The sequence below is a fragment of the Burkholderia sp. 9777_1386 genome (assembly GCF_015712265.1).
In the GTDB taxonomy this organism is placed as follows: domain Bacteria; phylum Pseudomonadota; class Gammaproteobacteria; order Burkholderiales; family Burkholderiaceae; genus Burkholderia; species Burkholderia cenocepacia.
In genome coordinates, this window is the sequence record NZ_JACCQB010000021.1 from 1 (window position 1) to 56,188 (window position 56,188).

Here is a 56,188-nt window from a genome sequence, read left to right on the forward strand (position 1 = left end):
GTGCCGGCCGCCTGCGCCAGCTCGACATTCGGCACCACGCCGATGCCGACCACGACGACGTCGGCCGGCACGTCGCCCTGATCGGTCTCGACGACCGCGCCGCCGCCCGGCGCGCGCGATCCGGAACAGCACGCCGCGCGCATCGTGCAATTGCCGCGCATATGCGCCGACGACTTCCGGCAGCGCGCGCTGCAGCAACCGCGGCGCCGGATCGATCAACGTCACGTCGCCGCCGAGCTGGCGCGCCATGATGTACGACGCCGACGAGGTCGGCAGCGCCTGGAACAGCAGCGCGACGGTCAGCGCCGCATCGCCGAGCCCGAACAGCCGGCCGGCCGCGAACGTGATGAGCGGCATCGCCACGAACTTGAACGCCGATGCGACCCACACCGGCTGCCACCATGCGCGGGCCGCATCGAATGTCAGCGCGGCGCCCACGCACAGCAGGCCGAGCGGCATCGACGCGGCGCCGAGCGCCCGCACGGCCGGCCCGACGGCGGCCGGAAACGCCACGCCGCCGGCCTGCATTGCCATCCCGAGCGCGCAGGCGACGACGAGCGGATTCGACAGGATCTGACGCACGAGCGCGGCCGCGCCGAGCCGCGTGTCGCCGTAGCGCGCGAAGACCAGCACGCACATCAGGTTGACGGTCGGCACGATCGCCGCGACGCAGACGGCCGCGAGTGCAATGCCCTTCGCACCGAACAGCCCGGCGGCGAGCGCGGTACCGACATAGTTGTTGAAACGCACGGCGCCCTGGAACACCGACGTGAAGCCGGCGCCGTCGACCCGCACGAACCGGCGGACCAGCAGAAGAAGCGCCGCGGCGAATGCGGTCGAACCGACCAGCGCCGCCGCGAGCGGTAAAACGGGCAACGATTGCAGCCGCGCATTCGCGAGGCCGTCCGCGAACAGCGCGGGCAGCAGCACGTAGTAGCAGAGCCGCTCGGCGTGCGGCCAGAACGCTGCGGCGATGAAGCCAGTGCGCCGCAGGCCATGACCGAACGCGACCAGCAGCGCGACCGGCGCGAGCGCGAGCAGGATCGGACCGATCATCGGCGCGCCTTCATGCGGGTCGTTCCGGAGCGCCGGCGCGGCCGGCAGGCAACGCAGCGGAACGACGCGGGAATCCATCCGGCGGACGACATGGCGACATGCAATCGAAAGAGTGACGATGCCGCCAAGTTAACACGTGCAAGCAACAGGAATAATGGTGAATTATCGGGTGTTCAATGAGAAATTCTCATCGATGACGCGGTCACTTCGGCGGCCAGCGCGCGGGCGAAACGTTCGGCCGGACGCGACTGGTGTTCGAGCAGCACGACCGCGCGGCCCATCTGCGGCCGGCCGAACGGCAAGCGCGTGACCGGCGGCAGGCGCGCAAGCGTTGCGTCGGGGAGCGCGACGATCGCCGCACCGAGCCCTCGCGCCACCATGCGCGCGATCGTTTCCGCGCTGTCCAGCACCATCTCCTCGCGCACCCGCACGCCGATGCGGCGCAGCTCGGCGGCGATCATCCGGCCGGCCCACGCCTGCGCGTCGAAGCGAATGAACGGCAGCGCATCGAGCAGCGCGCCCGCGTCGCGTTCCGCATGACCGGGCGGTGCGAGCAGCCAGAAGCGATCCTCGTACAGCGTGGTCCACGTCAGTTCCGCCGGATGCGGGCGCACCGGGCGCGTCGTGATCGCCGCGTCGAGCTCGCCGGCTGCGACGCGGTTCGCGAGTTCCACCGACATGCCGGCCGACACGTGCACGCGCAACGACGGATGCGCGGCACGCAGCGCGAGCAGCGCGTCGGGCAGCGGGCCGGACAACGCGGTCTGGATCGCGCCGATCCGCAGCCGGCCGACCAGCTTCTTCTCGTCGCTGAGCGCATCGGGAATCCGGTCGACCATCGCGAGCACCTGCTCGGCCTGCGCGAGCAGGATGTTGCCGGCTTCGGTGAGCACCGGCTGCCGGCGCGAACGGTCGAACAACTGCACGTTGTATTCGCTTTCGAGCGTCTTGATCTGCAGGCTCACCGCCGATTGGGTGAGGCCGATGGCTTCGCCGGCGCGCGCGAAGGTCCGGTAGCGGGCGATGGCGACGAGCGTTCTGAAGGCGCGGAGTGACATGGGCTCGGTGAGATGGACGAACGGGGCCGGCACGCGGATTGCTCGACGATGCCGGGTAGCGCAGTGGCGGCATGCCGGTCGGTATCGACGGCCGCCGAAGCGGACGGCTGGCGCCGGCACGCTGGCGGACATCATGCCCGTGCGTGCCGAAACGGGCAACCGACGCGCACCCCGGCCTGCGCCGAAAGGCGCGGTGCGGGACCGGCGGATCGGCCGGTGCGTGCTTTCTCATGCATGCCGTCGTGCCGGACATGCACGCCGGTCCGCGCACGCGCGAGCGGCCGTGGCCGTGGCCGTGCGTGCCGCCCGTGTCCGTTTCATCGATGCGCCGGGGCGACGCGAGCCGTTGCGGTCACCCCGACCCTTCGCGGAGGTAACGACGATGCCAGACGATCCCGGTGAAGTCGCGCGTGCGAGCTATCGCGCGTATGTCGACAAGAACCGCGACGCGATCGAAGCGCTGATCGCGCCGGACTTCCATTTCACGAGCCCGCTCGACAACCGGCTCGACCGCGACGCGTATCTGGCGCGCTGCTGGCTGAACAGCGCGATGCTCGCAGGCTTCGAGTTCGTCGACGTGGCGGTGCATGGCGAATACGTGTTCGTCGTGTACGAAGCCGTCACGACCGCCGGACGGCGGTTTCGCAACGCCGAGCGATTGCGCGTACGCGACGGCCGGATCGTCGAGGCCGAGGTGTATTTCGGCTGGTACGTGCCGCACCAGGCGCCCGATGGCGGGTTCATCGAGGCGGGCGGGTGAAGGCAGTCGCGTGCATCGGCGCACTCATCCCGCCGCGTCCTCACCCAGCGCCTGGATGAACCGTGAAAACAGTTCCGGTTGCGACGAAATTCCGAGCTTTGCATACACATGCCGTCGATGCACCTTCACCGTTTCCGGTGAAATCGCGAGCCGCTCGGCGATCGCCTTCGACGAATTGCCGCGCAGCACCATGCGTGCGATCGACATCTCGCGGTCGGTCAGCACGCCCGCGCCGAAGCGCGCGAGTGCCTGCTCGACACGTGCGCCGAGATCGGCGTCGGGCATCACGCGCGCGGCGTCGCCCACCAGCCGCCAGTGCTGCCGGATCGCCGCGAGCACCCACGGCATCGCGGCCGTCAGCTTGCCGAGCGGCTCGACGTCGAAGCGCGTCGACGCACCGAGCGACAGCGACAGCAGCGTGTCGGCATTCGGCCGCACGAGAATCTGGATCTCGTCGTCGCCGACCGCGTCGCGGAAATAGCTGAGGAAATACTCGCTCTGCCGGAACAGGTCGGGCGCGACTTCCTCGAGCCGGTAGCAACCGTCGGCGAGCCCGTCGTGCGCGGCCTGCAGGAACGGATCGAGCAGATAGACGCCGTTCAGGTAGAGCGGCACGGGTGACGCGCTGTCGGTGCCGCCGGTGTCGTATTCGTCGAGCACGAGCGGCACGCCGTCGCTGCCGACCGCGGTCGCGAGCGCGTTGTCGAACGGCACCATTTCATTGAGCAGCAGCACCAGGAACCGCCAGAAGCGCGGCTGGCCGAGATGATCGATTGCGCGGCCAAGCGCCTGGTGCATTGCGATTTCCGAAAAGAGACGATCCATACCACCACCGGAAGGGCGTAACACGAAGGGGGAATAGCGGTCCTGAAATTGGCTTCCTAGACTGCCACGCAATCAATCGGGCCCGAGTATGGGTTGTCAAAAAAGAGCAGCATAGGCGCAGGAGAACGAAATGGCGATGATGTCGGAATCGACGGGCAGCGTGCAAGCGGCGCCCGCAATGGAAGACGCGCCGCGCGCGCTGTCGCAGACGCTCAGCGTACGCGACGCAGTGATGATCACCGTATCGGGCGTGACACCGGCCAGCTCGATCTTCGTGATCGCGCCGTTCGCGATCCAGCAGGCCGGCAGCGGCGCCGTGCTGTCGTTCGTGCTCGGCGGCGTGCTCGCGCTCGCGTTCGCGCTCTGCTATGCGGAACTCAGCGCCGCGCATCGCAGCGCGGGCGGCGAATACGTGATGGCCAAGCGCGTGTTCGGCACGCTGCCCGGCTACCTGACCTTCATTACGGTGCTGTCGGTCAGCGTGTTCATCCCCGCCGTGCTCGCGAGCGGCGCCGCGCCATACCTGAACAACGCGCTCGGCACGCACTTCAGCAACCAGTCGGTCGCGCTGACGATCGTGCTGCTCAGCTATCTGCTCGGCATGCTGAACATCAAGACGAACGCCTGGATCACCGGCGCGTTCCTGGTCGTCGAAATCGGCGTGCTGATGCTGATCGCGGGGCTCGGCTTCGGGTCGCCGCATCGCGGCGCCGAAGTGCTGATCGCACCGGTCGTCGCGAGCGGCAATGCGCTCGTGCCGGCGACGCTCGCGGCCATCGTGCCCGCGATCGGCACCGCGATCTTCTGCTACAACGGCTTCGGCTCGGCCGCGTATCTCGCGGAAGACCTGCGCGGCGGCAACCGCAACGTCGCGAAGGCGGTGATCTATTCGCTGCTCGTGATCCTCGTCGTCGAACTGGTTCCGCTCACCGCGATCGTGCTGGGTGCGCCGTCGCTGACGGAACTGACGAAGAGCGCCGATCCGATCGGCTATGTCGTGCGCTCGCTGAGCAATCCGGCCGTGTCGCGGGTGGTCAGCGGCGGGATCTTCCTGTCGGTGTTCAACGCGATCATCGCGATCGTGATCACGATGGGTCGCCTGCTGTACAGCAGCGGCCGGCATGCGCTCTGGTCGCGCACCTGCAACCGCGCGTTCTCGGCGATCCATCCGCGCCTCGAATCGCCGTGGCTGGCGACGATCGCGCTCGCGATACCGTCGGCCGGGCTCGTGTTCGTGTCGAGCCTCGACGAGCTCACCGCGTTCACGGTCGACCTGTTGCTGCTGATCTACCTCGTCGTCGGGCTGGCCGCGCTCGCGAGCCGGTTCGTGCGCCGCGACGTCGAACATCACTACCGGATGCCGCTGTGGCCCGTGACGCCGCTCGTCGCGGTGGCGGGCGCCGCGTATACGCTGGTCACGACGTTGGCCACCGCGACGAAGCCGACCGACCTGATCATCATCGCGGGGCTGCTGGTCGCGGCACTCGTGATGTACGTGGCCTGGGCGCGCCACAGCGAAGCGTTCCGCGCGCTCTGAGCACCGGATCGACACCTTGCAGCACCGATATACCGAACCATTGAAAGACGGGAGGAATTGCATCATGCGCACGAGGGATCTCGGCATCCGCATCGGACTCGGCACGCCGGGCCGCTTCAACGCGATCACGGACGTACCGGGCGTGCGGGTCGGACATTGCACGCTGAACGTCGAGAACGGCGACGCGTCGATCCGCACCGGCGTCACCGTGATCGAGCCGCGCGCGGGCGCCGTGCACGATTCGCCGTGCTTCGCGGGCGTGCACGTGCTGAACGGCAACGGCGACGCGACCGGGCTCGAATGGATCCGCGAAGCGGGCCTGCTGACGACGCCGATCGCCTATACGAACACGCACAGCGTCGGTGCGGTACGCGACGCGCTGGTCGCGAACGAACGCGAAGCGGCGGCCGGCCGCGTGTACTGGTGCATGCCGGTCGTGATGGAAACCTACGACGGACTGCTGAACGACATCTGGGGGCAGCACGTGAACGCCGCGCACGTGCAGCGCGCGCTGGCCGCCGCGCAATCGGGGCCGGTCGCCGAAGGCGGCGTGGGCGGCGGCACCGGCATGATCTGCCACGAGTTCAAGGGCGGCATCGGCACCGCATCGCGCGTGCTGGCGGACGAGGCGGGCGGCTGGACCGTCGGCGCGCTCGTGCAGGCGAACTACGGCGTACGCGAGATGCTGCGCGTGGCCGGCTACCCGGTCGGCGAAGTGCTGCGGCACGTGCATTCGCCGTTCCGCGACGCGGACGCGAAAGGCGAGGCCGGCATGGGCTCGATCGTCGTCACGATCGCGACCGACGCACCGTTGCTGCCGCATCAATGCACGCGTCTCGCGCAGCGCGCGAGCGTCGGGCTCGCCCGCGTCGGCGGCGGCACCGAGGATTCGAGCGGCGACATCTTCCTCGCGTTCGCCACCGGCAACGACGGCTTGCCGGCCGCGAACTACGGCAGCAAGGGTACGCCGACCACCGGCGTGCAAATGGTCAACAACGACCATATTTCGGCGTTGTTCGTCGCGGCGGCCGAAGCAGTGGAGGAGGCGATCGTGAATGCGCTGGTCGCGGGCGGCGACGTCGCGTCGCGCGGGGCGCGGGTCGAGGGGCTCGGGCCGGCGCGCTTGCTGGATGCGTTGCGCGAAGTGGGTTGGCGGCCGGGGCGCGGCGCCTGAAACGGCAAGCGCCGCTTCAATCGAAGCGGCGTGGGGCGGAACGGCGATGCGGCGATCGGCCGGACCGCCGTCCGCCCGCGCAGGTCATGCGCGCGGTGCGGGCGATACGGGCCTGGCCGTGACGACGCGGCGTCATGCTCAGCTGCCGAAATAGATGTTGCAGAAGCTGACGGGGCCGACGCAGGCATTCGGGTCTTCCTGCTTCGATTGCGCACGATCGACGCGGCCGGCGGCCTTGATCGCCTCGGCGCGGTTCGCCTGTTGCGGTGCGACGTCTGCCGGCGCCGGCTGTGCGTGGGCGACAGCAGCGGTGAGCGACAGGGCAACGAGGGCGAGGTGCAGCGGCTTCATTTGAGTTCTCCTGGGTGAGTGCCAGTCTCGCTGGCAGTGAGGAAACTATAGGCTCGCACTGCTTAAAGATTAATCACCGCGGCTGTAGAGCTTATTTCCATCCGGAACAACGATCCCGTTGCGCGCGCATCGGCCTTCAATGGCGGTGCCGGTTGAACGGCGCGTCCTTGTCGAGCAGCGCGCTGCGCATGAAGTGCAGGCAGCCGACGATCCGCTGCATGCTGCGACGCGCGTCGGGCACCGCGTACCACGCCTGCAGCGTGTGCTGCGCCGCGCGGATCGCGAGATTCACGGATTTCAGCGTGCGTGCATGGTGGCCGGGCGTCGGATCGTCGAAGAAGCGTGGCAGTTCGTTCAGCACCGCGTCGATCGAACCGGTCCAGCGCAGCGTCTGCGGCGGTTTCGACGCGCAGAACGCGTGCAGTTCGTCGCGCAGGTCGATCACCGCATGGCCGACCTCGAGCGTCGACAGCATCCAGCGCATCGCATCGCGATGCTGCCGCGTGCGGCGTACCAGCAGCGTCCGCAGTTGCGCCATCAGGTCGTGCGTGCTCGACTGGAAGCGCTGCGCGAGGCCGTCCGGCGCGCCTTCGCATGCGAGCGTCACCTGGCGGCGCAAGTCGTGCGCGATCCGGCCGGTGAGCCAGGGCATGTGGGTCGGGAACACGACGGCGAACACGAGCGAGCACGCGAGCATCGCGACGACGATCGCCAGCCCGTTGTTGATCAGCACTTCCGGCGTATACGCGATCGCGTTGTCGGGGCCCGCGAGCAGGCAGAAAAACACCGCGAAGCCGATCCCGTAGCCGGACAGGCCCGGCCGCATCGCGAGGAACGCGCCGAGGCCGAGCACCGGCGCGAGCGCCGCGCACAGCAGCGGAAAGCCGTCGATGTTCGGATAGACGTAGCACAGGAACAGGTAGCCGACCGCGGTCGCGAACGCCGCGCCGACGCTCATCTGCGCGACGAATTTCGGCGCGCGCGGCGAGGTCGAGCTGAGCGCGCATGCGATCGCGGTGGCGATCACCGCGAGCGAGCCGCTCGGCCATTCGGACGCGATCCAGAATGCGCTCATCGCACCGACGGCGACCACCGTGCGCAGGAAGGCGAAGCCGACGAAGAACGCATTGGTCTTCACCGCGTAATGCGTGACCGAGCGCTCGAATGCGTGGTCGTCCTGATCGAGCGACGCGTAGGTATCGACGTAGCCGAGATATTCGCCGATGAACCGGTACAGCAGCTCGATCGCGGTATCGAAGTCGAGCAGGCCGCCGGCCGCATGGTCCTCGATGGCCCGTCGCGACGCGCGCGCGGCCTTCGGCAACGCACCATGGAAGCGGCGCAGTTCGAGCAGCGCGCCGGTGGCCGGTGCGATGCCGTGCTGGCGTTCGTCGCGCAACGCGGCGAAGCGCTGTGCGAGCGCGTCGACGTGCGGCGCCAGCGCGTCGAGCACCGCGTCCGAATGATTCGCGCGCAGCCGTTTGACGAGCTGGTGCAGCGCATGCAGCCGCGTGCATGCGTTCATGAACTCGCTGTTCAGCCGCGCGAGCCGGCGGCTGCGCGCGCGAATGTGCGGGTCCTCGAACGACGCGAACGCGCGGTTGGCTTCGAAGCCGACGATGTCGTCGACGAAATCGGCGAAGCGCCGTTCGAAATCGCCGCGCGCGACGTCGCCCGCCAGCGCGCCGGCCGTGAACGCCGCGAACGTCGCGTGGCGCGCGCTCAACGAGCGCATCAGCGCCTTCGCGGAACTCAACGGCAGGATCAGCGCGCTGACCGCGCCCGAGCACGCGATGCCGAGTGCGACTTCCGCGGCGCGCGTGAGCGCGGACTGGAACAGCGTCTGCGGCGTCATCACGGCCGGCAGGCCGATCAGCGCGGCCGTGTAGCCGGCGAGCACGAAGCCGTACCAGCGGAAGTGGCGGTTGCGCACCGCGAGGGCGATGCAGCCGCCGATCCACAGCGTGATGCCGGCCATGTACAGCTCCGGCTGCTGCGCGAACAGCCCGCCGAGCGCGAGCGCACCGACGAGGCCGGCCGCCGTGCCGAGCACGCGATAGAAGCTCTTCGCGAACACCATGCCCGACAGCGGCTGCATCAGCACGAACACGGTCGTCATCGCGGTGCGCGGCTGCGACATCTCGAGACGCATCGCGATGCCCATCGCCAGCAGCGCCGCGAGCACCGTTTTCGCGAGATGCAGCCAGATCAGCCCGTCGGTCGCGGCCCAGTCGCGCGCCGCGTTGCCGAGCGGATCGAGCCATGGCCTCCATCGTGCCGGTTCGATGGAAGATCGCTCGATCGCAGGTTGTGGCTTCATGAAAAGAGGGGGCCGGCGCGGTGCCGCGGCGCGTCCGAACGGCCCGTTCGACTGGTGAGGCGCCGATTGTAGGAGCGCGGCGCCCGCGCATTAACGCAGTTGCGGGGAAACGATAGTTGCAGCCGAAGTAACAATCTGTCGCATCCAGTGGAGGAAAATGGCGGCTCCGCTACAGGTTGCTCACAGGAATGGATACCCTACAAAACATGCGGGTGTTTTCGCGCGTCGTCGAGACGGGCAGCTTCACCGCCGCCGCGCAATCGCTGAATTCGACGACCGGCGCGATGTCGCGCGCGGTGTCGGAGCTGGAGGCGCGCCTGCGCACCCGTCTGATGAATCGCTCGACCCGCCGTCTCGCGCTGACGTCGGCCGGCGAAAGCTATCTGCGGCGCTGCCGCCAGATCCTCGCCGACGTCGACCGCGCGGAAGAAGAAGCGAGCTGCGCGCACGAGCGCCCGGCCGGCGTGCTGCGCATGCACAGCTTCGCGAGCGTCGGTCACCACTACGTGATGCCCGCGCTGACGCGCTATCACACGCAGTACCCGGACGTGTCGATCGAGCTGTCGCTGTCGCAGCGCATGCCCGACCTGTTCGACGGCACGAGCGACATGGCCGTCGTCACCGCGTCGTCGCTGCCCGATTCGGAACTCGTGTCGCACCTGCTCGGGTCGACCTTCAGCATTCTGTGTGCGTCACCCGACTACGTGAAACGGCACGGCGTGCCGGCCCGCCCGCAGGATCTCGCCGCGCACGCGTGCCTGACGCTGTGCACGCCGGCGTTTCCGACGCACGAATGGGTGCTCGAAGGGCCCGAAGGCGTCGAGCAGATCCACGTCGCCGGGCCGGTGCAGACCAATACCGCCGAATCGCTCGCGCTCGCGATCCGCGACGGCATCGGGATCGGCATGCTGCCGCTGTATTCGGCGATCGACGCGCTGCGCGACGGCACGCTGGTCCGTGTGCTGCCCGCGCATATCCTGCAGAAGATGAACGTGTATGCGCTGTACCCGTCGCGCCGTTTCGTCGATGCGAAGGTGCGGACCTGGGTCGAGATGTTGCGTGCGCAAGTGCCGGGAATGATTGCGCGCGACGTCGAGATGCTGAACGCGATCGACCGCGAACCGCAGGCCGCCTGAGCGCAGGCCGCCTGAACCCCGCGCGCGCATCGGCGCGCGGCGGGTTGTTTCCTGCAAACATCCACTACGCGTCGCTCGCCATGCATGCTCGATGCGAGCGACGCACGTCATCACAGCGCGGGCTTGGCCGCCGCGCCCGATTCGGTTGCAGGCGCCCCGGCCGGGCCGTAGGCGGCCTGCGCCGCTTTTCGCTCGGCGAGACGCTTCGCCTGCAGTCGTTCCTGCGCCGCCAGGATGTCCTCCGGATAGTTGCCGACTTCACCGCGCGCCGGGTTGTAGCCGACCGACTCGAGATCGATCAGTTCCTGCAGCACCTGCGCGCGCGTGACGGGCGACTTCGCCTGCTGGGCGAACGACAGGGCCGGTGCGGCAAGCAGGATGGCAGCGGCGGCGGTAACGACGAGCGATTTCACGAGGTTCTCCTGAATACGGGGTGGGTGGCCGGATCGACGCGCGACGCGCGGCTCCGACCTTCGACGTCAGTCTACGCAGCGGGCCGATGCGCAAACACCCCGATTCCAGGAGGGCTGCGTTCCAGAAGCAACAACATTGGCGCTGTCGCCCGCCGCGGCCGGACCCGTGAGCAAACACGGGCGCCGTGCACACGGGCGCGGTGCACACGGGCTCGGTACAGGCGGGCGACGTTGCGCGCTGCCGGTCAGAAGCGCGTGCGCATGCCGATCGTGCCGACGACCTGGTTCGCCGTGCTCGATGCGCCGCCCGACGTGTTGATGAACGCCTGGTAGCCGCGGCCGGACGCATGCTGGAACATCGCTTCCGCGTACAGGTCGGTGCGGCGCGACAGCTTGTACACGGCCTGCAGGTCGACCTGATGCCACTTCGGATCGGTGCCGTGCTTGCTGTCGGGATTCGACACGCTGGCGTCCGTGTACACATAGGCGGCGCCGAGGCTGACGGCCGGCGTGACCGCATAGCGCACGTTCACGTCGTAGTTGTTGAACGCGATCTGGCCGCTGGAGCCGAACGAGCCGGTGTTGTCGTACTGCGAGCGCGTGTAGACGAAGCCGACGGTCGCCGGCCCGAATACGTAGCTGACGCCGCCGCCGTACGTGCGCATGCGGTCCGAGCCGATCGACCAGCCCCCCTGGTTCAGGCTCTTCGCCTCGGCCGAATCGGTCGCGCCGGGGCTCGCGCTCGTCGAGCCCCTCGTGCCGTTCATCTGCAGGTAGGCGCCGGCCAGCTTCAGCGGGCCGTTCGTGAAGCTCGCGGCCACGCTGTACGCGCGGTTGGCGCTGAAATTCGCCGAGTTGGAGAACGCGTACAGCGCGCTGACCTTGAAGCCCGCGATCGTGTCGCTCGTGTACTTGACCGCGTTGTTGATGCGCAGCGAGTGGTTCAGGTTGTCGTTGTCGAACGGATGCGCGAAGCCCGCATCGCCGAGATCGCCGGCCGTCGCGGACAGCGGCGCGACGAAGTCGACCATCGTGTCGTACTGGCGGCCGAGCGTCAGCGTGCCGTAGCCGGCGCGGCTCAGGCCGACATACGCGTGGCGGCCGAACAGCTTGCCGTCCTGGCCGAGCCCGCCGTTGTTCACGTTGAAGCCGTTTTCGAGCACGAACAGCGCTTTCAGGCCGCCGCCGAGATCCTCGGTGCCGCGCAGGCCGAAGCGGCTGCCGTTGATCGTGCCGGTCGCCATGCGCCACTGCGACGCGCCGTTCACGTTGTTGGTATAGGCGATGCCGGCGTCGATCAGGCCGTACAGCGTGACCGAGCTTTGCGCGTGGGCGAGCGGCGCGAACAGGGTGGCGGCGCACGCACCGGCGATCAGGGTTTTTTTCATCGGGAAGCTCCTGCGTGTGGGACTGGAAACCAAAGTTCGGCGCAAGTATAGGAATGCGCCGCACGCGCAAGGGCCTTGGGGCCGCGAGCGCACTGTTCCTGATCCGGCAAGAGTCCTTCACAAAACTGACACGCGGCGTCGCGCGCGCGTCGGGCCGGCCGTTCCTGCGTGACGGCCGGCATGCGGCTGCCGTCCCGCGCAGCCCGGTTGTCGTGTCGATGCAACATGCGCGGCAGGTGCGCGCGTCGCCGCTTTTCCTCCATACTGATTGCCCGGACCGCACGGTCGTCGACGCAGATCGCGCGGCCGTGTTCACGCATGCACGACAAGAGGCCTCCCCATGAACCTGTTCAACGTACGCCTGCGCGGCCGCGACGGCCTGTTCACGATCGGCATCGATGCCGGCAAGATCGCGCGCATCGACGCGCAAGCCGCGCCGATTGCGTCGACGAACCCGGACCATATCGACGGCGGCGGCCGTCTCGCGATTCCGCCGCTCGTCGAGCCGCATATCCACCTCGATGCCGTGCTGACGGCCGGCGAGCCCGCGTGGAACATGAGCGGCACGCTGTTCGAGGGCATCGAGCGCTGGGCCGAGCGCAAGGCGACAATCACGCACGAGGACACCAAAACGCGCGCGCATGCGGCGATCGGCATGCTGCGCGACCACGGGATCCAGCACGTACGCACGCACGTCGACGTGACCGATCCGACGCTCGCCGCGCTGAAGGCGATGCTGGAAGTGAAGGACGAGGCGCGCGGGCTGATCGATCTGCAGATCGTCGCGTTCCCGCAGGAGGGCATCGAATCGTTCGACGGCGGCCGCGCGCTGATGGAGCGGGCGATCGAACTCGGCGCGGACGTCGTCGGCGGGATTCCGCATTTCGAGAACACGCGGGAGCAGGGCGTCAGCTCGATCCGCTTCCTGATGGACCTCGCGGAGCGCACGGGCTGCCTCGTCGACGTGCACTGCGACGAGACCGACGATCCGCATTCGCGCTTTCTCGAAGTGCTTGCGGAAGAGGCACGCGTGCGCGGCATGGGGGCACGCGTGACCGCGAGCCATACGACCGCGATGGGCTCGTACGACAACGCGTACTGCTCGAAGCTGTTCCGGCTGCTGAAACGGGCAGGGCTGAACTTCATCTCGTGCCCGACCGAGAGCATCCATCTGCAGGGGCGCTTCGACACGTTTCCGAAGCGGCGCGGCGTCACGCGCGTCGCGGAACTCGACCGTGCCGGCCTCAACGTGTGCTTCGGGCAGGATTCGATCAAGGACCCGTGGTATCCGCTCGGCAACGGCAACATCCTGCGTGTGCTCGACGCGGGCCTCCATATCTGCCACATGATGGGCTACCAGGACCTGCAGCGCTGCCTCGACTTCGTGACCGACCACAGCGCGACGGCGCTACACCTCGGCGACGGGTACGGCATCGCGGTCGGACGTCCGGCGAATCTCGTCGTGCTGGATGCGGACAGCGACTACGAAGCCGTGCGCCGGCAGGCGAAGGCCACGCTGTCGATGCGCCACGGGCAGGTCATCATGCGGCGCGAACCGGAGCGGATCACGTATCCGGATTGACGAGGAGGCGGGCCATTACGGCCCGCCGGACGCCGTGCATTCATGAAATGCATGAGTCGATTCGAAAAATACGTTTGCCTCATAAGGGGTGCAGGCCTACGATGCGGTGCTGACGACGGCGTGCGGGTTGCATGCCGTTTTTTCGATTCCCCGTTCGCCGAACTTATGCGCCTCGATCTTCCGTCCCCTCCCGCGGCATCTTCGCCGACCGCCAGCCCGTTCGCACGCGTGGCGGTCGTCACGGTCCTGACCGGTATCGGCGCGGGGCTCGGCGGCATGCTGCTCGCGTTGCTGCTGCATGCGATCCAGCACGTCGCGTACGGCTACAGCGTCGCGCACGTGATCGGCGCCGAGAGCTTCCTCAGTGGCGTGACCGGCGCCGAGCCGCTGCGCCGGTTGGCGGTGCTGGTCGTCTGCGGGATCGTCGCGGGCGGCGGCTGGTGGGCGCTTTACCGGTATGGCCGGCCGCTCGTCAGCATCCGCCGCGCGGTGCGCGCGGCCGATCCGCGGATGCCGTTCGTCAGCACGACGGTTCACGCGCTGCTGCAGATCGTCACCGTCGCGCTCGGCTCGCCGCTCGGCCGCGAAGTCGCGCCGCGCGAGATCGGTTCGCTGCTCGCCGGGCGGCTTGCCCATGCGGCGGGACTCACGCCCGACGACTGCCGGCTGATGGTCGCATGCGGCGCCGGCGCGGGGCTCGCGGCCGTCTACAACGTGCCGCTCGGCGGCGCGATCTTCGTGCTCGAGGTGCTGCTCGGCACGTTCGAACTGCGTGCGCTGGTCGTGGCGGTCGTGACATCCGCGATCGCGGCGATCGTCGCGTGGCTCGGTCTCGGCAACGAACACCAGTACACGGTGCCGGCGTTCGTGCTGAGCACGCCGCTCGTCGCATGGTCGGTCGTCTGCGGGCCGCTGTTCGGCTTCGCCGCGTACGGGTTCGTGCGACTTACCACCCGCGCGCGGGCGGACGCGCCGAAGGACTGGCGGCTGCCGGTGTTCGCGCTGCTCAACTTCGCGGTGATCGGCGTGCTGTCGATGCGGTTTCCGCAATTGCTCGGCAACGGCAAGGGCCCGGCGTCGCTGGGTTTCGACGGCACGCTGACGATCGGCCTCGCGGCGGCGCTGCTCGTGCTGAAGGTGCTGATCGAGGCCGGCAGCCTGCGGGCCGGCGCGGAAGGCGGGCTGCTGACGCCGGGTCTCGCGAACGGTGCGCTGCTCGGGATCGTGCTCGGCGGGCTGTGGAGCGCCGTGTGGCCCGGCGCATCGCTCGGCGGATGCGCGTTGATCGGCGCGACCGCGTTTCTCGCCGCATCGATGCAGATGCCGGTCACGGCCGTCGTGCTGCTGCTCGAATTCACGCGTGCGAATCACGACAGCCTCGTGCCGATGCTGCTGGCGGTGGCGGGATCGCTCGTCGCGTATCGGTTCGCGCAGCGGCTCGCCGAGCGGCGGGTGACGGACGTGGCGACGCTGAGCGAGCCAGTGAAGTGACGACGGTGCGTTGACGCGCGGCGGCCATTACCCTCGAAGGCGGCGCGGATCGTGCCGCCTTTCTCCGTTTTTCCCCGTTTCCCTGTCCTGACACGACGCGATCGTGATTTTGCGCGCCGAAGCGCGTCCGCCGGTTCTGTGCAAGAATCCGCGCGTTTCCGCGCCTCAACCAACAACGATACGCGCGGATGTCCCTATCAGGAAACGAGGAGCTCAAGTTGATCCAGCGCATTTCCCGCTTCTTCACGCAGGTGGTCCACCGCGTGTTGCCCGACCCGTTGATTTTCGCGATCCTGCTGACGATCGTCACGTTCGCGCTCGCGTTCGGCCTCACGCCGAACACACCCGTGCAACTCACGACGATGTGGGGTTCGGGCTTCTGGAACCTGCTCGCGTTCTCGATGCAGATGGTCATGATCCTCGTCACCGGCCACGCGCTGGCGAGTTCGCCGCCCGTGCGGCGCCTGCTCGTCGCGCTCGCGAGCACCGCGCGCACGCCCGGCCAGGGCGTGATGCTCGTCGCGTTCGTCGGCGCGCTGGCCTGTGCGATCAACTGGGGCTTCGGGCTCGTGCTCGGCGCGATGCTGGCGCGCGAAGTCGCGCGCCGCGTGGCCGGCAGCGACTACCGGCTGCTCGTCGCGTCCGCCTACATGGGCTTCCTGAGCTGGCACGGCGGGCTGTCGGGTTCGATCCCGCTCGTCGCGGCGACGAAAGGCAATCCGATGGAAAAGACCATCGGCCTGATTCCGGTGTCCGACACGATCTTCACCGGCTACAACGCGTTCGTCACGATCGGGCTGATCGTGATGCTGCCGTTTCTCGCGCGAATGATGATGCCGAAGCCGGGCGACGTCGTCAGCGTCGATCCGGCGCTGCTCGCCGAGCCGCCGAGCGTCGAGCGCAAGCTCGGGCCCGACGCGACGTTCGCGGAGCGGATGGAGGAGAGCCGCGTGCTGTCGATGCTCGTCGCGGCGCTGTGCGCGGCGTTCCTCGTGCTGCGTTTCGCGCAGAAGGGCTTCGCGCTCGACATCGACACGGTGAACCTCGCGTTCCTTGCGGCCGGCATCCTGCTGCACCGGACGCCGATGGCCTATGCACGCGCGGTGGCCGGCGCGGCGCGCGGCGCGTCCGGGATCATGATCCAGTTTCCGTTCTACGCCGGCATCCAGGCACTGATGGATCACTCGGGCCTCGCGGGCGTGATCACGAAGTGGTTCGTCGATATCGCGAACGTGCACACGTTCCCGCTGCTCGCATTCCTGAGCTCGGCCGTGATCAATTTCGCGGTGCCGTCGGGCGGCGGCCACTGGGTCGTGCAGGGGCCGTTCGTGATGCCGGCCGCGCAGGCGCTCGGCGCCGATCTCGGCAAGGCGGCCATGGCGATCGCGTACGGCGAGGCGTGGACCAACATGGCGCAGCCGTTCTGGGCGCTGCCCGCGCTGGCGATCGCGGGGCTCGGCGTACGCGACATCATGGGGTACTGCGTGACGACCCTGCTGTTCTCGGGCGTGGTGTTCGTCGCCGGGATGTATCTGTTCTGACGAAGTGAGACGAGAGGCGGGCGCGAGGCCCGCATCCTGTCTGCTGGATTTTTTCAGCCTGCCTTCAGCCGCGCGACCGCACGCCGGCGCGCTCGTGCCCGTGCCGCAAAGCGAGGCTCGCGAACGCTGCGATCACGAGCGCGGCCGCGAGCAGCGTCAACCCGTTCTTTGCATTGCCGGTCGCCTGTTCGATCGCGCCGACGACGGTCGGCCCGACGAAGCCGCCGAGCAACCCGCACGTATTCACGAGCCCGAGCCCGCCGGCCAGCGCGCTGCCCGCCAGCCGCGACGCCGGAAACGTGAACACGATCGACTGGACGACGAAGAACATCGACGCCGCCACGCACACGCAGAGCAGCCCCGCCAACGGCGACGCATGCGCGGCGCCGACCATCCCGGCCGCCATGACCACCAGCCCCGCACACAGCATGCGGCGCGAATGACGCGATTCACGGGCGAAGCGCGGCAGCGTGCCGGCCCCGAGCGCGGCGGCGAGCCACGGCAGCGAAGTCAGCAACCCGACCGCGAACGGCGAGAGGCGCCCCGACGCACCGATGATGCCCGGCAGGAAAAAGATCACCGTGTAGATGGTCAACTGGTGGCAGAAGTACACGAAGATCGCGAGCCAGATCTGCGGATCGCGCAGCGCGGCGCCGAACGCATGGCCGCCGTGCGCGGCGACGCCCGCGTCCTGTTCGGCGGCCAGCTTGCGCTCGAGCGCGCGGCCGGTTTCCGGAGCGAGCCACGGCGCGGCGCTCGGCCGGTCCGGCAATCGCATCCATACGACGAACGCGAGCAGGATCGCCGGAATGCCTTCGACGACGAACAGCCATTGCCAGCCGTGGAAACCGAGCGTGCCGTCGAGCTCGATCAGCGCGCCGGCCAGCGGTCCGCCGACGATGTTGGCGATGCACACGCCGAGCAGGAAATAGCCGGTGGCGCGCGCACGTTCCTCGCGGCCGAACCAGTACGTCAGATACAGCATCACGCCGGGAAACAGGCCGGCTTCGGCCACGCCGAGCAGCAGGCGCATCACGTAGAACGACGTTTCGCCGCTGACGAATGCCATCGCGACCGACAGCGCGCCCCACGTGATCATGATCCGCGTGATCCAGAAGCGTGCGCCGACGCGATGCATGATCAGGTTGCTCGGGATCTCGAAGAGCGCGTAGGTCAGGAAAAACAACCCCGCGCCGAGTCCGTACGCGGCCGATGAGATGCCGAGATCGACGCCCATCGAGTGTTTGGCGAACGCGATGTTGGTGCGGTCGAGAAAGCTGATCACATACGCGGCGATCAGCAGCGGCATGAGTTTGCGGAACAGCAGCCGGTTCAGCGACGCGTTCGCGTCGCCGGCGGCGGACGACAGGGCCTGAGCGTGATGAGTGGACATGCGGACGACTCCGGTAAGGGCGAACCGGCGCGCACGGCAAGCACGGCGCGCCGCGTTCGGCAAATGCCGCTGCGGTGTGGGCAGCGGATGGGCAGACGACGGAGCCGCGCCGGCGGCGCTCGAACGGAGCGGGGCGATGAAGGGCGTCCTGGCGCCGGCCGGCTCGGGCCGGCGCCTTGTCACTGCGCTTGCGGATTCTGGTGTTGGGGTGGCGACCCGGCGATCAGAAATTCACCGCGTCGCCGCCCTTGAGCGCGAGCATCGCGCGCGCCTCGGCCGGCGTCGCGATCTCGAGCGACAGGCCTTCGAGCACCTGACGCATTTTCAGGACCTGCGCGGCACTCGATTCCGCGAGCTTGCCGGGCGCGATCCACAGCGAATCCTCGAGCCCGACGCGCACGTTCGCGCCTTGCGCGGCGCCGATCGTCGCGAGCGGAATCTGGTTGCGCCCGGCGCCGAGGATCGACCATACGTAATCGCTGCCGAACAGGCGGTCGGCCGTCCGGCGCATGTGCATCAGGTCCTCCGGATGCGCGCCGATCCCGCCGAGCAGGCCGAACACGCTCTGCACGAAGAACGGCGGTTTCGCGAGCCCGCGATCGACGAAGTGCGCGAGGTTGTACAGGTGCGAGATGTCGTAGCACTCGAATTCGAACCGCGTGCCGTTCGCGCCGCAGCGCGTGAGGATCGTCTCGATGTCGGCGAACGTGTTCTTGAAGACGAGATCGCGGCTTTTCTCGAGATGTTCGCGCTCCCACGGATGCTTCAGCTCGCGGAAGCGCTCGAGCATCGGGTACAGCCCGAAGTTCATCGAGCCCATGTTCAGCGACGCGACCTCGGGCTGGAAATGCAGCGCGGGCTGCAGCCGTTCGTCGACCGTCATGTGCGGGCTGCCGCCGGACGTGAGGTTGATCACGGCGTCGGTCTGTGCCTTGATGCGCGGCAGGAATTCGGCGAACACGGCCGGATCCTGCGTTGGTTTGCCGTCCGACGGGTTGCGTGCGTGCAGGTGCAGGATCGCCGCGCCGGCCTGCGCGGCCGCGACCGCGGCCGTTTCGATTTCGTGCGGCGTGACGGGCAGGTACGGCGACATCGACGGCGTATGAATCGCGCCGGTCGGCGCACAGGTGATGATGACTTTGCGAGCGTTTGCCACGGATGGATTCCTTTCGATGAACGATGCAGGAGGCGTCAGAGCACTTCGACGTTGCCGCAGACGGAGATCGCCTGCCCGGTGATTCCGTGCCCGCCCGGCGAGCACAGGAACAGCGCGGTCGCGGCGATCTCGGCCGGATCGGTCATGCGTCGCAGCGAGATCTTCTCGAGATAGCGCTGCTCCATTTCGTCGTAGCCGATGCCGAGCTGCTGCGCGCGCGCCTCGATCACGCGGCGCATCCGCGGGCCGCGCACGATGCCGGGCTGGATCGCGTTCACGCGGATGCCGAGCGGCCCGAGTTCGATCGCGAGGCTTTTCACGAGACCGACCACCGCCCATTTGGTGGCCGCATACGGCGTGCGGAACGCGTAGCCGAGCCGGCCGGCGACCGACGACAGCGCGATGATCGCGCCGCCGGGCTTCGATTCGCGCAGCAGCGGCACCGCGCGGCGCGCGAACTGGAATTGCGCGTTCAGATTGATCGCGACGGTCTGCTCCCATTGCACGGGGTCGATTTCGTCGATGCCGCCGGTCGGGCCAGCGATGCCCGCGTTGTTGACCAGCACGTCGAGGCCGCCGAGCCGGGACGACACGTCGGCGAATACACGCTCGACGGCGGCCGGGTCGGATACGTCGGCCAGCGTCGCGCTGATCGCGCCGGCCGCGGCACGCGGCGGCCGGTCGGCGAGCGCCGCGATCGCGGCTTGCGATGCGTCGCACACGTGCACGCGCGCGCCGCATTCGGCGAACGCGTCGGCGATTTCGAGACCGATGCCCGATGCGCCGCCGGTCACGAGGACGCGCAGGCCGTCATAGGGTTTCAGCAGGTCGGAAGCTGTCATGCCGGGTTGTCTCCATCGTTGATGTTGTGGGATGACGGCCGCTTGGGTATCGGGCGGCCGTGGCAGGCGGTCGCTACGGCTTCGCGTTCACGGTCCGCGGTGTCTGTTCGGCCCGCAGCGTCTCGGCGAGGTCGTGCGCGGCGCCGCCGATGTCGAGCGCGATGCCGGCCCGCACGCCCGCGCCATCGCGCCGTTCGAGCGCATCGACGATCGCGCGGTGCGCATCCATCGAGCGCCGCATGTGCGGGATGTCGAGCGCGACCATGTTGAGGAACGGGCCGACGCGCATCCACAGGTTCTCGACGATCGCGAGCGTGCTTTCGCTGGCGCCGTGCGCATAGATCGCGCTGTGGAACGCAAAATTGCTTTGCAGGTAGGCGCGCGAGCGGCCGGCCCCGGCGTGTGCCTGCATCGTTTCGCAGGTCTTGCGTACGGCCGCGATCTGCGCGTCGGTCATCCGTGCGCACGCGCGCTCGGCGATGCAGCCTTCGAGGGCGATCCGCACGTCGCGCAGTTCGTCGAGCATGTCGAGCGTCATCGGCGGGACGACGAGCGCCCGATTCGGGCCGTCGACCAGTGCGCGTTCGGCGCGCAGCCGCGTGAGCGCGGCACGCACCGGCATCGTCGACGAGCCGACCGCCTCGGCCACGCTGCGCAGGCTCAGCGCCTGGCCAGGCGCGAAGCGGCCGCTCATCAGCGCTTCGCGCAGTTGCTGGTAGACCTTGTCGGCCATCGTTTCCTGTTCGATGACCTTCAATGCGGGCGGGGCGATACGAGGCGGCAAGGCGGGCTCTCCTGGGTTTGATCTGCGATCTGTGATCACACTGACGATATGCGAAGTTTTGACGATCGGAGGAGCAGAGTCAAGGCGAACGGGATTGGGGAAAACGAGGGGGGGCAATAGAAGAGGGCGGCGTCCGGGAAGTCGGCGTCATTACAAAAAACTTTCAAATCGCGCATCATGACGCCCTGATTCGATGGATTTGAAGGTTCCCGGAGCACATGAGCCGTCGCGAGTTTTCGATGCGTTTGCCCTCGAGTCGAATTCATCTCAACAACAAGGAGCCAAAGTGAAACGTCCATCATTTGCCGTTGCATGGGCGGCATCTCAGCGAATCTACGACCCGGCAAATTCCGGTGAGCGCGTTGCGAAAGTGATAGGTGGATACGTCGAGAAGAACGTCAACAATCCGAATTCGACAGAGCGATGGAGCAATACTTGCGCGGTGAGGATGAGTTATATCCTGGGTGAAGCCGGTATGGTGATACCGAGAATCCCCGAGCAAACGGTCTCGGGCAGAGACAATCGGCAATATTTTTTTCGTGTCCGGGACTTGATTCGTTTTCTCGAGCAACGCTGGGGGAAGGCTGAGGGCGTCAAATACCCGCCGTCGAACGGAGGGCTGCTTGCGGGTCGGCAGGGCGTCATCCTGTTCGAGGTGTCGGGGTGGAGCGATGCACAGGGCCACGCCACGCTGTTCAATGGGCGGACGTGTTACGACCATTGTTACTTCAACGAACCGGGCGCGCGGTATCGTACCGATCGCGCAAATTTTTGGAGCCTGTCATGAGGGGAGTCCGGATCGCTGCCGCGTTGGCGTGCATCGCGTTTCAACCGACGATGGCCGTGGCGAAGGACGTCGCACAAACTTCGCCCGAGGCCGGCTCACGAACTTACCTCCAGAACTTCAAGGACATGGTGCTCGCGGAGTGCCTGGCTACCGCATACAAGCAGGCGCCCGGCGCGAGCAAGGACATCGGCAGCAGCATCAGCGCTTTGCGCGACTGGACCTACTACGACATGGAACGTGCGCCGGACGTCATTCACGCGCTGGTCGCGAAGTATCTGGCTCGCGACTATCGGAGTCCGGTTGTCGAATCGGAAGTCGCGGATGTGAAGTTCGACTTCCTGAAGTGCGTCGATCTGTATCACGGCAAGGAACTGGACGCTGCAGCGAAGCAGCTCGTATCGCGTCCGAACCGTACCTATCGAACCGGGCATTCGCCGAAGCCGCGGTAGCGATCAAGCGCCGCTACGCAATGCAACGGCGCGCCGCATGCCGTTTCGTCGACGCTATTCGAGCGTCCGAATCGAATTGCTGATCCCGCGCGCGCAGTCGATCACCGCCGGCGCGAGCTTGCGGCGCGCATCGTCGAACGTCCAGCGGCTCGTCGGCGCGACCACGTGCACGGCCGCGACCGGCTGCCCCTGGCTGCCGAGCACGGGCGCGGCGATCGACATGTCGCCGATGAACAGTTCTTCCTGGTTGGTCGCGTAGCCTTCGCGTCGCGCACTGTCGAGCAACGCGACGAGTTCGTCGAGCGCCGTGACCGTGCGCGGCGTATGCGGTGTGCGCACCATGTCGTCGAGCCGTGCACGCGCGTCGGCCGGCGGCAACGCGCTCAGGAACGCGCGCCCGCTGCCGGTGCAGTACATCGGGATACGGCTGCCGATCGGCATGTGGATCGGCACGAACTTGGTCGACACGAAACGCGCGACGTACACCATTTCGTCCTCGTCCGGCTCGGTGAGGTTGGTGGTTTCGCCGGTCAGGTTCGTGAGCTCGGACAGGAACGGATTCGCGACGTCGATCAGCGTATCGGCCGCGAGATAGTTGAAGCCGATCCGCATCACGTGCGGCGTGAGTTGGTAACGCCGCGTGACCGGATGCTTGCGGATGTAGCCGAGCTTCTCAAGCGTATAGACCATCCGCTGCGCCGAGCTTTTCGTCATCCCGGCCGCGTCGGCCACTTCCGCCAGCGTCATCGTGCGCCGCTTCGCGCTGAACGCGCGCAGCACGTTGAGCCCTTTTTCGAGCGACTGGTTGAACAGCAGGTCGTTTGACTGATCGGGCAACGTTTCCATGGCATGAGGCGGGATCGATTCGATATCGCATCATAGCGTATCGCATATCGATACTGAAAAATCTTTTTACGATATTTTTGATTCGTTTTAAGATCGAGCCATCGTCGCAGTGTCGATCAGCGACCGGCCGGCGCCCGGATTATTCGAGAAGGAGACACCATGGTTCCGTTCATCAAGCGGTTCGGCGCACTGGCCGCCGGTTTCGCCACCTGTATCGCACTCTCCACGGCCTCGGCGGGCGTCGTTGCGGCCGAGCCGACGCTGAAGGTCGGCGCGACCGCAACCGGCGTGCCGTTCACGTTTCTCGACGTCAAGAGCAATTCGATCCAGGGGATGATGGTCGATGCGATCACCGCGGCCGGGAAGTCGGCCGGGTTTCGCGTCGACGTGCAGCAGACCGTGTTCTCCGCGCTGATCCCGTCGCTCACCACGCAGAAGATCGACATCATCTCGGCCGCGATGCTGAAGACGCCGGCGCGCCAGCAGGTCGTCGATTTCTCCGACACCGTCTACACGTTCGGCGAAGGCCTGATCGTGAAGGCCGACGACCCCGGCCGCTATACGTCGATGGACGATTTCAAGGGGCAGGTGGTCGGCGCGCAGGTCGGCACGGCGTTCGTCGACGCGCTCAACAAGAAGGGCATCTTCAAGGAAGTGCGGACCTACGATTCGATCGCCGACATCATGCGCGACGTCGCGCTCGGGCGCATCAAGGCCGGCTTCGCCGACCAGCCGATCGTCGCGTACCAGATCGAGCACGGCGTCAATCGCCAGGTGCGGCTCGTGCCCGAATACCAGAGCGTGGTGAAGGGGCAGGTCTGCTTCATCGTGCGCAAGGGCGACACCGCGACGCTCGAACAGCTCAACGGCGCGATCCGCAAGATGAAGGGCGACGGCACGCTGCAGCAGATCCTGCAGAAGTGGCACATGAGCTGAGCGCCGGCGCGCGATTCCCGACCGGCATCGCCCGCGCGTCGCGGGCATCCACCGCGGCGCGCCGTCCCGACGTCGCATAGGAGACCTCATGTTTTTCCAGAATGCGATCGATTTTCTGCCGATCCTGCTGAAGGGCGCGGTGGTCACGATCGAGATCACCGCATGCGCGTTCGTGCTCAGCTCGGTGCTCGGGCTGATCCTCGCGCTGCTGAAGGTGTCGCGCAATCGGGCGGTATCGACCGCCGGCAGCACGATCGTCAACGTGATCCGCGGGCTGCCGATCATCGTGCAGCTGTTCTACATGTACTTCGTGCTGCCCGATCTCGGCGTCCAACTGTCGGCGTTCCAGGCCGGCGTGCTCGGGCTCGGCATCGCGTATTCGGCATACCAGGCCGAGAACTTCCGCGCCGGCATCGAGGCGATCGACCGCGGCCAGATCGAAGCCGCGCACGCCATCGGCATGCGCGGCCCGATGATCATGCGGCGCGTGGTGCTGCCGCAGGCGTTTCGCATCGCGCTGCCGCCGTACGGCAACACGCTCGTGATGCTGCTGAAGGATTCGTCGGTCGCGTCGACGATCACCGTCGCGGAGATCACGCGCGCCGGCCAGCTGATCGCGTCGTCGACGTTCCAGAACATGAGCGTGTATACGCTCGTCGCGCTGCTGTATCTCGCGCTCGGCCTGCCGCTGATGTTCGGCGTGAACCGGCTCGGCAAGCGGCTCGCATTGAGGAGGGGCGCATGATCCGGATCGATTCGATACACAAGCGGTTTCAGCAGCACGCGGTGCTGAAGGGCGTGAGCCTCGACGTGCAGCCGGGTGAAGTCGTGTGCCTGATCGGGCCGTCCGGTTCCGGCAAGTCGACCGTGCTGCGCTGTATCAACGGCTTCGAGACCTACGACGAAGGGTCGATCACGATCGACGGCGTGAAGGTCGACGCGCATTCGAAGCGGATTCACGAGCTGCGGATGCGGGTCGGCATGGTGTTCCAGCGCTTCAACCTGTTTGCCCACCGCACGGCGCTCGAGAACGTGATGGAAGGGCCGGTGCACGTGCGGCGCGTGCCGGTCGCGCAGGCGCGCGAGCAGGCCCGCGCGCTGCTCGACAAGGTCGGCCTCGCGCACCGGATGAATGCGTATCCGTCCGAGCTGTCGGGCGGGCAGCAGCAGCGCGTCGCGATCGCACGCGCGCTTGCGATGGAGCCGCAGGCGATCCTGTTCGACGAGCCGACGTCGGCGCTCGACCCCGAACTCGTCGGCGAAGTGCTCGGCGTGATGCGCGGGCTGGCCCGCGACGGAATGACCATGGTGGTCGTCACGCACGAAATGGCATTCGCGCGCGAGGTGGCCGATCGCGTGTGCTTCCTGCACGACGGCACGATCTGCGAAAGCGGACCGGCGCGCGACGTGCTCACGCAGCCGACTCATCCCCGCACGCAGGAATTCCTGCGTCGCCTGCTGGCGTCGGACGGCGCCGACAACCCGGATCGAACATGAGCGCAACGAACGCGGCACCCGGATGGCCCGACTCGCCGTGGCCGGATTCGCTGTGGGCGGCGACCGCCGCGCCGGCGCCCGATACGCCCGCGCTCGACGCGTCCGTATCGTGCGACGTGGCGATCGTCGGCGCCGGCTTCACGGGCCTGTCGACCGCACTTCACCTGGCCGAACGCGGCGTGAACGTCCGCGTGATCGACGGCGCGCAGCCGGGCTGGGGCGCGTCCGGCCGTAACGGCGGGCAGGTCATTCCCGGGCTGAAATACGACCCCGACGAACTCGTTCGCCGGTTCGGCGACGCGGCCGGCGAGCAGCTTGCCGGTATCGTCGGCGGCGCGGCCGATACCGTGTTCGACCTGATCGCGCGGCACGCGATCGACTGCGATGCGCGTCGCCAGGGCTGGATCCAGCCCGCGCCGACCGCCGCGATGCTCGACACGGTCGCCCGCCGCGCGCAGCAGTGGGCCGCGCGCGGCGCGCCGGTCGAGGTGCTCGGCCGCGACGACGTCGCGCGACGGCTCGGCACGCCCGCGTATGCGGGTGGCTGGATCGATCGCCGCGCGGGCAGCGTGCAGCCGCTCAGCTATACGCGCGGCCTCGTGCGCGCCGCACAGGCGAGCGGTGCGGTCGTGCACGGCTTGACCCGCGCCGTCGGACTGACGCGTGCCGACGGCCGCTGGCAGGTCGCGACGTCCGGCGGCGCGACGCTGTCGGCCGCGCGCGTCGTGATCGCGACCAACGGCTACACGGATGGGCTATGGCCCGGCTTGCGCCAGTCGGTGATCGCCGCGAACAGTTTCATCGTCGCGACGCAACCGCTCGCGCCGGAACTCGGTCGCGACATCCTCGCCGGCGGCGAGGTCGCATCCGATGCGCGGCGCCTGCTGCTGTACTTTCGCCGCGATGCGGCCGGGCGACTGCTGATGGGCGGCCGCGGCCCGTTCGCCGAACCGCGCGCGCCGGGCGACTGGCGCCATCTGGAACGCGCGACGACGCTGTTGTATCCGCAACTGAAGGGCGTCCGGTTCGAATACCGCTGGGCCGGACGCGTCGCGATCACCGCGGATTTTCTGCCGCACGTGCACGAGCCCGCACCGGGCGTGACGATCGCGCTCGGCTACAACGGCCGCGGCATCGCGATGGCGACGACGCTCGGCAAGCATCTGGCCGCGCATCTGTCGGGCGATGCGCAATTGCCGCTGCCGTTCCGCGTGTCGCCGATCCGGCCGATTCCGTTGCACGGGCTGCAGCGCTTCTATATCGCGGCCGGGGTCGCCTGGTATCGGTTGCTCGACAGCCTGTCCTGACGCAGGTGGGCGGTTGAACCGCGCATCGCGTGCTCCGACGTTTGCGCGAGATGCCGGCGGATGGCTTCGCAGTCGGCGACTGTCGCCCCTACCTGATTCCGGCAATAGGGAAAAATCGACCGCGCCCCGTCCTTGCTTGGCTATTGGAATACCCTATGTTATAAAAGGCCGCGCCCAAATCAGGTGCATAGTCCAACAATAGACAACATAATAGAAATCATGGCCGACGCGGGGTATACCGAAAGTGCGGACACGCGTGTTCGCGTGTTGTTTCACGTAACCGATTTCGGGAACGGCGGGATCGAATCGTCTCTGATCCAGTGGCTGCGCATCCTCGATCGCAAGCGTTTCAGGGCCACATTGTCGGTCACGTACGCGTCGCCGATGCTGGCGCAGCGCTTTCGCGCCCTGATTCCGGATGACATTCCCATTGAAATCCTGGTGCGTCCGCAGTGGCTGCGCTATTTCCAGGACCGCCGCCACGCACGCAAGCTCGACAAAGTGGGCCGGATTGCTCGTGACCTTCACGGCGCGCTCGCGGTGCGTCCGTACATCGGGCGGCGTGTCGCCGAACTGGCGCGCGACGTAGACGTCATCGTCGACTACGACTTGTCGCTGCGGCGCCTTGCCGGCCGCTTCGGGGTGGCCTGGATCGGCGTCAACCACTTCAGCTTCGTCGCCCGGCTCGGCGGCCGCGGCCGGCGCATGCGCCGCCTGCTCGAGCAGTACAGCCGCTACGACAGTATTGCCGCATTGAACCCGCAGATGGGCGACGAAGCCGACCGGATGTTCGGCGACCGGCTGCAGCAAGTCACCGTCCTGCCCAACGCGATCGACATCGACGCCATTCGCGAGAACGCGACTGCCGCGCGTCCCCCGTTGCCAAGCGATGTGCCTTACATCGTCTCCGTCGCCCGGCTCGATGAACTCCAGAAAGATCACCGCACGTTGCTGCGCGCGTATGCGCAACTCGTCGCGCAGCGCGATTTGGCGGAGCATCTCGTGCTTGCCGGCGACGGCGCCCATCGCGACGAGCTCATGCGTCTCGCGCACGAGCTCGGCATCGGCGCGCGAGTGCATTTCATGGGGCAGATGGACAACCCGCATCCGCTGATGGCGGGCGCGTCGATCATGGTGCTGAGTTCGAAGAACGAAGGGATGCCGATGGTGCTGATCGAGGCACTCGCCCTCGGCAAGGCGATCGTATCGACGGATTGCCCGACCGGGCCGCGCGAGATTCTCGACCACGGCCGCGCGGGATTGCTGGTGGAAGTCGGGAATGTCGATGCGTTGGCCCGCGCGATGGCGCAATTGCTGACCGACGACCGACTGCGTGCCGACCTGGCCGCCCGGGCGTTCGAGCGGGCGGCACGCTTCGGCATTGCGGAAAGCAACCGGCGGCTCGATGCGTGCATCGAGGCGATTCGCGTGAAACGCGCAAGCCGGTGTCGAGCGCCATCGGGCGAGGGCATGCAGCGCGCCGGCTGACGGCCGATGTCCTGGCGGCGTGACGCGCCCCGCTTCGGCGGGGCGCGTGTCGTTTACCGCGCAGCCGGGTCGGTAAGCGTATTCAGGAACGCCTCGATGTCCTTGATGTCCTGCGCGGTCATCGCGGGCTTGTCGCCGGGCTTGCGATCGAACGGCGCGTCGGTCACGTCCACGTTCGCGCGATATTTCGGCGGAATGTCGTCGTATTCGTCGACCTTGCCGTCCGCGCCACGCGAGTAGAACTTCTGCGGCGAGATGCTGCGTTCGTTGTAGAACGCCATCACCTGATCGAGCGTGTGGAACACGCCGTTGTGGAAGAACACGTGGCGCGTCGCCGCGTTGCGCAGCGTCGGCGTCAGAAACATTCCGCAATACTGTGTCTGGTCCTTCAGGTCGTCGCGGAACGGCCCGCACACGCCGAGATCGTAGAACGCCGGATTGCGGTTCTGCGCGAGCGCTCGATTGCGCGGCGCGCCCAGCGCCTCGTACTGGTAATCGGTAAACATCGGCGGCAGCCCGTCCTTGCCGGGTTTCGACAAGTGGCAGCCCGCGCAATTCGCCTTGTCCGGATCGTTGAACAGGCGCAGCCCGCGCAGTTCGGCCTGCGTCAGGCGGGCGCGGCCCTCGAGCCAGCGATCGTACTTGCTGTCGTACGGATGGAACGACGGATCCTCGACCTGATAGCGCGCGATCGCGAACATCGCTTCCGATACCGCGAGCTGCGGGCGGTCGAACACGCGCGCGCCGAATAATTGCTCCAGTTGCGCACGATGCGACGATTGCGCGAGCTTGTGCGCGACGTCGTCGACGCTCGCGTTCGCCATTTCGACCGGATTCAGCAGCGGGCCGAACGCCTGTTGCTGCAGCGTATCGGCGCGGCCGTCCCAGAACATCCCGCCCTGCGGCACGAGCTGCGGCGCGGCCGACGTGCCGGCCACCTTCTGCGCCTTGACGACGCCGGCCGCCGCCGCGGCCTGCTGCGCGACGCTCGGCGCGGCGTCGTTTTCGCCGGCGTCGGGGCCGATGCTGAAATTCGGCTGGCGGTACAGGTACATCAGCGACGGCGGTGGACGATAGCCCTGCTGCGTCATCGCGAGGCCGCCCGGCTGCACGTCGAGCGCATTCGGCGGGCCGTACGCGTGATCGGGGCTGTGACACGACGCGCACGACTGCTTGCCCGACGCCGACAGCGACGGATCGTGGAACAGCGCGCGCCCGAGCTGCGCGACCGCCGACAGCGGCTGCGCGGCGGGCCGCTGCAGCACGACCGGATGCGGGTTCGCGCCGGTCCAGTCGGCGACCACGGTGCCGATCGCCGCCGGCACCTGCGCGGGAAACGCGATCGCGAACGCGCCATAGCCGATCACGGCCGCGCCGAGCACGAACGCCGCGCGGCGCAGCAGGCGGGAAGGGGGGCGCGGCGCGGGCGTGCCGGCGGCATCGGGAGACGGAAATGCGGGGCGAGCTGTCATGCTGTCGGTCGAAAATCGGGCGTCGCGCGAAGCGGCGCGTTGAAACGGAAACGGCCGGCGCGTGACGCGCCGGCCTTGCGGTCATGCCGTCACGGTCAGATCGACGGTGCGGCGCTCAATACGGTGCCGAGCGTCGGGTCGAGATACAGCGGCGTCGTGTTCGGCTTCGACGTGAAGTCGAACAGGTTGCGCAGGTCGCCCGCCGTCGCATCGAACGAACCGCCGCCGATACGCTGGCCGCCGAGCCAGTTGTCCTCGATGAAGCGCACGACGGACGACTGGTCGAGCATCGTGTGATCGACGTAGTTCTGCTTCGCATACGGCGAGATCACGACCAGCGGGATGCGCACGCCCGGGCCGCAGCGGCCGTTCACGGTCGCGCCGTTCACGCCGGTGGTGCCGCCCGTGCCGCACTTGCCGGCGCCGTTGAGCTGATCGACCGGGTCCGACGATGCGCGCGTCGGCGCCGTGTACACGTGGTCGTACCAGCCGTCCGAGTCGTCATAGGTGACGATCACCGCGGTGTTCTGCCAGTCCGGCTGCTGCTGCAGGAAGTTGACGACCTTGGTCACGAACGCCTGCTCGTCGAGCGGATCCGAATAGCCCGCGTGGCCGTCCTGCGCCGCCGGCGCCTTCAGGTAGCTGACCGACGGGAAGTTGCCGGCCTTCACGGCGGCGAAGAAGTCGTCCGTGTCGTACTGGTGGTTCGCCGGTTCGGGAGTCTTGCCGTCGGTCTCGACGCTCGAACCGATCGCCGCGATCGAGCTCGGGCGCGTGTGCTGCGGGTTCGCGGTCGACGCGTAGTACTGGAACCAGTTGTGGTGCGGGATGTAGTCGGCCGTCGCGGCGTTCACGGCGGTGGCGACCGTGCTGCGCGTGCAGCCCGTCGTGCCGTTGCCGTTGGTCGTCGACAGGTTGAAGCCGCCCATGAAGCCGCCCCACGTGATGTTCGCGCCGTTCAGCAGGTCGCCGATGTTCTTGCCGGTCATCATGGCCTGGTCGGTCGGGCTGGAACACACGTCGAAGCCCGGGTCGACGTCGTTGATCATCGTGAAGCCGCCCTGGCCGTCATTGATGTAGTACGAGCTGGCGGCGAGCGTCGACGGCTGCTTCGACGTCTTGACGATCTGCATCCCGTTGGTCTGCCCCGACACGACGTTCAGCGCGCCCGGCGTCGACGGGCCGTACGACGTCGTGAACGTGTTGTCGCTCATCGCGAAGCGCTGCGCGTAGTTCCACAGCGCGGTCACCGTGTTGCCGTCGAAGTAGCCCATCACCTGGCCCTTCGTGCCGAACGCGCCGGCGCCGCCGGACGAGCCCTTGCCCGTGTACTTCGGGAACAGGTCCGCCAGACCGTTGTCCTCGGCCTGCTCTTCGGCCGTGTACGCGTGGTTCTGGTCGGCGGTCGCGGCCTGCGTGCGGTCGAGGCGGAACGGGTTCGCGGCGTCGGTGCCGTTGGCCGTGTTCGTGAAGTTCGGGTTCGCGGTCAGCAGCGTGCCCGTCAGGCCGTTCGGCGTCGGCGTGCCGGATTTCGCGGTGAACGCCGGTTCGCCCGACGGGTTCGTCGCGTTCGGGTAGGTGCCGAAGTAGTGGTCGAACGAGATGTTTTCGCCGTAGATCACGACGACGTGCTTGATCGGCGTGGCGGTCTGCAGCGCATCCTGCGACGACACGGCGGGCGTCGGCGTGGAATCGTCGCTGCCGCCGCAGGCGAACAGCGCCAGCGCTGCGGCTGCGCAGGCAGTGACGAGCAAGGCTTGACGGAACATCGGGAAACTCCAGGGTAAGGTCTTCGATGGTGGAGAACGGCCCCGTCGCCGTGTCGGTTCGGCGCGAAGCTCGTGAGGGAGCACGCGCATTGGACCAGCCGCGTATGAAGATATGGGGACAGAGTGATTTCGCGATGGTTGCGCTCCGGTATCGGTTTCATTACGACGCAGGGCGATGCGAAAGAGAACGGAAAGGGGCGGACCGTGTGCAATCTCCACGTCACATACCGCCACGGGCGTACTGCGGTGGCGGCATCCGGCGCGGGAGCGGCAGGGCGCGTGGCGGCCGGCTCACGTCCGGAGTCTCGTGCGTCGCTTTTTTGACAATCCGGTGACGCATTCATAGGATGAACGGCTGCCGCGCACCGCGCGGCCTCCGACCGTCAGGGAGTGTTCAGCGTGCCGATCCCCGTTCTGTTTGCCGTTCTGTGCGCGGCGTTCCTGCACGCGTCATGGAATGCGCTGGTGCGCAGCAGCGGCGACCGGCTGCGCTCGGCCACGGTGCTGCAGATCGCGATCGGGCTGTTCGCGCTGCTGTTCCTGCCGGCCGCCGCGCCGATCACGCCGACGAGCTGGCTGTGCGTCGTCGCGTCGGCCGTGATCCACGTCGTCTATACGCTGCTGCTCGTCCGCGCGTACGAACACGGCGACCTGACCGTCGCATACCCGGTCGCGCGCGGCACGGCGCCGCTGCTCGTCACGCTCGGCGCGGCGGCGTTCGTCGGCGAGCGCCTGAACTTCGGTGCGCAAGGCGGGCTCGTGCTGATCTGCGCGGGGATCATGGCGATCGGGCTGGAGCGCGGACGCGGCGCCCGACACCGGATGACGCAGGTGCTGCCGACGGCGTTCGCGACCGGCGTGTCGATCGCCGCGTACAGCGTGGTCGACGGGATCGGTGTACGCGAGAGTGGCAGCACGGTCGGCTATACCGCGTGGATGTTCGTGCTGACGGGTGTGCTGATGGCCGGGTACTACCGGCTGCGGGCGGGATCGTTGCGGTTGACGCAGGATGTCGGCGAAACCGCGAAGGCCGCCTGCGGCGGCGTATTCGCGGCGCTCGCGTACGGCATCGTGATCTGGGCGATGGATCGCGCGCCGATGGGGCCGGTCTCGGCGCTGCGGGAGACGAGCGTGGTGTTCGCGGCACTGATCGCGCGCGTGTATCTCGGCGAGCGGCTGACGCCGCGCCGGGCGGCCGGTTGCGTGGTGATCGCGGCGGGGGCGTTGTTGATCAGTGCGTTCGAGGCGGTGGGGTAAAGGATCACCCCGGTGCGCCGGGCGTGTCAGCTTTCCACCGGCATCGCACTCGTACACTTGATCTCGTCGAGGCACACGCTCGAATGCACGCCGCTCACGCCGGGAATGCGCATCAGCGTTTCGAGCAGGAACGTCGACAGCCCCTTCAGGTCGTGCGCGACGACCTTCAGCACATAGTCGATGTCGCCCGTCACCGAGAAACACTCCTGGATCTGCGCGAGATCCGACACGAGTTTCTGGAACTTCGACAGATCGCGGATATGTCCGCGCTCCATCGTCACGTGCACGAACGCGGTGACGCCGAAGCCGAGCGTGTCGGGGCAGAGCCGGGTTTCGTAACGGCGGATCGCGCCGATTTCCTCCAGCCGGCGGTGGCGTCGCAAGGTCTGCGCGGGCGACAGGCCGACGGCCTTCGCCAGGTCGAGGTTCGACGCGCGGCCGTTCTCCTGCAACACCGACAGCAAGTGGCGATCGATGCGATCGAGAACCGGTTCAGGCATTTTTGTTTCCTCATCTGTCTCCTGGATGCAATCTTATCTCATAATGTAGGGTTTGCATGAGCGGGTTACGCAACCCGATTTCGCCGTCGCGACGCTAAACTGACGCCGGATTTTCGTGTGCGGCCGCAGCAATGCGGCGCGGGCGACGAGTCGGCGGCGGGGCTGGCCGGCACGCCGACGCGGATCGACTGCCGGCACGCGAAGATTGCAGTCCCCAACCCGGTGGCTCCACGAACGGCCGCCGGCACAGCAAAACAGCGCCCGGCACACCGAGGCGCGCCGCACCGCTCCAGGCGGAAGCGGACAGAGTGGAGAAGACATGGTTTCTGGAAACGACAGCGACGGCCTGAAGCGCGGGCTGAAGAACCGGCACATCCAGCTGATTGCGCTCGGCGGCGCGCTCGGCACGGGGCTGTTTCTCGGCATCGCGCAGACGATCAAGATGGCCGGCCCGTCCGTGCTGCTCGGCTACGCGGTAGCCGGCGTCGTGGCGTTCTTCATCATGCGCCAGCTCGGCGAGATGGTCGTCGACGAGCCCGTCGCGGGGTCGTTCAGCTATTTCGCGAACAAGTACTTCGGCCACTTCACGGGCTTCCTGTCCGGCTGGAACTACTGGGTGCTGTACATCCTCGTCAGCATGGCCGAACTGTCGGCCGTCGGGATCTACGTGCAGTACTGGTGGCCGGGCGTGCCGACCTGGGTGTCGGCGCTCGTGTTCTTCGTCGCGATCAACCTGATCAACCTGACCAGCGTGAAGTCGTACGGCGAGACGGAATTCTGGTTCTCGATCATCAAGGTCGCCGCGATCGTCGGGATGATCGGCTTCGGCGGCTGGCTGCTCGCGAGCGGCCACGCCGGGCCGGAAGCCACCGTCCGGAACCTGTGGCAGCACGGCGGCTTCTTCCCGAACGGCGTGTCGGGCCTCGTGATGTCGATGGCCGCGATCATGTTCTCGTTCGGCGGGCTCGAGCTGGTCGGCATCACCGCGGCCGAGGCCGACGATCCGAAGCGCAGCATCCCGCGCGCGACCAACCAGGTCATCTACCGCATCCTGATTTTCTACATCGGCGCGCTGGCCGTGCTGCTATCGCTGTATCCGTGGGAGAAGGTCGTCAGCGGCGGCAGCCCGTTCGTGCTGATCTTCCACGCGCTCAGCAGCAACCTGGTCGCGAACGTGCTGAACGTCGTCGTGCTGACGGCCGCGCTGTCGGTCTACAACAGCGGCGTGTACTGCAACAGCCGGATGCTGTTCGGCCTCGCGCAGCAGGGCAACGCGCCGAAGGTGCTGTGCTCGGTGAACAAGCGCGGCATCCCGCTCGCGGCGCTCGGCGCATCGGCGCTCGCGACCGGCGTGTGCGTGCTGGTCAACTACTTCATGCCGGGCAAGGCGTTCGAGGTGCTGATGGGCCTCGTCGTGTCGGCGCTGATCATCAACTGGGCGATGATCAGCCTGATCCACCTGAAGTTCCGCCAGGCCAAGCGCGCTGCCGGGGAGGAGACTTCCTTCCGCAGTCTGGGCTATCCTTTCACGAATTACCTGTGCCTGGCATTCATGGCCGGCATTCTCGTCGTGATGTACCTGACGCCGGATCTCCGCCTGTCGGTGTACCTGATCCCGGTATGGCTCGCGGTGCTCGCGGTCGGGTATCGCTTCCGTCAGAAGAATGCCGGCTTTGCGGTGCATGATGGCGTCTCCGCACGCTGACGCAGGCCACGACCGACCATTCTTCCAAACGAGACCGACTCAAGCCATGTTCGAACACATCGACGCGTACCCGGGTGACCCGATCCTGACGCTCAACGAGAACTTCCAGAAAGATCCGCGCGACCAGAAGGTCAACCTGAGCATCGGGATCTATTTCGACGCCGAAGGCCGGATTCCGGTGATGGGCGCGGTGCGCGAAGCCGAGACCGCGCTGCAGCGCGACAGCGGCCCGAAGCCGTACCTGCCGATGGTCGGCCTGGCCGCGTATCGCGACGCCGTGCAGTCGCTGGTGTTCGGCGCCGATCACCCGGCCCGCGCGGCCGGCCGCATCGCGACGCTGCAGACGCTCGGCGGCTCGGGCGCGCTGAAGGTCGGCGCCGATTTCCTGAAGCGCTATTTCCCGGATTCGCAAGTGTGGCTGAGCGACCCGAGCTGGGAAAACCATCGCTTCATCTTCGAGCGCGCCGGCTTCACGGTGAACACGTATCCGTACTACGACGAGGCGACGGGCGGCCTGAAGTTCGACGCGATGCTCGCGGCGATCGACGCGCTGCCGGCGCGCAGCATCGTGCTGCTGCACGCGTGCTGCCACAACCCGACCGGCGTCGACCTCGACGAAGGCCAGTGGGAGAAGCTGATCGACGTGATCGAGGCGCGCGGGCTGCTGCCGTTCGTCGACATGGCGTACCAGGGCTTCGGCGCGGGCCTCGACGCGGATGCGTTCGCGGTGCGCGAGCTGGCCCGCCGCGGCGTGCCGACGCTCGTCGCGAACTCGTTCTCGAAGAACTTCTCGCTGTATGGCGAGCGCGTGGGCGGGTTGAGCGTCGTCTGCGAAGACGCAGCCGCGGCCGAGCGCGTGCTCGGCCAGTTGGCCGGCGCCGTGCGCTCGAACTACAGCAATCCGCAGACCTACGGCGCGAAGGTCGTCGCGGCCGTGCTCGGCACGCCGGCGCTGCGCAAGCAGTGGGAAGAGGAACTGGCGGCGATGTGCCGCCGCATCGCGCGGATGCGCCAGTCGATCCACGACGGCCTGCGCGACCACGTGAGCGGCGAAGCGCTCACGCGCTACGTGAAGCAGCGCGGGATGTTCACGTACACGGGCCTGACCGAATCGCAGGTCGACGCGCTGCGCGAGGTGCACGGCGTGTACATCCTGCGCTCGGGCCGGATGTGCGTGGCGGGCCTGAACGACTCGAACGTCGGCATCGTCGCGGACGCGATCGGCAAGGTGCTGAAGAGCGGCGCCTGACCGCGGCGCCGCGGCGCGCCAGGATGCACAACCGGCTGTGTCCCGTCACGGGAGCAGCCGGTTTTTTGTTGGGCGTCGATCATGTGCGGTGCCCGGCTGACGCACGGGCAGGCGCGGCGGTACGATCACGGGATCGCATGCACGACAGAGGAGCGACATGGGCATCCGGATCATCCAGCTCGGCACGCCGCGCGCGGCCGGCGAAGGGCTGCGGATCGGCACGGTGCGGCGGCCGCCGCGCGGTGTGCCGAAGGCGGAATTCGCGTCGCGCAACTACTATGATGTATGGCTGCCGACGCTGTCGCCGAGCCCCGAACTCGTCGCGCAGGCGCAGGCCGCCGAAACCGACGCCGAATGGAAAGCGTTCAAGCGTCACTTCCGCGCGGAGATGACGCGCGGCGATCCGGCGAAGGTGCTGGACCTGCTGGCCGCGCTGTCGGCGACCACCGCGCTGTCGATCGGCTGCTACTGCGAAGACGAGCGCCATTGCCACCGCAGCGTGCTGCGCGAGCTGCTCGCGGAACGCGGCGCGGTGATCGAGCCCGACGCGGGCTGACGCGGCGTCGCGCGGCCGCGCCGCGATCGTGCGGTGCAGCGAACCGGTTGACGTGGGTCAAGCGCGCGGCCGCGCGCGCCACTATGCTCTCGTCATGGAGCCATCACGACGATGACAGGCCGACAGATGCACATTACTTTCCCGCCCGAGCCGCCGGAATACTGCGCGCGCGATCTGGTCGTCGCGTTTTCGGCGCTGGTCGACGGGCGTTGCGTCCAGTGCGCGGTCACGGCCGAGGCGCTGGAAGACCATTTCGGCGCGCGGTCGCTGCTCGAACGCGATCTGCTGCACGCATTCGACGCGCACCGGTCGGCGATCGAGGCAATGGCACGGCGAATGCTCGAGGAAATCGGCGGCCGGCCGGTGCTGCTGCACAGTGGGCACTTCCGGCTCGAAGACTGATACCGCAGGAGGGCGCATGACACTGCAGGGCAACATTCACGAACGCGACTGGTCGGTCGAGGTGGAGACGCGCCCGTGCGAATCGGGCGAGTTCCGCTGCCGCGTGTCGGTCGAGCACGGCGCCGGCGCCGCGCGGTTTCATCATACGTTCGAGCACAGCCACGCGTATCCGACGGAGCGCGAGGCGATGATCGAAGGGCTGCGGGCCGGCATGACGTGGATCGAGATGAAGGCGTCGCAGACCTTCAACGTATGAATGGCCCCGCGCCAGCCAGGCGCGGGCAGACCGTCGGCCGGCCGCGATCGAATCCTGCGCGCCGCGCGACGGGAAACACGTGCCGCCTCCATCGCGAGGCGGCCGGCACATGCAAGGCGGTCGACGAGCGGGCGGCCCCGTCAGGAGACACGACATGGGCGTGGGCATGCAGATCGCCTGCCTCGGATTCACGGTTTCGGCAGCGGTCGAGGCCGAAGCCGGCGCGCAACTGGTGCGGCTCGAACGGTTTCGCGCGTTGATCGACGGCTGCCATCTCGCGATCGACGCGCGCACGGTGGCCGATGGCGCGTGCCTGTACGACGTGCGGCTCGACCTGGTGATGCACGACGCGACGCTCAGGTCGCTGCCGCCGTGCGTCGGCGTCGACGTGGACGATGCGCTGCGCCGCGCGTTCGCGCAGGCCGAACAGGCGCTGATCGCGTGGCAGGCGGGCGCCGCGACGGTGGCGCTGCGCGACGCGGCGACCGGCGACGCGATCCGGTAATGCCGCGCGCCGGCGCCGTGTGTCAGACCCGTGCGAGCGCTTGCGCGTCGATGATGCGCACGCGCTTGCCGCGCGTCTCGACGAGCGCTTCGCGATGGAACCGCGAGAACATCCGGCTGACGGTTTCGAGCTTCATCCCGAGATAGCAGCCGATTTCCTCGCGCGTCATCCGCAGATTGAATTCGGTCGCCGAATAGCCGCGCGCCTCGAACCGCGACGACAGGTTCAGCAGGAAATGCGCGACGCGCTGCTCGGCCGACATCGTGCCGAGCAGCAGCATCTGGCTCGATTCGCGGACGATCTCGCTGCTCAGCATCTGGTAGAGGAAGTGCTGCATCGGCTTCATCTCGCGGCACGCGGCTTCGAGCGCGCCGAACGGGATGATGCACACCACGCTGTCCTCCAGCGCGATCGCGTCGCAGCAGTGCTGGCCGCCGCCGATGCCGTCCATCCCGAGCGTTTCGCCGGCGATCTGGAAGCCCGTCACGTGCTCGCGGCCGTCGCGATGCATCATCACCGTCTTGAACGAACCCGCGCGCACCGCATAGATGCTCTGGAACGGATCGTCGGTGCGAAACAGCGCGTCGCCCTGGCGCACCTGTCGCGTCGTGCAGATGATCGCGTCGAGGCGGCCGTATTCGGCGGCCGTCAGATGCGGCGGCAGGCACATCGAGCGCATCGCGCAGGCCGAACAGCGTGCGGCCGGATGCTTGGCGGCGTCGGCGCGCGCGACCGGGCGCAGGGCAATCGTTGGCCGGGGTACGACGGACACGTCGGCGGCGAAGGCGGTGGCGGTGGACATGAGTCGCTCCGGCTCGTCAGGGGCGGCGCACGCGAGCGTGCACCAGGGATTCGATGACACGGCATGCGGCGTCGAATTCGACGGTCTTGTCGAAGAAGTAGTCGGCTCCCGCCGTCGCGCATGCCTCTCTGAATGCCGGCGCCGAGTGGTTCGTCAGCACGATCGTGACGATGCGCGGCGCGGCCTTCGACAGCATCCCGATCAGGTCGAGACCACTGCCGTCCGCGAGCCGCACGTCGACGATCACCACGTCCGCGCGACTGCTGCGGATATGCGACCACGCGTCCTGGCCGTCTTCCGCTTCGCCCACGACGGCAACGCCGCGGATCGCGCCGACGAGCAGCGCGATCCGCTGGCGAACGGCGACGGCGTGATCGACGAGGAACACCCTGAGCGCGGCGGGTGACAGGCTGGCATTCATGCCGGCAGTATCGTGTTGCGCCGCCGAAATTGAAATCGGCCGAATTGGAACTTCGTGTAGGCCGCTTCGACGCGGTGTAGGGCATTTCCTACACCGCGTACGGGAAATCGCCGGGACGATGCGGCTGCGGCGATGCCGCGCGAGCGGCTGGAATGGTTGCGCGGCCGGATCAGCCGGCGCGGCGCGCGGCCAGCGCGTCGCGCGCGGTGCGGCACGCGGCCAGATCCCACGCGGCGCAGCCGACGCTCTTGAACAGCAGCGGGCCGCCGCGGGCGAAGACGCCGTTCAGCACGTCGGCGAGCGATGCGACGTGCTGCCAGTCGACCCGCGCGACGATCAGGTCGCCGGCTTCGTGGCGCGCGCCGGCCGGATCGTCGACGACGAGCCGGCTGCCATGCACCGTGTTCGCATCGATCTCGGCGGCATCCGCGGTGAACGCGCCGACGCCGACCACGAGACGGCCTTCGCGCGCGGCTTCGCGGTAGACGGGCGTGCGGCTGGTGGTCAGCGTGACGACCACGTCGATCGCTTCGGGAATCGCGTCGCCGTCGAGCGGCGCGAGCCGCGGCGCATGGGCGCGATGAGCGGCGCAGAAGGCGGCCGCGCGCTCCGCGGTCGTGCCGCGCACGTGCAGCCGCGCATCCGGAAAGATGGCCGCGAGCGCTTCCGCGTGATTGGCCGCCTGCTTGCCGGTGCCGATCAGCAGGATGTCGCGCGGCGCGGCGCCGTGCAGCGCCTGGATGCCGAGCGCGGTGATCGCCGCCGTGCGGCGACCGGTGACGGTCGGGCCGTCGAGCGCGAAGCGCATTTCTCCGGTCGTCGCGTCGTACGCGGTGACCTGGCCGAGGATCGTCGGCAGCCCGCGCGCGCCGTTGCCGGGGCACACGTTGACGAGCTTGTGGCTCGCCAGGTCGTGGGCGCTCGACGGCATCGACAGCATCACGCCGCCGCCTTGCAGCGGCACGACCAGGCGTTCGGGGCTGACGATGTCGCCCGCCGCGTACTCGGCGACCGCTTGCCTGAGCGTGGCGAGCAGCGCCGGGTAGTCGAGCAGCGCGGCCGTGTCGGCCGCGTCGAAAACGGGAATCGGGGAAGAGGCGGTCATCGTGTACGTCGTGGGCGTCGGTGAGCGTGAACGGCGGACGCATGCCGCGCCCGCCACAGGTCTGCCGGATACCGTGACACAGGGCAGTGTGGATCGAATCTATACCACTTGCTGGCGCGCCTGCAACCCAGAAAATAAAGCGCTGTGGGGATTTTGGTTCTAATATCTGGCCAGAAGCGCGCCGCTGCCGTGCCGCCCGCGCGGCTCCGGTATAGTGCGAACCCATTCCAGATCCACGCCCGCGAACGGGCAGGAGCCATCCGATGATGTCCGCGCGTCCCGACTCACCCGAAGGCGGTTTCCGCCCGCTGCAGATCTACGAGCAGGTAGCCGAAAAGATCCGCGACGAGATCCGCGCGGGGCGCTACGCGGCCGAGTCGCGGCTGCCGTCCGAGCGCGAGCTGGCGGCGCTGTTCCAGGTCGGCCGGCCGGCGGTGCGCGAGGCGCTCGGCGCGCTGCAGAACGAAGGGCTCGTGTGCACGAAACGCAATTCGGGCACCTACGTCGTCGCGGCGCCGCTCGACGTGCTCGCGCAGCGCGGCGATCCGCACACGGCGTCCGAGGCCGACTTCAGCCCGACGTCGACGCTCGACGTGCGATTGATCCTGGAGCCCGCGATCGCGCGCCTCGCGGCCGCCCATGGCCGCGCCGACCCTGGCGCCGAACGTTATCTCGCGCAGATGGAAACCATCACCGACGTCGACGATCCGCACCAGCGCGCGCTGTGGAACGAGAGCGACCGGCTGTTCCACCGGCAGCTCGCGCTGATGACCGGCGATGCGCTGATCGTGAAGATCGCGGACGAAGTCGCGAAGACGATGGACCAGCCGCTGTGGAAGCGGCTGAAGGACGACGGCATCTACGACGCGGGCCGGATCCGGCTCTACGTGTCCGAGCACCGGCTGATCTACGAGGCGATCGTGTCCGGCGATGCCGATGCGGCTGCGTTCTATGTCGAACAGCACATCCGCCGCGTGCGGCGCGACATCGCGCCGAAGTGACCGGCCTGCGCGCGAAGCCATTCTGGTCTTCAATATGACCAAAATCCCGACAATTATTTTGAAATTGCTTGCGATGTGACCACGTGTGTCCTACATTGGTTTCACACAAAACCAATCAGGAGACATCATGCGACACTTCTTGACCGCGCTCTCGGTGGCTGTTGCAGCCGGCGCGCTGACTTCCGCGCACGCGCAGGAAGTCGTGATGATCGGCCATTCGGCGCCGCTCACCGGCCCGCAGGCCGCCAACGGCAAGGACAACGAAAACGGCGCGCGGCTCGCGGTGGAAGAGCTCAACAAGGCCGGCATCAAGGTCGCCGGCAAGGCCGTCACGTTCAAACTGGTTTCCGAAGACGACCAGGCCGACCCGAAGGCCGGCGTGCAGGTCGCGCAGAATCTCGTCGACAAGGGCGTCGTCGCGGTGCTCGGGCCGTACAACTCGGGCGTCGCGATTCCGGCCTCGCGCGTGTATTCGACTGCCGGCGTGCCGATCCTGCCGGTCGCGTCGAACCCGGCGCTGACGAAGCAGGGCTTCAAGAACATCTTCCGGATCGGCGCGAGCGACGAGCAGCTCGGCGGCACGATGGCCACGTTCGCCGCGAAGACGCTGAACGCGAAAACCGCCGCCGTGATCGACGATCGCACCGCGTACGGGCAGGGCGTCGCCGAGCAGTTCATGAACGTCGCGAAGGCGAACGGCATCAAGATCGTCGACCAGGAATACACGAACTCGTCGGCCACCGATTTCCTCGGCATCCTCACCAAGATCAAGGCCGCCAACCCCGACGTGATCTTCCTCGGCGGCTATGCGGCGCAGGGCGCGCCGATGGCCAAGCAGATGAAGCAGCGGGGCTTGCGCGCGAAGCTGCTCGGCGGCGACGGCATCTGCTCGGCCGACATGGGCAAGGTCGCGGGCGAGGCCGCGTCGATCGTCTACTGCGCGCAGGGCGGGGTCGCGCTCGAGAAGACGGCGGCCGGCCGCGAATTCCTGAAGAAGTACCACGACGCCTATCACACCGATACGCAGGTCTATGGCGTCAACTACTACGACGGGATGAAGCTGCTCGCCGACGCGATGGTCAAGGCCGGCACGACCACCGACAAGGCGAAGCTGAGCGCGCAGCTCGCGAAGTCGAACTACGCGGGCGTCGCGGGCACCTATTCGTTCGACGCGAACGGCGACCTGAAAGGCGCGCCGACCACCGTCTACGTGATCCGCAACGGCCTGCCGGAACCGTACGCGAAGTAATTGCCGCATCGCCCGTCACCGGACGGCGGCCCGGCCGCCGTCCTTCGTTTCAACGCATTCGATCCGCCATGAAAATTTCCCGATCCCTGTCCACCGTCGAAGTGCACACCGGCGGCGAGGCGTTCCGCATCGTCACGAGCGGGCTGCCGCGCCTGCCCGGCGACACGATCGTCCAGCGCCGCGCGTGGCTCAAGGAGCACGCCGACGAGATCCGCCGCGCGCTGATGTTCGAACCGCGCGGCCATGCCGACATGTACGGCGGCTATCTGACCGAGCCGGTGTCGCCGAACGCCGATTTCGGCGTGATCTTCGTGCACAACGAAGGCTACAGCGACCATTGCGGTCACGGCGTGATCGCGCTGTCGACGGCGGCCGTCGAGCTCGGCTGGGTGCAGCGCACCGTGCCCGAGACGCGGGTCGGCATCGATGCGCCGTGCGGGTTCATCGAGGCGTTCGTCCAGTGGGACGGCGAGCACGCGGGGCCGGTGCGCTTCGTCAACGTGCCGTCGTTCATCTGGCAGCGCGACGTGTCGGTCGACACGCCGTCGTTCGGCACCGTGACCGGCGACATTGCTTATGGCGGCGCGTTTTATTTTTATGTCGACGGCGCGCCGTTCGACTTGCCGGTGCGCGAATCGGCGGTCGAGAAACTGATTCGCTTCGGCGCGGAAGTGAAGGCGGCCGCGAACGCGAAGTATCCGGTCGTCCATCCGGAGATCCCGGAAATCAACCATATCTACGGCACGATCATCGCGAACGCGCCGCGCCACGCGGGTTCGACGCAGGCGAACTGCTGCGTGTTCGCGGATCGCGAGGTCGACCGCTCGCCGACCGGCTCCGGCACCGGCGGGCGCGTCGCGCAGCTGTACCTGCGGGGGCTGCTCGCGGCGGGCGACACGCTCGTCAACGAATCGATCGTCGGCACGGTCTTCAAGGGGCGCGTGCTGCGCGAAACGACGGTCGGCGACATCCCGGCCGTGATCCCGGAAGTGGAAGGCAGCGCGCATGTCTGCGGGTTCGCGAACTGGATCGTCGACGAACGCGATCCGCTCACGTACGGGTTTCTCGTGCGCTGACCCGCAGCGTCGGTCGCGCCGCTGCCGCGTCCCCGTCGCGCGGCGTTCAGGTTGTCGTACCAGGTTTGGCGCGTCGCTCCGGTTGCGGGGCACGCGCCTTTTTTGCGTGAGCGTTGCGGCGAAACCGCACCGCGTGTGCCGGCGCAAGGCCGCCGCGGGCCGGCCGGCCGCGCGAGTTTGGTACGATGCAGCCTTTTCAGCCGAGCTCCACCCGCGTGAATCGCCGAAACGTGTCGTCAGTGCGTGCCTTGTGTGCCAGATGGGTCGCGCGCGCCCAACCCGTCGCGGCGGCCGCCGTCGCGCGGGCCAAGCCTCTCGCCGCCACCGCGTGGCACCATGTCCGCCACCCGACGCGCCGTGGCGTGCTGCTCACGGCCGCCGCCGTGCCGGCGCTGTTCGCGGGGTACGTGATCGTCCTCATTCCGTTCACGCCGGGGATCGGCGACATCCGCAAGGCGCGCGTCGACCAGCCCGCGCAGGTACTGTCCGCCGACGGCAAGCTGCTGGCCGAATTCAAGCCGTCGAACCGCGAATGGGTGCCGCTCAAGCAGATCTCGCCGCGCATGATCGACGCGCTGATCGCGACCGAGGATCACCGCTTCTACGAACACCACGGGCTGGACTGGAAGCGCACGGCGTCGGCCGCGCTGCATACGTTCTCGGGCAGCCGCCAGGGCGGCTCGACGATCACGCAGCAGCTCGCGCGCAACCTGTATCCGGACGAGATCGGCCGCGCGCCGACGCTCACGCGCAAGGTGAAGGAGGCGATCACCGCGCTGAAGATCGAGGCCGTCTACAGCAAGGACCAGATCCTCGAGACCTACCTGAACACGGTGCCGTTCCTGTACAACGCGTACGGCGTCGAGATGGCCGCGCGCACCTATTTCGACAAGTCGGCCGACGAACTCGACGTGCTCGACAGCGCGACGCTCGTCGGGATGCTGAAGGGCAACAGCTACTACAACCCGGTGCTGAACCCCGAGCGCGCGCTGCAGCGGCGCAACACGGTGCTCGGCCAGATGGTCAAGTACGGCAAGCTGTCGCCGGCGCAGTTCGCGCAGTTGCAGCGCCGGCCGCTGCGCATCGACTTCGAGCGCCAGAAGGAGCCGCCCGGGCCGGCGCCGCATTTCGCGCAGCAGTTGCGCAAATGGCTGATCGCGTGGGCCGACCGCAACGACTACAACATCTACTCGGACGGGCTGATCGTGCGCACGACGATCGACTCGCGGCTCCAGCAGATGGCGACGCAGGCGCTCACGTTGCAGGGCAATCAGCTGCAGGGCATCGCGAACAACGCGTGGAGCGGCCGCGACGGCTGCGGCACCGACAACGAGGTGTTTCGCACCTTCATGCGTGAGTCGCCCGAGTACAAGGCCGCGCAGGAGGCCGGCAAGGACGACGCGGCCGCGATGAAGATGCTCGCGGCCGATCGCGGTTTCCTGCATGCCTTGTGCAAGGCCAAGACCGACGTGCAGGCCGGCTTCCTCGCGATCGATCCGCGTGACGGGCAGATCCGCGCGTGGGTCGGCAGTCGCGACTTCACCCGCGAGCCGTTCGATCACGTCGCGCAGGCGCGGCGCCAGCCGGGCTCGACGTTCAAGCCGTTCGTCTATGGCGTCGCGTTCGCGAACGGGATGAAGCCGGAAGATACGTTCGTCGACCAGCCGGTCGAGATCCCGCTGAAGGGCGGCGAGATCTGGCGGCCGAACGACGACGTGCCGCCTACGGGCAAACCGATGACGCTGCGCGACGCGGTCGCGCTGTCGCGCAACCGGATCACCGCGCAGGTGATGGAGAAGGTGGGGCCGGGCGCCGTCGCGCGGCTGGCGCGCGACATGGGTGTGCGCGAAAGCCCGCTCGAACGCGTGCCGTCGCTCGCGCTCGGCACGAGCCCGGTCACGCTGAAGGAAATGGTCGCGTCGTACGCGACGATCGCGAACGGCGGGCTGTACGTCGAGCCGCAGATGGTGACGCGCATCGAGAATCGCCAGGGCGAGGTGCTCGCCGAATACGCACCGGCGCCGCCCGAGCGCGCGCTCGACGCCGAAACCGACAAGACGCTGCTCGACGTGATGCGCGACGTCGTGACGCGCGGCACGGGCGGCAGCATCCGCACGCGGTTCGGCATCCGCGGCGACGTGGCCGGCAAGACCGGCACCACGCAGGACAACGCGGACGGCTGGTTCATCCTGATGCAGCCGGGCCTCGTCGCCGGCGCGTGGGTCGGATTCGACGACGGCCGCGTGACGCTGCGCAGCGATTACTGGGGGCAGGGCGCGCACAGCGCGCTGCCGATCGTCGGCGATTTCTTCCAGCGCGCGCAGCGCGCCCGGATCGTCGATACCAAGGCGAAATTCGATACCGAACCGTCGCCGGGCTGGTTCGCGTCGCTGCGCGAGCGCGCGACCGACCTGTTCGATACGTGGTTCCCGCCCGAGCCGAAGAAGGCGCCCACGCCGGTCAGGACGCAACGTATCGAGCGTCCGGCCGAGGTCGACGAGGGCGCGGCGTCGGCAGCCTCCACTGCGTCGGCGCCGGATGCCGCTTCCGGCGGCATCGTCGAGGAATGGGTGCCGGCGTCCGAAGTGGCCGCATCGGCCGCGGCGCTGTCGTCCGGCGCGTCGCAACCGCCTGCGCAGCCGCCGGCAGGCGCCAGTACGACGAGCGGAAGCAGCGCCGGTAGCGGCGCCGCGCCTTCCGCCGTGCCGACTCCGCCGCCGATGCCGGTGCCGGCCGCGCCCGATGCGACCGGCGCGTCGCAGTAACGAAGCCGTTCAGATTCCGCGCGATGCTGCCGTAATCAAGTTGTCACGACAGCTCGCGCGGTCGCTCCGCGCTTCTCCGATGCTGCTTTCCACCGATTACGTCGCGCTCGCACGCGACGATCTTTCCGCCGAGGTCCCGCTCGGCTTCGACCTCTACGACGCCGACGGCGCCGCGCTGCTGCCGGCCGGCACGACGCTGCGCGACCCGGCGCAGCACGCTTTCCTGTTCGACCATTTCCGCCCCGTGCGCCGGCGCGAGGACGCCGACACCGGTCCGCGCGGGTCCGCGACGGCGGCCGCGCCCGCCACGCGCATGGGCTTGTCGGCGGGCGCCGCGATCGGCATCCGCCGCCGGGTCGGCACGACGCGCGCGCTGCAGCGCTGCCGGCTGATCGGCGTCGGCGCGGCGGGTGCGCTGTTCGTCGAGCCGCAGCCCGCCACCGTGCTCGATTTCGCCCGCGGCGACGACGTCGAAGCAGTGGCGATCGGCCGGGCCGCGGTATCGCGTTTCGGCGCGACGGTGGAATCGGTGCAGGCGTCGGGCGCCGCGCCGTTCATGGTCCTGTCGCCGCCAGGGTTCGTCGACCGGCTGCGCACGCGCGCGGAGCCGCGCGTGCCGGTGCGCATCGCGGCCTGCTGCAGCGGAGGAGCGGAAGGGACGGAAGGCATCGGGGTGGTGCACGACATCAGCCTGAGCGGGCTGTCGATCGCCGTCGACCGGCCGATCGCGGCGACCGGCGAGCCGTTGCGCGTGCTGCTTCCGTACGAAACCGCCGGTCGCGTCGAGCGGCTGGCGCTCGATGGCACCGTGCGGGCCGTGCATGCCGACCCGGCGCCGCCCGCGCTGACGCTCCATCATGCGGCGTTCGGCGACATCGATGCTGACGACCTGATTCGCCTCAAGGCGCTGCTGTTCGACAGGCAGATGGCGTCGGCGGATACCGATCGCCTGCGTTGAACGCGCGACCCGCGCGTGCCGGCTGCCGTATCGCGGCATTCGGTGCACGAACGCCGATAATCGTCTGACGAAACGACTTATTCCCGCTCGATTGTACGGTTTCGGTCAACAGTGAATTTGCGATTTAAGTATTTACCCTGATAGCCGCGCCTCCTAGACTTCTACTCATGCGCAACGACCTCGAGTCCGAAGCGCCTGACAAAACAATCCTGGAGGTAACGCATCATGAAATCGCTGATCAAGGCAGTTGCACTGGCCGCCCTGGTGGCCGCACCGGTCGTCTCGTTCGCCCAATCGAACCAGCAGCCGCTGACCCGCGCGCAAGTGCGCGCCGAACTGGTCCAGCTCGAAAAGGCCGGCTACAACCCGAACGACTGGATCAACTACCCGGAAAACATCCAGGCCGCCCAGGCCAAGATCGCCGCCGCGCAGAATGCCGGCGCGCAAGCCGACGCCACCGGCTACGGTGCGAACCCGGTCGCGACGTCGCAGTCGGGCCAGCGTGCGGCCGTGCCGGCCGTGAGCGACCGCTCGTCGGTGTACTTCGGCCACTGAGCCGGCCGTTGCCGCGCGGCCCTCGACGGCCGCGATTGAAGCCGTATCGAGAAAGCCTGCACGCGTATCGCGTGCAGGCTTTTTTGCGTCTTCTTCATCGGGCGGCCCGATGCACGAGGTCGGTCGGCCGAATCGGTCGCTGATAGCCTGCGGCGCGCATGAGCGAAACGCCGGATGCCGATCGGCGCGGGATCCGCGCGATACCTTGGCGTGCATGATCACGTCACTCGCCGCGCCGCACCCCGCTGACAATCCGCCGCGCGTGCGCTAGCATCGCGGTCGATGTCGCCGCGGCGCGTGGCGCGGCCCATTCACACGGGGCGCAGCAGGGCGCCGGGTTCCACACTTCAACGAACGACAAGGAGCATCCATGCGTGTCTTGACCGGTCTGCTGGGCTCGCTGGCGCTGGTGGCGAGCGTCGCCCATGCGCAGGCGAATTGTGCGGACGCGACGGATCAGGCGACGATGACGGCGTGTGCCGATCGCGCGTACAAGAAATCCGACGGGGAACTGAACCGGACTTACCAGGCCGTCACCGCGCGCCTGCGCGACGCGCGGCCGCTTGCCGACAAGCTCGTGAATGCGCAGCGCGCGTGGATCGCGTACCGCGACGCCGAATGCCGTTTCTCGAGCGCGAATGCCGAGGACGGCAGTGCATACCCGATGGTCGTATCGACCTGTCTCGACGATCTGACGAAAGCGCGCACCGACACCCTGAAGGGCTATCTGTCCTGCGAGGAAGGCGACCTCGCGTGCCCGGTGCCCGCGAAGTAACGATCACGCGCGGGCCCGACCGGGCCTGCACGACGCCGGCTCAGACGTCGTCCGTCTCGTCGAGCAGCTTGTGCCGCATCGCGTAGCGCACGAGCGCCGCTTCGTGCGGCATCTGCATCTTTTCCAGGATCCGGGTCTTGTAGGTGCTGACCGTCTTCGCGCTCACGCACAGCGCATTCGCGATCTCGGTCAGCGTCTGGCCGGCGGCGATCCGCCGGAACACGTCGAATTCGCGGTCGGACAGCCGCTGGTGCGGCAGCGTTTCGGCCGGCTCGTTCAGGCTCTGCGCGAACTGCTCGGCCATCGCGAGGCTCACGTAGACACCGCCCGACGCCACTTTCGTGACCGCGCCGACCAGCTCCGCGCTCGCGCTTTCCTTCGTCAGATACCCCGACGCGCCCGCGCGGAACGCCCGCACCGCGTATTGCTGCTCCGCGTGCATGGTGAGCACCAGCACGCGCAGCGCGGGCTTTTCGTCCTTGATCTGCTTGATCAGCTCGACGCCGTTGCGGCCGGGCATCGACAGGTCGAGCACGAGCACCTGCGCGGGCGTCGCACGCACCAGCGCGATCGTCGACGGGCCGTCGCAGGCTTCGCCGGCCACCTCGAATCCGGTGGCGTTCTGGAGGATGTGCCGCAGACCGTCGCGTACGAGCGTATGGTCGTCGGCGATGAGCACCTTGATCATGTGATGAGCGTGTCCTGTTGAACGGTGGCGAGCGGAAAGGCGACGGTAATCGAGAAGCCGCGCGCGAGCGCGGTGTCGATCGTCACGGTGCCGCCCAGCATGTGGGCGCGTTCGCGAATGCCGATCAGGCCGAACGACTTGTCCTCGTGGGCCGGGCCGCCGGGCGCCGCGCCGCGGCCGTTGTCCGCGACGCGCAGCACGCAAAAGCCTTCCTCGATGTCGAGCCGCAACGCCACGCGCGTCGCATCCGCATGGCGCGCGACGTTCGTCAGCGCTTCCTGGACGATGCGGAACAGCGTGGTCGCGCCCGCGCTGGTGAACGTGAGGCCGCCGGTTTCGATGTGGCGCTCGACATCGATCCCGTAGCGGTTCGTGAAATCGTTCGCGAGCCATTCGATCGCGGGCACGAGGCCGAGATCGTCGAGCATCACCGGCCGCAGGTCGGCCGCGATGCGCCGCACCGACGCGACCGTCGCGTCGATCAGCCGCCGCATGCCTTGCAGATGCGTCTGCACGCCTTCATCGGGTTGCGCGCGGCCGGGCATCCGCAATTGCTGCTCGACGACCGACAGATCCATCTTCAATGCGGTGAGCTGTTGCCCGAGGTCGTCGTGCAGTTCGCGCGCGATACGGGTCTTTTCCTCCTCGCGCACGTTCTGCAGGTTCGCGGACAATTCGCGCAATTCCTCGCGCGATTGCTTCAACGCATTCTCGGCCCGTTGCCGCTCGGTGATGTCGCGCAGCATCACCGTATACAGCTTGCCCGACGCGTCGCGGATCTGCGAGATCGACGCTTCGATCGGGAATTCCTCGCCGTTGGCCCGCAGCCCGAACAGCACGCGCTGGCGGCCCATCTGCCGCTCGGACACGCCCGTCACGCCGAACTGGTCGACGTGCTTCGCGTGCGCGGCGCGGAACCGTTCGGGAATGAAGCGCGACAGCGGCGCGCCGATCGCTTCCATCGCCGACACGCCGAACACCTGCTCGGCCATCGGGTTGAAGATCACGACCGTCTGCTTCTCGTCGATCGTGATGATCGCTTCCATCGACGAACGGATGATGCCCATCATCCGCGCCTCGTTGAGGATGCCGCGGCTGCTTGCACCGGCGTCGGCGCGCCCGCGCAGCAACGCATGGACGAGCGCCGCGAACGCGAACGACGCGATCAGCCCGGCGGCGAGCACGGTGCCGGCCGCACGCTGCGCGCCGGTCGCGCTCGGCCGGCCGTCCGCGGAATAGGCGAGCGTCAGCGCGGTGCCGCCGAAATTCAGCACATCGGTGCGCCGCATCAGGTCGGGCGACGCCGATGCTTCGTCGGTCGTCGTCTCGACGCTGGCGATCGCGCGCGCATCGCCGCCGGCGGTCATCCACAGGTCGATTCCGCGCTCCGCATCGAGCGCGCGCTCGATCAGGCGCCGCGGGCTCAGCGCCGCGAACAGCATCCCGTCGGCGCCGCCTTCCCGCGTGCCGGAGGGTTTGGCGGCCGCCAGCGGCGAAGACGCCACGGGCAGGAACAGCGTCAGGGTACGGGCGTCGCGGGAAGTGTCGTCGTCGGCAGGGTGAACGCCGAGCGCGATATCGCCGGTGCGCAGCGCGCGCGTGAGCGGCGCCGCGTCGGACGCACCGAAGCGCACGACCGGCGAGTTCGAGACGGGCGCGCTGAGCGTCGCAGCCGCGAGCGGATCGGCCGGCAGCGGCTTCGCGCCGGCCAGCGCGGCGCGCGCCGCGGGCGTCAGCGGCGCATAGCCGATCTGCCGGACCGGCGAGCGGCCGCTGTCGAGATCGAGCGTCTCCGCATACCGGCGCCATTGGCCGGGCGTCATGTCCGGGACGAGGCCGAACGCGCCGCGCGCGCCTTCGAGCACGGCGACACCGGCCTGCAGTTCGTGGCGCAGCATCGCGGTCACGTGCGACGTGCGGCGTTCGAAACGCGTGTGAACGGCGCCTTGCCACTGCTCGCGCACCAGCAGCGCGACGCCGAGCGACAGCACGGCGCCCGCGCACAGGGCGACGACGCCGGCCGCGAACGGCTGGCGTAACATGGTCTGGAGGCGCGTGGGCCCTCGGGCGTCACGCGTCGGGGTTCCACTGGCGGTCATTCGATGGCCATTCTGTTATTCGGGCTACCCGGGGCACTCGGGCAGCGCGGCAAAACCGGGAAAACTCGCACCGGCTGCGTGCAACGACTATTTTCAAGATGAAATTGTGCGCGTTTTACACATTTTTTGTAATGGGGTCGGTTGAAATTGCGGCAAACGGCGTGGGGCAGCGGGCGCGCGGGGCGCGCTTGACGCGCGTCAACGCGCGCGTCGGCACGTGGGGCAGACTGTTCGGCAGGCAAGCCGGCGCCGGGCCGGCTTGCGGTAACGGGTCGTGGCGGCGCAGTGCGCGACGCGCGCCCGGTCGGAGGGACGGACCATGTACAAGCGGATTTTCGTCGGGCTCGACGGCAGCCCGAGCGCGCGTCTCGCGCTGAACGAGGCGATCCGGATCGCGACGGCGTCCGGCGGCGAAGTGACCTGTGCGTACGTCGTCGAGCATCGGCCGCAGCTCGTCGACGTCGACGCCGGCTTCGCGGCCGAGCGCGACGGCGATGCCGCCGCGGCCGACGCCGCGACGCCGGTGCTCGACGATGCGAAAGCGGCGCTCGCGCGGCAGCATGTGCGCGGCACGGTGCGCGCGCTCGACGCGTACGGCGAGGACATCGCGACGGTGCTGATGCGCACGGCGGCCGAAGCCGACGCCGATCTGATCGTGATGGGCACGAGCGGGCGACACGGCCTGCGCAGGCTGTTGCTCGGCAGCGTGGCGGAATCGTTGCTGCGCGCGGCCGACCGGCCCGTGCTGCTGGTGCGGCATGGCGAGGCGGGGGCGTCGGCGGCCGCATGATCGACGACGGGCGGTACGGCGGCCGACGCGGCGCACACATCCGCGGTCGGCCGAGCGCCGCGCGCCGGGCCGGCCGTCGGCGCGAGCGATCCGGCGCGCGGCGCCGCACTGCCGATACGCTCGCCGGTGCGCGATTGCGCGTCGACGGTTGCATCCCGGCACGCAGTTCTGGCAGCATCGGCCGGTGTCCGCTCGATCGCCGCGCGCATGGCCGCGGCGATCGACGCAGGGACATCCGGCGGCATCCGAGCGCGTAAATCGAGATCGGGCAGGCCGCCGGATGCCGGTTTCCTACCTTACCGACGTCATCTGCCATGCCGATTTCCGCGCCCGACCTGATTCGCCAGTTCGACCTGCAGCCGCATCCCGAAGGCGGCTATTTCCGTGAAACCTACCGCGCGACCGATTCGGTCGTGCGTCCGGCCGACGGCGCGCCCCGTGCCGCGTCGACCGCGATCTACTACCTGCTGTGCGACGGCGCGTATTCGTCGTGGCACCGCATCCGCTCCGACGAGGTCTGGCATTTCTATGCGGGCGACCCGATCGAAGTGTGGGTACTCGACGCGCGCGACGGGTTGACGATCCACCGGCTCGGCAATCCGCTCACGCATCCCGGCACCGTGTTCCAGGCGGTCGTGCCGGCCGGAAGCTGGTTCGGCGCGCGCTGCGCGTCGCCGCAGCACGTCGCGCTCGTCGGCTGCACGGTTGCGCCGGGGTTCGAGTTCGCGGAATTCGAGCTGGCCGATGCGGCCGCGCTGGCGGCCGAGTTTCCCGACTACGCGGAACACGTCGCCCAGCTCGCGCAGCGCTCCGACGCGTGACTGTCACGGGCGCGTCACGCCCGGCGCAAAGCCCGTGCCGACGGCCGCGTTCCGCGCGGTCGAGGCCAAACCCGTTTAGAATGCGCATGATGCACCGGTTGGTCGCGGACGTGCCGCGGCGGCCGTTGCGCCGCCGTACCGACGGCCCCGTCGCGCGGCCTGCATGTCTTCCAGGAGCGCCGCCGTGTGGCACTTTCCCATTGCTATTCCATCGTCGCTCGGCCCGTGGGCCGTGTTCGCGAGCGTGTTGATCACGCAGCTCGGCGTGCCGGTGCCGGCCGTGCCGATGCTGATTCTCGGCGGCACGATGGCGGCGATGGGGCAGGCGTCCTGGGTCAGCATGTTCGCGGCGGCGATCGGCGCGACGATGCTGGCCGATTCGCTGTGGTTCTTCATGGGCCGCACGCGCGGCCGGCGTCTGCTGAACGGCCTCGTGCGCTTCTCGCTGTCGCTCGACACGACGCTGCGCTTCGCGCGTAACGTGTTCGAAAGATACGGCGCGCCGCTGCTCGTGCTGTCGAAATTCCTGCCGGGCCTCGGCCTCGTGTCGGCGCCGCTGCTCGGCACGACCGCGATCGGCATCGGCGTGTTCCTGTTCTGGGATCTGGCCGGCGCGTCGCTGTGGGCGGCGTTCTGGCTGATCGGCGGCGCGGCGATTCACGACCAGATCGTCCAGTTCGTGCTGTGGGTGCGCGCGAGCGGCGGCACGATCCTCGACGCGTTCCTCGCGATCTTCATCACGTTCCTGCTGTACCGCTGGGTGCGCCGCGTGCAGTTCCGCCGCTATCTCGCGCAGGTGCGCATTTCGCCGCCGCAGCTCGTCGAGATGATGACGTCCAGCGAACCGCCGCTGATCTTCGACGCGCGGCCCAAGGCGATTCGCGAACGCGAGCCATACCGGATTGCGGGCGCGGTGCCGGTCGATCTCGATTCGCCCGATCTGCTCGATCCGGAAGTGCTGAAACGGCCGATCGTCGTTTATTGCGTGTGCCCGAACGAGGCGACCGCGAAGCGCCTGATCGCGAAGATGCAGCGCAAGAAGATGATCCACAACATCCGCGCGCTGAAGGGTGGCCTCGATGCGTGGGAAAAGCACGGTTATCCGGTCGAGCCGCTGCCGGCCGATCTGGATTCGTCGCGTTATTTCGTGCGGCCCGAGCAGGGCCGGCTCGACGGCGAATATACGGTGCGGGCGACGTTGTCGAAATAAATGCGCGCGCTGCGCCGCGCGCATTCGAATCCGATCACCGCTTTCACGCACCGCGATTTTCCCCAAAATCACCTGGCGTTAAATCGCCGATCCTCCCTATAATCCCGCCTGCATATTGCGTGCGCGAAATTGCGCACATTCGACGCGCGGTCGTTCGCGCCGAAAGCGATGGATCCCGTTGCCGCTCGCCACGCGCACAGCCGCGTCGCGCGGGCCGCTCGGGTGTATTCCGTGAAGGGCTCGATCCGTTTTTCCGGATTGTTCCGGGAAATTCGGATAATCCGCGGCAATTCCAACCGGATTGACGCGGCATCCGTGTCGTTTCTTATTCGGAAATCGACAGCGGCGATTATTTCGTTTTCGGCTGCCACACTCGGCATGAACGGGCGCGCCTTGTCATCGACACAATGACGGCGGCCCGCTCGCGGCTGCCAGGAGACGGATTTGAAACAACCAGAAGACCAGTTGCACCGCGGGCTGGAAGAACGGCACATCAACCTGATGGCGCTCGGCGCGACGATCGGCGTCGGCCTGTTCCTCGGCTCCGCCACCGCAATCCGCACGGCCGGCCCGGCCATCCTGCTGACCTATCTGCTGGGCGGCCTCGCGATCTTCCTGATCATGCGCGCGCTCGGCGAAATGGCGATCACCAACCCGGTCGCCGGCGCCTTCAGCCGCTATGCGCGCGACTACCTCGGCCCGCTCGCCGGGTACCTGACCGGCTGGACCTACTGGTTCGTGTGGATCGTCACCTGCATGGCGGAAATCACGGCGGTCGGCGTCTACATGCACATGTGGTTTCCCGGCGTGCCGAACTGGATCTGGGCGCTCGCGGCCCTGATGGCGATGGGCTCGGTGAACTTCATCGCGGTCAAGCTGTATGGCGAATTCGAATTCTGGTTCGCGCTGATCAAGATCGTCACGATCGTGCTGATGATCATCGGCGGCGGGCTGATGATCGCGTTCGGCATCGGCAACGGCGGCATCGCGACCGGCATCTCGAACCTGTGGTCGCACGGCGGCTTCATGCCGAACGGGATCAACGGCGTGATCGCCGCGCTGCCGATCGTGATGTTCGCGTATCTCGGCGTCGAGATGCTCGGCCTCACGGCCGGCGAGGCGCGCAACCCGGAGAAGTCGCTGACCAAGGCCGTGAACTCGGTGTTCTGGCGCGTGCTGATTTTCTACATCGGCGCGCTGTTCGTGATCATGTCGCTCTATCCGTGGGACCAGATCGGCACGCAGGGCAGCCCGTTCGTGATGACGTTCTCGCGGCTCGGCATTCCCGCCGCCGCCGGCATCATCAACTTCGTCGTGCTGACCGCGGCGCTGTCGTCGTGCAACAGCGGCCTGTTCAGCACCGCGCGGATGCTCTACAACCTCGCGCAGCAAGGCCAGGCGCCGGCCGCGCTCGGTCGCGTGAACCGCAGCGGCGTGCCCGTGTACGGCGTGGCCGTGTCGGTCGCGCTGCTGCTGATCGGCGTGTTGCTCAACTATCTCGCGCCGCAGCACGTGTTCACGTGGCTCACGTCGGTGTCGACGTTCGGCGCGATCTGGACGTGGTGCGTGATCCTGATCGCGCAGATGCGTTTTCGCCGCACGCTGTCGGCCGACAAGATCGCGCGCCTGCCGATTCGCGTGCCGTTCTATCCGCTCGGTTCGTTCGTCGCGCTCGGGTTTCTCGCGCTGGTCGTCGTGCTGATGGCGTTCACGCCCGATACGCGCGTCGCGCTCGTGATCGGGCCGGTGTGGATCGTGCTGCTCGGCATCGCGTACGCGCTGTTCTACGCGAACCGTCCGGCCGCATCGATGCCGACGAAGTCGTAAGCCGGCGCGGGCAGGGTGCCGCGCGATCGTTGATCGCGATCATGCACGCGCGGGCCGGACGGCCTATGCTGAACGAACGCATTGCTTGTCCGCGCTTCGCGTGGCATCCGCCGATCCCTGCGACCGCGGCGGCTGTCCGGCCGCCGCGCGCCGCTGCCGCGCGAAGCGCCCGTCGTCGTTCAGCGACGACGTGCACGCACGGAGGCCTTCGCCATGCAGCCTGCCCAGCCCATCCCGACGCTCGCGCGGATCGCGCTG

General features: G+C 68.0%; 54 protein-coding genes and 1 pseudogene (1 of these 55 cut by a window edge). 35 read left to right on the forward strand and 20 right to left on the reverse strand.

The features are described 5' to 3' along the window. Positions 1–213: 213 nt before the first annotated feature. Positions 214–1,056: pseudogene (locus H0X91_RS17435) on the reverse strand (AEC family transporter); the annotation flags it as partial. Positions 1,057–1,229: 173 nt separating this feature from the next. Then, positions 1,230–2,114: a LysR family transcriptional regulator gene (locus tag H0X91_RS17440; protein WP_058903089.1), complete on the reverse strand. Its 885-nt coding sequence runs from the start codon at positions 2,112–2,114 to the stop codon at positions 1,230–1,232. Positions 2,115–2,496: 382 nt separating this feature from the next. On the opposite strand from H0X91_RS17440, the gene H0X91_RS17445 reads away from it, so the two are divergent. Continuing rightward, on the forward strand, positions 2,497–2,874 hold the full coding sequence (locus H0X91_RS17445; protein ID WP_058903090.1) for a nuclear transport factor 2 family protein: 378 nt from the start codon (positions 2,497–2,499) through the stop codon (positions 2,872–2,874). Positions 2,875–2,898: 24 nt separating this feature from the next. On the opposite strand, the gene H0X91_RS17450 is transcribed toward H0X91_RS17445, so the two are convergent. Further along, positions 2,899–3,699: a helix-turn-helix transcriptional regulator gene (locus H0X91_RS17450; protein WP_006482848.1), complete on the reverse strand. Its 801-nt coding sequence runs from the start codon at positions 3,697–3,699 to the stop codon at positions 2,899–2,901. A 130-nt stretch (positions 3,700–3,829) separates the two neighbouring features. Here H0X91_RS17450 and H0X91_RS17455 point away from each other — a divergent pair, with 130 nt between their 5' ends. Both H0X91_RS17455 and H0X91_RS17460 read left to right on the forward strand, forming a co-directional pair. Next, the gene (locus tag H0X91_RS17455) at positions 3,830–5,236 is read left to right on the forward strand and encodes an APC family permease (RefSeq protein ID WP_006482833.1); all 1,407 of its coding nucleotides are present in this window, start codon (positions 3,830–3,832) and stop codon (positions 5,234–5,236) included. A gap of 64 nt (positions 5,237–5,300) precedes the next feature. Beyond that, the gene (locus H0X91_RS17460; protein WP_006482834.1) at positions 5,301–6,410 is read left to right on the forward strand and encodes a P1 family peptidase; all 1,110 of its coding nucleotides are present in this window, start codon (positions 5,301–5,303) and stop codon (positions 6,408–6,410) included. A 138-nt stretch (positions 6,411–6,548) separates the two neighbouring features. Here H0X91_RS17460 and H0X91_RS17465 read toward each other — a convergent pair whose 3' ends face one another. Both H0X91_RS17465 and H0X91_RS17470 read right to left on the reverse strand, forming a co-directional pair. Beyond that, positions 6,549–6,761, reverse strand: a complete 213-nt coding sequence (locus H0X91_RS17465; RefSeq protein WP_006482828.1) for a hypothetical protein — start codon at positions 6,759–6,761, stop codon at positions 6,549–6,551. A 136-nt stretch (positions 6,762–6,897) separates the two neighbouring features. Beyond that, on the reverse strand, positions 6,898–9,081 hold the full coding sequence (locus H0X91_RS17470) for an FUSC family protein (RefSeq protein WP_006494911.1): 2,184 nt from the start codon (positions 9,079–9,081) through the stop codon (positions 6,898–6,900). Between the two features lie 188 nt (positions 9,082–9,269). Here H0X91_RS17470 and H0X91_RS17475 point away from each other — a divergent pair, with 188 nt between their 5' ends. Further along, positions 9,270–10,217, forward strand: a complete 948-nt coding sequence (locus H0X91_RS17475) for a LysR family transcriptional regulator (RefSeq protein ID WP_012493318.1) — start codon at positions 9,270–9,272, stop codon at positions 10,215–10,217. Positions 10,218–10,327: 110 nt separating this feature from the next. On the opposite strand, the gene H0X91_RS17480 is transcribed toward H0X91_RS17475, so the two are convergent. Both H0X91_RS17480 and H0X91_RS17485 read right to left on the reverse strand, forming a co-directional pair. Then, entirely contained in the window at positions 10,328–10,630 is a 303-nt protein-coding gene (locus H0X91_RS17480) for a DUF4148 domain-containing protein (protein ID WP_006482838.1), read from the reverse strand. Positions 10,631–10,875: 245 nt separating this feature from the next. Continuing rightward, on the reverse strand, positions 10,876–12,018 hold the full coding sequence (locus H0X91_RS17485; protein ID WP_062885507.1) for a porin: 1,143 nt from the start codon (positions 12,016–12,018) through the stop codon (positions 10,876–10,878). Positions 12,019–12,032: 14 nt separating this feature from the next. On the opposite strand from H0X91_RS17485, the gene H0X91_RS17490 reads away from it, so the two are divergent. The 4 genes from H0X91_RS17490 (at position 12,033) to H0X91_RS17505 (ending at position 16,632) form a co-directional block, all read left to right on the forward strand. Then, complete coding sequence (locus H0X91_RS17490) at positions 12,033–12,362, forward strand: hypothetical protein (RefSeq protein WP_227743154.1); 330 nt, start codon at positions 12,033–12,035, stop codon at positions 12,360–12,362. Then, complete coding sequence (gene codA / locus H0X91_RS17495) at positions 12,359–13,600, forward strand: cytosine deaminase (protein WP_006482832.1); 1,242 nt, start codon at positions 12,359–12,361, stop codon at positions 13,598–13,600. Before H0X91_RS17490 ends, codA begins: the two co-directional genes overlap by 4 nt. A gap of 165 nt (positions 13,601–13,765) precedes the next feature. Beyond that, a complete protein-coding gene (locus tag H0X91_RS17500; RefSeq protein WP_058903092.1) occupies positions 13,766–15,091 on the forward strand; it encodes a chloride channel protein in 1,326 nt (441 codons plus the stop codon). Between the two features lie 218 nt (positions 15,092–15,309). After that, positions 15,310–16,632: a TIGR00366 family protein gene (locus H0X91_RS17505; RefSeq protein ID WP_012493319.1), complete on the forward strand. Its 1,323-nt coding sequence runs from the start codon at positions 15,310–15,312 to the stop codon at positions 16,630–16,632. 64 nt (positions 16,633–16,696) lie between these two features. Here H0X91_RS17505 and H0X91_RS17510 read toward each other — a convergent pair whose 3' ends face one another. From H0X91_RS17510 to H0X91_RS17525, 4 genes are all read right to left on the reverse strand, one after another. Further along, positions 16,697–18,025 carry an MFS transporter gene (locus tag H0X91_RS17510; protein ID WP_058903093.1) on the reverse strand — a complete coding sequence of 443 codons (1,329 nt, stop codon included), beginning with the start codon at positions 18,023–18,025 and terminating at the stop codon, positions 16,697–16,699. A 223-nt stretch (positions 18,026–18,248) separates the two neighbouring features. Next, entirely contained in the window at positions 18,249–19,181 is a 933-nt protein-coding gene (locus tag H0X91_RS17515; protein WP_006482842.1) for a 3-keto-5-aminohexanoate cleavage protein, read from the reverse strand. Between the two features lie 35 nt (positions 19,182–19,216). Next, positions 19,217–20,023, reverse strand: coding sequence for an SDR family oxidoreductase (locus H0X91_RS17520; RefSeq protein ID WP_058903094.1), 807 nt, complete (start codon positions 20,021–20,023; stop codon positions 19,217–19,219). 73 nt (positions 20,024–20,096) lie between these two features. Further along, positions 20,097–20,807, reverse strand: a complete 711-nt coding sequence (locus tag H0X91_RS17525; protein WP_058903095.1) for a GntR family transcriptional regulator — start codon at positions 20,805–20,807, stop codon at positions 20,097–20,099. Positions 20,808–21,000: 193 nt separating this feature from the next. Here H0X91_RS17525 and H0X91_RS17530 point away from each other — a divergent pair, with 193 nt between their 5' ends. Next, positions 21,001–21,594, forward strand: a complete 594-nt coding sequence (locus tag H0X91_RS17530) for a type VI secretion system amidase effector protein Tae4 (RefSeq protein ID WP_230205701.1) — start codon at positions 21,001–21,003, stop codon at positions 21,592–21,594. Continuing rightward, a complete protein-coding gene (locus H0X91_RS17535; RefSeq protein WP_043204713.1) occupies positions 21,591–22,043 on the forward strand; it encodes a type VI secretion system amidase immunity protein Tai4 in 453 nt (150 codons plus the stop codon). Before H0X91_RS17530 ends, H0X91_RS17535 begins: the two co-directional genes overlap by 4 nt. 54 nt (positions 22,044–22,097) lie before the next feature. Here H0X91_RS17535 and H0X91_RS17540 read toward each other — a convergent pair whose 3' ends face one another. Then, positions 22,098–22,889 (reverse strand): IclR family transcriptional regulator, encoded by a 792-nt coding sequence (locus H0X91_RS17540; RefSeq protein ID WP_060266027.1) that lies wholly within the window; start codon positions 22,887–22,889, stop codon positions 22,098–22,100. A 159-nt stretch (positions 22,890–23,048) separates the two neighbouring features. Here H0X91_RS17540 and H0X91_RS17545 point away from each other — a divergent pair, with 159 nt between their 5' ends. The 5 genes from H0X91_RS17545 to H0X91_RS17565 all read left to right on the forward strand — a co-directional run bounded on the left by H0X91_RS17545 (position 23,049) and on the right by H0X91_RS17565 (position 28,117). Next, the gene (locus tag H0X91_RS17545) at positions 23,049–23,825 is read left to right on the forward strand and encodes an ABC transporter substrate-binding protein (RefSeq protein WP_006482855.1); all 777 of its coding nucleotides are present in this window, start codon (positions 23,049–23,051) and stop codon (positions 23,823–23,825) included. 88 nt (positions 23,826–23,913) lie between these two features. Beyond that, positions 23,914–24,570 carry an amino acid ABC transporter permease gene (locus H0X91_RS17550; RefSeq protein WP_006482843.1) on the forward strand — a complete coding sequence of 219 codons (657 nt, stop codon included), beginning with the start codon at positions 23,914–23,916 and terminating at the stop codon, positions 24,568–24,570. Beyond that, positions 24,567–25,322, forward strand: a complete 756-nt coding sequence (locus H0X91_RS17555; protein WP_006482849.1) for an amino acid ABC transporter ATP-binding protein — start codon at positions 24,567–24,569, stop codon at positions 25,320–25,322. The genes H0X91_RS17550 and H0X91_RS17555 overlap by 4 nt, the downstream gene beginning before the upstream one ends. After that, complete coding sequence (locus tag H0X91_RS17560) at positions 25,319–26,629, forward strand: NAD(P)/FAD-dependent oxidoreductase (RefSeq protein WP_012493322.1); 1,311 nt, start codon at positions 25,319–25,321, stop codon at positions 26,627–26,629. Before H0X91_RS17555 ends, H0X91_RS17560 begins: the two co-directional genes overlap by 4 nt. A 219-nt stretch (positions 26,630–26,848) precedes the next feature. Beyond that, positions 26,849–28,117 (forward strand): glycosyltransferase, encoded by a 1,269-nt coding sequence (locus H0X91_RS17565; protein WP_058903099.1) that lies wholly within the window; start codon positions 26,849–26,851, stop codon positions 28,115–28,117. A gap of 53 nt (positions 28,118–28,170) precedes the next feature. Here H0X91_RS17565 and H0X91_RS17570 read toward each other — a convergent pair whose 3' ends face one another. Then, on the reverse strand, positions 28,171–29,589 hold the full coding sequence (locus tag H0X91_RS17570) for a cytochrome-c peroxidase (protein ID WP_062885508.1): 1,419 nt from the start codon (positions 29,587–29,589) through the stop codon (positions 28,171–28,173). 95 nt (positions 29,590–29,684) lie between these two features. Further along, positions 29,685–31,358, reverse strand: a complete 1,674-nt coding sequence (locus H0X91_RS17575; RefSeq protein WP_058903100.1) for a phospholipase C — start codon at positions 31,356–31,358, stop codon at positions 29,685–29,687. 399 nt (positions 31,359–31,757) lie between these two features. Here H0X91_RS17575 and H0X91_RS17580 point away from each other — a divergent pair, with 399 nt between their 5' ends. Continuing rightward, positions 31,758–32,615: an EamA family transporter gene (locus H0X91_RS17580; protein ID WP_062885666.1), complete on the forward strand. Its 858-nt coding sequence runs from the start codon at positions 31,758–31,760 to the stop codon at positions 32,613–32,615. 26 nt (positions 32,616–32,641) lie between these two features. Here the strand turns inward: H0X91_RS17580 and H0X91_RS17585 are convergent, their stop codons facing one another. Beyond that, the gene (locus H0X91_RS17585; RefSeq protein ID WP_006479071.1) at positions 32,642–33,115 is read right to left on the reverse strand and encodes an Lrp/AsnC family transcriptional regulator; all 474 of its coding nucleotides are present in this window, start codon (positions 33,113–33,115) and stop codon (positions 32,642–32,644) included. A 319-nt stretch (positions 33,116–33,434) separates the two neighbouring features. On the opposite strand from H0X91_RS17585, the gene H0X91_RS17590 reads away from it, so the two are divergent. The 6 genes from H0X91_RS17590 to H0X91_RS17615 all read left to right on the forward strand — a co-directional run bounded on the left by H0X91_RS17590 (position 33,435) and on the right by H0X91_RS17615 (position 37,788). Continuing rightward, entirely contained in the window at positions 33,435–34,820 is a 1,386-nt protein-coding gene (locus H0X91_RS17590) for an amino acid permease (protein ID WP_006481698.1), read from the forward strand. 46 nt (positions 34,821–34,866) lie between these two features. Beyond that, a complete protein-coding gene (locus H0X91_RS17595; RefSeq protein WP_062885509.1) occupies positions 34,867–36,069 on the forward strand; it encodes an amino acid aminotransferase in 1,203 nt (400 codons plus the stop codon). 157 nt (positions 36,070–36,226) lie between these two features. Further along, positions 36,227–36,625, forward strand: a complete 399-nt coding sequence (locus H0X91_RS17600; protein WP_048985497.1) for a DUF488 domain-containing protein — start codon at positions 36,227–36,229, stop codon at positions 36,623–36,625. A 111-nt stretch (positions 36,626–36,736) separates the two neighbouring features. After that, entirely contained in the window at positions 36,737–37,027 is a 291-nt protein-coding gene (locus H0X91_RS17605; protein WP_006481711.1) for a DUF1488 domain-containing protein, read from the forward strand. A gap of 16 nt (positions 37,028–37,043) precedes the next feature. Then, positions 37,044–37,283 (forward strand): hypothetical protein, encoded by a 240-nt coding sequence (locus tag H0X91_RS17610; RefSeq protein ID WP_006479066.1) that lies wholly within the window; start codon positions 37,044–37,046, stop codon positions 37,281–37,283. Between the two features lie 154 nt (positions 37,284–37,437). Continuing rightward, on the forward strand, positions 37,438–37,788 hold the full coding sequence (locus H0X91_RS17615) for a hypothetical protein (protein ID WP_006481700.1): 351 nt from the start codon (positions 37,438–37,440) through the stop codon (positions 37,786–37,788). 22 nt (positions 37,789–37,810) lie between these two features. On the opposite strand, the gene H0X91_RS17620 is transcribed toward H0X91_RS17615, so the two are convergent. The 3 genes from H0X91_RS17620 to lhpI form a co-directional block, all read right to left on the reverse strand. Further along, positions 37,811–38,590: a helix-turn-helix domain-containing protein gene (locus H0X91_RS17620; RefSeq protein ID WP_006481707.1), complete on the reverse strand. Its 780-nt coding sequence runs from the start codon at positions 38,588–38,590 to the stop codon at positions 37,811–37,813. A 16-nt stretch (positions 38,591–38,606) separates the two neighbouring features. Then, complete coding sequence (locus H0X91_RS17625) at positions 38,607–39,011, reverse strand: response regulator transcription factor (protein WP_006481701.1); 405 nt, start codon at positions 39,009–39,011, stop codon at positions 38,607–38,609. Positions 39,012–39,180: 169 nt separating this feature from the next. Next, positions 39,181–40,116 carry a bifunctional Delta(1)-pyrroline-2-carboxylate/Delta(1)-piperideine-2-carboxylate reductase gene (lhpI, locus tag H0X91_RS17630; protein ID WP_058903103.1) on the reverse strand — a complete coding sequence of 312 codons (936 nt, stop codon included), beginning with the start codon at positions 40,114–40,116 and terminating at the stop codon, positions 39,181–39,183. A gap of 263 nt (positions 40,117–40,379) precedes the next feature. On the opposite strand from lhpI, the gene H0X91_RS17635 reads away from it, so the two are divergent. The 7 genes from H0X91_RS17635 (at position 40,380) to H0X91_RS17665 (ending at position 48,495) form a co-directional block, all read left to right on the forward strand. Beyond that, positions 40,380–41,117, forward strand: coding sequence for a FadR/GntR family transcriptional regulator (locus H0X91_RS17635; protein WP_006481703.1), 738 nt, complete (start codon positions 40,380–40,382; stop codon positions 41,115–41,117). A 127-nt stretch (positions 41,118–41,244) separates the two neighbouring features. Beyond that, on the forward strand, positions 41,245–42,366 hold the full coding sequence (locus H0X91_RS17640; RefSeq protein WP_058903105.1) for a branched-chain amino acid ABC transporter substrate-binding protein: 1,122 nt from the start codon (positions 41,245–41,247) through the stop codon (positions 42,364–42,366). Positions 42,367–42,434: 68 nt separating this feature from the next. Next, positions 42,435–43,442 carry a trans-3-hydroxy-L-proline dehydratase gene (gene lhpH / locus H0X91_RS17645; protein WP_006494886.1) on the forward strand — a complete coding sequence of 336 codons (1,008 nt, stop codon included), beginning with the start codon at positions 42,435–42,437 and terminating at the stop codon, positions 43,440–43,442. A gap of 185 nt (positions 43,443–43,627) precedes the next feature. Beyond that, positions 43,628–46,207, forward strand: a complete 2,580-nt coding sequence (locus H0X91_RS17650; RefSeq protein WP_034202362.1) for a penicillin-binding protein 1A — start codon at positions 43,628–43,630, stop codon at positions 46,205–46,207. Between the two features lie 79 nt (positions 46,208–46,286). Continuing rightward, entirely contained in the window at positions 46,287–47,165 is an 879-nt protein-coding gene (locus tag H0X91_RS17655; protein ID WP_062885510.1) for a PilZ domain-containing protein, read from the forward strand. 225 nt (positions 47,166–47,390) lie between these two features. Next, a complete protein-coding gene (locus H0X91_RS17660; protein ID WP_006483709.1) occupies positions 47,391–47,720 on the forward strand; it encodes a DUF4148 domain-containing protein in 330 nt (109 codons plus the stop codon). A gap of 370 nt (positions 47,721–48,090) precedes the next feature. After that, a complete protein-coding gene (locus H0X91_RS17665; protein ID WP_006483706.1) occupies positions 48,091–48,495 on the forward strand; it encodes a lysozyme inhibitor LprI family protein in 405 nt (134 codons plus the stop codon). 40 nt (positions 48,496–48,535) lie between these two features. Here the strand turns inward: H0X91_RS17665 and H0X91_RS17670 are convergent, their stop codons facing one another. Beyond that, positions 48,536–49,183, reverse strand: a complete 648-nt coding sequence (locus tag H0X91_RS17670; protein ID WP_006483707.1) for a response regulator — start codon at positions 49,181–49,183, stop codon at positions 48,536–48,538. Then, the gene (locus H0X91_RS17675) at positions 49,180–51,282 is read right to left on the reverse strand and encodes a PAS domain-containing sensor histidine kinase (RefSeq protein ID WP_012493327.1); all 2,103 of its coding nucleotides are present in this window, start codon (positions 51,280–51,282) and stop codon (positions 49,180–49,182) included. Before H0X91_RS17675 ends, H0X91_RS17670 begins: the two co-directional genes overlap by 4 nt. A 319-nt stretch (positions 51,283–51,601) precedes the next feature. On the opposite strand from H0X91_RS17675, the gene H0X91_RS17680 reads away from it, so the two are divergent. The 6 genes from H0X91_RS17680 to H0X91_RS17705 all read left to right on the forward strand — a co-directional run. After that, positions 51,602–52,072: a universal stress protein gene (locus H0X91_RS17680; protein ID WP_034202359.1), complete on the forward strand. Its 471-nt coding sequence runs from the start codon at positions 51,602–51,604 to the stop codon at positions 52,070–52,072. Positions 52,073–52,386: 314 nt separating this feature from the next. Then, positions 52,387–52,893, forward strand: coding sequence for a cupin domain-containing protein (locus H0X91_RS17685; protein ID WP_006485821.1), 507 nt, complete (start codon positions 52,387–52,389; stop codon positions 52,891–52,893). A 184-nt stretch (positions 52,894–53,077) separates the two neighbouring features. Beyond that, a complete protein-coding gene (locus H0X91_RS17690; protein ID WP_006485817.1) occupies positions 53,078–54,103 on the forward strand; it encodes a DedA family protein/thiosulfate sulfurtransferase GlpE in 1,026 nt (341 codons plus the stop codon). Between the two features lie 168 nt (positions 54,104–54,271). Beyond that, positions 54,272–54,514: a hypothetical protein gene (locus tag H0X91_RS17695; protein WP_077021728.1), complete on the forward strand. Its 243-nt coding sequence runs from the start codon at positions 54,272–54,274 to the stop codon at positions 54,512–54,514. A gap of 33 nt (positions 54,515–54,547) precedes the next feature. After that, positions 54,548–55,930, forward strand: a complete 1,383-nt coding sequence (locus H0X91_RS17700) for an amino acid permease (protein ID WP_048985478.1) — start codon at positions 54,548–54,550, stop codon at positions 55,928–55,930. Between the two features lie 213 nt (positions 55,931–56,143). Continuing rightward, positions 56,144–56,188 carry the beginning of a universal stress protein gene (locus H0X91_RS17705; protein WP_006485822.1) on the forward strand. Its footprint extends 891 nt past the window's final position, so only the first 45 of its 936 coding nucleotides appear in the window; it begins with the start codon at positions 56,144–56,146; its stop codon lies off the right edge, out of view.

What these genes read in the sequence shown, in the direction of transcription:
- H0X91_RS17610 (WP_006479066.1), top strand. Translation starts at nt 37,044, where the DNA reads ATGACACTGCAGGGCAACATTCACGAACGCGACTGGTCGGTCGAGGTG.
- H0X91_RS17590 (WP_006481698.1), top strand. Translation starts at nt 33,435, where the DNA reads ATGGTTTCTGGAAACGACAGCGACGGCCTGAAGCGCGGGCTGAAGAAC.
- H0X91_RS17565 (WP_058903099.1), top strand. Translation starts at nt 26,849, where the DNA reads ATGGCCGACGCGGGGTATACCGAAAGTGCGGACACGCGTGTTCGCGTG.
- H0X91_RS17680 (WP_034202359.1), top strand. Translation starts at nt 51,602, where the DNA reads ATGTACAAGCGGATTTTCGTCGGGCTCGACGGCAGCCCGAGCGCGCGT.
- H0X91_RS17635 (WP_006481703.1), top strand. Translation starts at nt 40,380, where the DNA reads ATGATGTCCGCGCGTCCCGACTCACCCGAAGGCGGTTTCCGCCCGCTG.
- H0X91_RS17570 (WP_062885508.1), bottom strand. Translation starts at nt 29,589, where the DNA reads ATGACAGCTCGCCCCGCATTTCCGTCTCCCGATGCCGCCGGCACGCCC.
- lhpI (WP_058903103.1), bottom strand. Translation starts at nt 40,116, where the DNA reads ATGACCGCCTCTTCCCCGATTCCCGTTTTCGACGCGGCCGACACGGCC.
- H0X91_RS17555 (WP_006482849.1), top strand. Translation starts at nt 24,567, where the DNA reads ATGATCCGGATCGATTCGATACACAAGCGGTTTCAGCAGCACGCGGTG.
- H0X91_RS17440 (WP_058903089.1), bottom strand. Translation starts at nt 2,114, where the DNA reads ATGTCACTCCGCGCCTTCAGAACGCTCGTCGCCATCGCCCGCTACCGG.
- H0X91_RS17535 (WP_043204713.1), top strand. Translation starts at nt 21,591, where the DNA reads ATGAGGGGAGTCCGGATCGCTGCCGCGTTGGCGTGCATCGCGTTTCAA.
- H0X91_RS17595 (WP_062885509.1), top strand. Translation starts at nt 34,867, where the DNA reads ATGTTCGAACACATCGACGCGTACCCGGGTGACCCGATCCTGACGCTC.
- H0X91_RS17560 (WP_012493322.1), top strand. Translation starts at nt 25,319, where the DNA reads ATGAGCGCAACGAACGCGGCACCCGGATGGCCCGACTCGCCGTGGCCG.
- H0X91_RS17665 (WP_006483706.1), top strand. Translation starts at nt 48,091, where the DNA reads ATGCGTGTCTTGACCGGTCTGCTGGGCTCGCTGGCGCTGGTGGCGAGC.
- H0X91_RS17460 (WP_006482834.1), top strand. Translation starts at nt 5,301, where the DNA reads ATGCGCACGAGGGATCTCGGCATCCGCATCGGACTCGGCACGCCGGGC.
- lhpH (WP_006494886.1), top strand. Translation starts at nt 42,435, where the DNA reads ATGAAAATTTCCCGATCCCTGTCCACCGTCGAAGTGCACACCGGCGGC.
- H0X91_RS17470 (WP_006494911.1), bottom strand. Translation starts at nt 9,081, where the DNA reads ATGAAGCCACAACCTGCGATCGAGCGATCTTCCATCGAACCGGCACGA.
- H0X91_RS17625 (WP_006481701.1), bottom strand. Translation starts at nt 39,011, where the DNA reads ATGAATGCCAGCCTGTCACCCGCCGCGCTCAGGGTGTTCCTCGTCGAT.
- H0X91_RS17640 (WP_058903105.1), top strand. Translation starts at nt 41,245, where the DNA reads ATGCGACACTTCTTGACCGCGCTCTCGGTGGCTGTTGCAGCCGGCGCG.
- H0X91_RS17465 (WP_006482828.1), bottom strand. Translation starts at nt 6,761, where the DNA reads ATGAAGCCGCTGCACCTCGCCCTCGTTGCCCTGTCGCTCACCGCTGCT.
- H0X91_RS17685 (WP_006485821.1), top strand. Translation starts at nt 52,387, where the DNA reads ATGCCGATTTCCGCGCCCGACCTGATTCGCCAGTTCGACCTGCAGCCG.
- H0X91_RS17510 (WP_058903093.1), bottom strand. Translation starts at nt 18,025, where the DNA reads ATGTCCACTCATCACGCTCAGGCCCTGTCGTCCGCCGCCGGCGACGCG.
- H0X91_RS17575 (WP_058903100.1), bottom strand. Translation starts at nt 31,358, where the DNA reads ATGTTCCGTCAAGCCTTGCTCGTCACTGCCTGCGCAGCCGCAGCGCTG.
- H0X91_RS17445 (WP_058903090.1), top strand. Translation starts at nt 2,497, where the DNA reads ATGCCAGACGATCCCGGTGAAGTCGCGCGTGCGAGCTATCGCGCGTAT.
- H0X91_RS17695 (WP_077021728.1), top strand. Translation starts at nt 54,272, where the DNA reads ATGGATCCCGTTGCCGCTCGCCACGCGCACAGCCGCGTCGCGCGGGCC.
- H0X91_RS17585 (WP_006479071.1), bottom strand. Translation starts at nt 33,115, where the DNA reads ATGCCTGAACCGGTTCTCGATCGCATCGATCGCCACTTGCTGTCGGTG.
- H0X91_RS17620 (WP_006481707.1), bottom strand. Translation starts at nt 38,590, where the DNA reads ATGTCCACCGCCACCGCCTTCGCCGCCGACGTGTCCGTCGTACCCCGG.
- codA (WP_006482832.1), top strand. Translation starts at nt 12,359, where the DNA reads ATGAACCTGTTCAACGTACGCCTGCGCGGCCGCGACGGCCTGTTCACG.
- H0X91_RS17615 (WP_006481700.1), top strand. Translation starts at nt 37,438, where the DNA reads ATGGGCGTGGGCATGCAGATCGCCTGCCTCGGATTCACGGTTTCGGCA.
- H0X91_RS17475 (WP_012493318.1), top strand. Translation starts at nt 9,270, where the DNA reads ATGGATACCCTACAAAACATGCGGGTGTTTTCGCGCGTCGTCGAGACG.
- H0X91_RS17600 (WP_048985497.1), top strand. Translation starts at nt 36,227, where the DNA reads ATGGGCATCCGGATCATCCAGCTCGGCACGCCGCGCGCGGCCGGCGAA.
- H0X91_RS17530 (WP_230205701.1), top strand. Translation starts at nt 21,001, where the DNA reads ATGGATTTGAAGGTTCCCGGAGCACATGAGCCGTCGCGAGTTTTCGAT.
- H0X91_RS17485 (WP_062885507.1), bottom strand. Translation starts at nt 12,018, where the DNA reads ATGAAAAAAACCCTGATCGCCGGTGCGTGCGCCGCCACCCTGTTCGCG.
- H0X91_RS17520 (WP_058903094.1), bottom strand. Translation starts at nt 20,023, where the DNA reads ATGACAGCTTCCGACCTGCTGAAACCCTATGACGGCCTGCGCGTCCTC.
- H0X91_RS17540 (WP_060266027.1), bottom strand. Translation starts at nt 22,889, where the DNA reads ATGGAAACGTTGCCCGATCAGTCAAACGACCTGCTGTTCAACCAGTCG.
- H0X91_RS17605 (WP_006481711.1), top strand. Translation starts at nt 36,737, where the DNA reads ATGACAGGCCGACAGATGCACATTACTTTCCCGCCCGAGCCGCCGGAA.
- H0X91_RS17650 (WP_034202362.1), top strand. Translation starts at nt 43,628, where the DNA reads ATGCAGCCTTTTCAGCCGAGCTCCACCCGCGTGAATCGCCGAAACGTG.
- H0X91_RS17675 (WP_012493327.1), bottom strand. Translation starts at nt 51,282, where the DNA reads ATGACCGCCAGTGGAACCCCGACGCGTGACGCCCGAGGGCCCACGCGC.
- H0X91_RS17670 (WP_006483707.1), bottom strand. Translation starts at nt 49,183, where the DNA reads ATGATCAAGGTGCTCATCGCCGACGACCATACGCTCGTACGCGACGGT.
- H0X91_RS17450 (WP_006482848.1), bottom strand. Translation starts at nt 3,699, where the DNA reads ATGGATCGTCTCTTTTCGGAAATCGCAATGCACCAGGCGCTTGGCCGC.
- H0X91_RS17545 (WP_006482855.1), top strand. Translation starts at nt 23,049, where the DNA reads ATGGTTCCGTTCATCAAGCGGTTCGGCGCACTGGCCGCCGGTTTCGCC.
- H0X91_RS17550 (WP_006482843.1), top strand. Translation starts at nt 23,914, where the DNA reads ATGTTTTTCCAGAATGCGATCGATTTTCTGCCGATCCTGCTGAAGGGC.
- H0X91_RS17660 (WP_006483709.1), top strand. Translation starts at nt 47,391, where the DNA reads ATGAAATCGCTGATCAAGGCAGTTGCACTGGCCGCCCTGGTGGCCGCA.
- H0X91_RS17500 (WP_058903092.1), top strand. Translation starts at nt 13,766, where the DNA reads ATGCGCCTCGATCTTCCGTCCCCTCCCGCGGCATCTTCGCCGACCGCC.
- H0X91_RS17655 (WP_062885510.1), top strand. Translation starts at nt 46,287, where the DNA reads ATGCTGCTTTCCACCGATTACGTCGCGCTCGCACGCGACGATCTTTCC.
- H0X91_RS17455 (WP_006482833.1), top strand. Translation starts at nt 3,830, where the DNA reads ATGGCGATGATGTCGGAATCGACGGGCAGCGTGCAAGCGGCGCCCGCA.